General features: G+C 64.1%; 49 protein-coding genes and 5 pseudogenes (1 of these 54 cut by a window edge). 18 read left to right on the top strand and 36 right to left on the bottom strand.

Translation table 11 applies throughout. The features are described from left to right. A protein-coding gene (oxlT, locus tag AB3X89_RS19055; protein ID WP_368584656.1) for an oxalate/formate MFS antiporter crosses the window boundary here: on the bottom strand, positions 1-690 show its 5' portion. 660 nt of this gene lie to the left of the window's left edge; only the first 690 of its 1,350 coding nucleotides appear in the window; its start codon is at positions 688-690; its stop codon lies beyond the left edge, outside the window. Between the two features lie 375 nt (positions 691-1,065). Between oxlT and AB3X89_RS19050 the strand changes: the two genes are divergently transcribed. After that, positions 1,066-2,013 (top strand): LysR family transcriptional regulator, encoded by a 948-nt coding sequence (locus AB3X89_RS19050; RefSeq protein ID WP_368584655.1) that lies wholly within the window; start codon positions 1,066-1,068, stop codon positions 2,011-2,013. 96 nt (positions 2,014-2,109) lie between these two features. Next, complete coding sequence (locus AB3X89_RS19045) at positions 2,110-2,430, top strand: hypothetical protein (protein WP_368584654.1); 321 nt, start codon at positions 2,110-2,112, stop codon at positions 2,428-2,430. A gap of 90 nt (positions 2,431-2,520) precedes the next feature. Here the strand turns inward: AB3X89_RS19045 and AB3X89_RS19040 are convergent, their stop codons facing one another. The 6 genes from AB3X89_RS19040 to AB3X89_RS19015 form a co-directional block, all read right to left on the bottom strand. Next, positions 2,521-3,336 (bottom strand): NAD(P)(+) transhydrogenase (Re/Si-specific) subunit beta, encoded by an 816-nt coding sequence (locus AB3X89_RS19040; RefSeq protein ID WP_368584653.1) that lies wholly within the window; start codon positions 3,334-3,336, stop codon positions 2,521-2,523. An 85-nt stretch (positions 3,337-3,421) separates the two neighbouring features. Further along, a complete protein-coding gene (locus AB3X89_RS19035; RefSeq protein ID WP_368584652.1) occupies positions 3,422-4,234 on the bottom strand; it encodes a fumarylacetoacetate hydrolase family protein in 813 nt (270 codons plus the stop codon). Positions 4,235-4,243: 9 nt separating this feature from the next. Then, complete coding sequence (frc, locus tag AB3X89_RS19030) at positions 4,244-5,491, bottom strand: formyl-CoA transferase (protein ID WP_176107653.1); 1,248 nt, start codon at positions 5,489-5,491, stop codon at positions 4,244-4,246. Between the two features lie 24 nt (positions 5,492-5,515). Continuing rightward, positions 5,516-7,279, bottom strand: coding sequence for a thiamine pyrophosphate-binding protein (locus tag AB3X89_RS19025; protein WP_368584651.1), 1,764 nt, complete (start codon positions 7,277-7,279; stop codon positions 5,516-5,518). 413 nt (positions 7,280-7,692) lie between these two features. Then, complete coding sequence (locus AB3X89_RS19020) at positions 7,693-8,412, bottom strand: GntR family transcriptional regulator (protein WP_027194175.1); 720 nt, start codon at positions 8,410-8,412, stop codon at positions 7,693-7,695. Continuing rightward, positions 8,390-8,608, bottom strand: coding sequence for a hypothetical protein (locus AB3X89_RS19015; protein WP_368584650.1), 219 nt, complete (start codon positions 8,606-8,608; stop codon positions 8,390-8,392). The genes AB3X89_RS19020 and AB3X89_RS19015 overlap by 23 nt, the downstream gene beginning before the upstream one ends. A gap of 367 nt (positions 8,609-8,975) precedes the next feature. On the opposite strand from AB3X89_RS19015, the gene shiA reads away from it, so the two are divergent. The 3 genes from shiA (at position 8,976) to AB3X89_RS19000 (ending at position 12,251) form a co-directional block, all read left to right on the top strand. Beyond that, complete coding sequence (gene shiA, locus AB3X89_RS19010) at positions 8,976-10,295, top strand: shikimate transporter (protein ID WP_368584649.1); 1,320 nt, start codon at positions 8,976-8,978, stop codon at positions 10,293-10,295. A 413-nt stretch (positions 10,296-10,708) separates the two neighbouring features. Next, positions 10,709-12,112, top strand: coding sequence for an OFA family MFS transporter (locus tag AB3X89_RS19005; protein WP_368584648.1), 1,404 nt, complete (start codon positions 10,709-10,711; stop codon positions 12,110-12,112). Between the two features lie 10 nt (positions 12,113-12,122). Beyond that, positions 12,123-12,251, top strand: a complete 129-nt coding sequence (locus AB3X89_RS19000) for a hypothetical protein (protein ID WP_018437177.1) — start codon at positions 12,123-12,125, stop codon at positions 12,249-12,251. A 75-nt stretch (positions 12,252-12,326) separates the two neighbouring features. Here AB3X89_RS19000 and AB3X89_RS18995 read toward each other — a convergent pair whose 3' ends face one another. The 3 genes from AB3X89_RS18995 to AB3X89_RS18985 all read right to left on the bottom strand — a co-directional run bounded on the left by AB3X89_RS18995 (position 12,327) and on the right by AB3X89_RS18985 (position 15,098). Continuing rightward, a complete protein-coding gene (locus AB3X89_RS18995) occupies positions 12,327-13,361 on the bottom strand; it encodes an SGNH/GDSL hydrolase family protein (protein ID WP_368584647.1) in 1,035 nt (344 codons plus the stop codon). A gap of 120 nt (positions 13,362-13,481) precedes the next feature. Next, complete coding sequence (locus AB3X89_RS18990; RefSeq protein ID WP_129961603.1) at positions 13,482-13,907, bottom strand: DUF3830 family protein; 426 nt, start codon at positions 13,905-13,907, stop codon at positions 13,482-13,484. 279 nt (positions 13,908-14,186) lie between these two features. Continuing rightward, positions 14,187-15,098: a helix-turn-helix domain-containing protein gene (locus tag AB3X89_RS18985; RefSeq protein WP_368584646.1), complete on the bottom strand. Its 912-nt coding sequence runs from the start codon at positions 15,096-15,098 to the stop codon at positions 14,187-14,189. A gap of 182 nt (positions 15,099-15,280) precedes the next feature. Between AB3X89_RS18985 and AB3X89_RS18980 the strand changes: the two genes are divergently transcribed. Beyond that, complete coding sequence (locus tag AB3X89_RS18980) at positions 15,281-16,282, top strand: autoinducer binding domain-containing protein (protein ID WP_368584645.1); 1,002 nt, start codon at positions 15,281-15,283, stop codon at positions 16,280-16,282. Positions 16,283-16,366: 84 nt separating this feature from the next. On the opposite strand, the gene AB3X89_RS18975 is transcribed toward AB3X89_RS18980, so the two are convergent. The 4 genes and pseudogenes from AB3X89_RS18975 to AB3X89_RS18960 form a co-directional block, all read right to left on the bottom strand. Next, positions 16,367-17,128 (bottom strand): ABC transporter permease, encoded by a 762-nt coding sequence (locus tag AB3X89_RS18975; RefSeq protein WP_368584644.1) that lies wholly within the window; start codon positions 17,126-17,128, stop codon positions 16,367-16,369. Beyond that, entirely contained in the window at positions 17,125-18,051 is a 927-nt protein-coding gene (locus AB3X89_RS18970; protein WP_368584643.1) for an ABC transporter ATP-binding protein, read from the bottom strand. Before AB3X89_RS18970 ends, AB3X89_RS18975 begins: the two co-directional genes overlap by 4 nt. A gap of 164 nt (positions 18,052-18,215) precedes the next feature. Continuing rightward, positions 18,216-20,148: pseudogene (locus AB3X89_RS18965) on the bottom strand (response regulator). Continuing rightward, on the bottom strand, positions 20,145-20,429 hold the full coding sequence (locus tag AB3X89_RS18960; RefSeq protein WP_368584642.1) for a hypothetical protein: 285 nt from the start codon (positions 20,427-20,429) through the stop codon (positions 20,145-20,147). The pseudogene AB3X89_RS18965 and the gene AB3X89_RS18960 overlap by 4 nt, the downstream one beginning before the upstream one ends. A 71-nt stretch (positions 20,430-20,500) precedes the next feature. On the opposite strand from AB3X89_RS18960, the gene AB3X89_RS18955 reads away from it, so the two are divergent. Then, positions 20,501-20,950, top strand: coding sequence for a hypothetical protein (locus AB3X89_RS18955; RefSeq protein WP_368584641.1), 450 nt, complete (start codon positions 20,501-20,503; stop codon positions 20,948-20,950). Positions 20,951-21,049: 99 nt separating this feature from the next. Here AB3X89_RS18955 and AB3X89_RS18950 read toward each other — a convergent pair. Further along, positions 21,050-22,744, bottom strand: a pseudogene (locus AB3X89_RS18950) (tannase/feruloyl esterase family alpha/beta hydrolase). After that, entirely contained in the window at positions 22,741-23,856 is a 1,116-nt protein-coding gene (locus AB3X89_RS18945; RefSeq protein WP_368584640.1) for an OpgC domain-containing protein, read from the bottom strand. Before AB3X89_RS18945 ends, AB3X89_RS18950 begins: the two are co-directional and overlap by 4 nt. A gap of 331 nt (positions 23,857-24,187) precedes the next feature. Between AB3X89_RS18945 and AB3X89_RS18940 the strand changes: the two genes are divergently transcribed. Together AB3X89_RS18940 and AB3X89_RS18935 are read left to right on the top strand one after the other, a co-directional pair. Beyond that, positions 24,188-25,336, top strand: a complete 1,149-nt coding sequence (locus AB3X89_RS18940) for an acyltransferase family protein (protein ID WP_368584639.1) — start codon at positions 24,188-24,190, stop codon at positions 25,334-25,336. 86 nt (positions 25,337-25,422) lie between these two features. Beyond that, positions 25,423-25,683, top strand: coding sequence for a hypothetical protein (locus tag AB3X89_RS18935; RefSeq protein ID WP_368584638.1), 261 nt, complete (start codon positions 25,423-25,425; stop codon positions 25,681-25,683). A 16-nt stretch (positions 25,684-25,699) separates the two neighbouring features. Here the strand turns inward: AB3X89_RS18935 and AB3X89_RS18930 are convergent, their stop codons facing one another. From AB3X89_RS18930 to AB3X89_RS18895, 8 genes are all read right to left on the bottom strand, one after another. Continuing rightward, on the bottom strand, positions 25,700-27,598 hold the full coding sequence (locus AB3X89_RS18930; protein ID WP_368584637.1) for an ATP-dependent metallopeptidase FtsH/Yme1/Tma family protein: 1,899 nt from the start codon (positions 27,596-27,598) through the stop codon (positions 25,700-25,702). Positions 27,599-28,231: 633 nt separating this feature from the next. After that, a complete protein-coding gene (locus AB3X89_RS18925; RefSeq protein WP_368584636.1) occupies positions 28,232-28,519 on the bottom strand; it encodes a hypothetical protein in 288 nt (95 codons plus the stop codon). A gap of 293 nt (positions 28,520-28,812) precedes the next feature. Then, a complete protein-coding gene (locus AB3X89_RS18920; protein WP_368584635.1) occupies positions 28,813-29,667 on the bottom strand; it encodes an IclR family transcriptional regulator in 855 nt (284 codons plus the stop codon). Between the two features lie 88 nt (positions 29,668-29,755). Further along, the gene (locus tag AB3X89_RS18915; protein ID WP_368584634.1) at positions 29,756-31,153 is read right to left on the bottom strand and encodes an MFS transporter; all 1,398 of its coding nucleotides are present in this window, start codon (positions 31,151-31,153) and stop codon (positions 29,756-29,758) included. 116 nt (positions 31,154-31,269) lie between these two features. Then, entirely contained in the window at positions 31,270-32,121 is an 852-nt protein-coding gene (locus tag AB3X89_RS18910) for a sugar phosphate isomerase/epimerase family protein (protein ID WP_368584633.1), read from the bottom strand. Between the two features lie 15 nt (positions 32,122-32,136). After that, a complete protein-coding gene (locus AB3X89_RS18905) occupies positions 32,137-32,748 on the bottom strand; it encodes an NIPSNAP family protein (RefSeq protein ID WP_368584632.1) in 612 nt (203 codons plus the stop codon). Then, entirely contained in the window at positions 32,748-34,535 is a 1,788-nt protein-coding gene (locus AB3X89_RS18900; RefSeq protein ID WP_368584631.1) for an FAD-dependent oxidoreductase, read from the bottom strand. The genes AB3X89_RS18905 and AB3X89_RS18900 overlap by 1 nt, the downstream gene beginning before the upstream one ends. 100 nt (positions 34,536-34,635) lie before the next feature. Continuing rightward, a complete protein-coding gene (locus AB3X89_RS18895) occupies positions 34,636-36,426 on the bottom strand; it encodes an FAD-dependent oxidoreductase (RefSeq protein WP_368584630.1) in 1,791 nt (596 codons plus the stop codon). A gap of 208 nt (positions 36,427-36,634) precedes the next feature. Between AB3X89_RS18895 and AB3X89_RS18890 the strand changes: the two genes are divergently transcribed. Then, entirely contained in the window at positions 36,635-37,483 is an 849-nt protein-coding gene (locus tag AB3X89_RS18890; RefSeq protein ID WP_368584629.1) for a shikimate dehydrogenase, read from the top strand. A gap of 105 nt (positions 37,484-37,588) precedes the next feature. Beyond that, the gene (locus AB3X89_RS18885; RefSeq protein ID WP_368584628.1) at positions 37,589-38,212 is read left to right on the top strand and encodes an ATP-binding cassette domain-containing protein; all 624 of its coding nucleotides are present in this window, start codon (positions 37,589-37,591) and stop codon (positions 38,210-38,212) included. 51 nt (positions 38,213-38,263) lie between these two features. On the opposite strand, the gene AB3X89_RS18880 is transcribed toward AB3X89_RS18885, so the two are convergent. Beyond that, a complete protein-coding gene (locus AB3X89_RS18880) occupies positions 38,264-39,271 on the bottom strand; it encodes an NAD(P)-dependent alcohol dehydrogenase (RefSeq protein ID WP_368584627.1) in 1,008 nt (335 codons plus the stop codon). A 73-nt stretch (positions 39,272-39,344) separates the two neighbouring features. Then, complete coding sequence (locus tag AB3X89_RS18875; protein WP_368584626.1) at positions 39,345-39,659, bottom strand: antibiotic biosynthesis monooxygenase; 315 nt, start codon at positions 39,657-39,659, stop codon at positions 39,345-39,347. A gap of 189 nt (positions 39,660-39,848) precedes the next feature. Between AB3X89_RS18875 and AB3X89_RS18870 the strand changes: the two genes are divergently transcribed. Next, entirely contained in the window at positions 39,849-40,244 is a 396-nt protein-coding gene (locus AB3X89_RS18870) for a DUF305 domain-containing protein (RefSeq protein WP_368584625.1), read from the top strand. A 13-nt stretch (positions 40,245-40,257) separates the two neighbouring features. Here AB3X89_RS18870 and AB3X89_RS18865 read toward each other — a convergent pair whose 3' ends face one another. From AB3X89_RS18865 to prpC, 5 genes are all read right to left on the bottom strand, one after another. Next, the gene (locus tag AB3X89_RS18865; protein ID WP_368584624.1) at positions 40,258-41,499 is read right to left on the bottom strand and encodes an MFS transporter; all 1,242 of its coding nucleotides are present in this window, start codon (positions 41,497-41,499) and stop codon (positions 40,258-40,260) included. A gap of 135 nt (positions 41,500-41,634) precedes the next feature. After that, complete coding sequence (locus AB3X89_RS18860) at positions 41,635-42,243, bottom strand: class I SAM-dependent methyltransferase (protein WP_368584623.1); 609 nt, start codon at positions 42,241-42,243, stop codon at positions 41,635-41,637. Positions 42,244-42,252: 9 nt separating this feature from the next. Beyond that, positions 42,253-43,437: a 2-methylaconitate cis-trans isomerase PrpF gene (gene prpF / locus AB3X89_RS18855; RefSeq protein ID WP_368584622.1), complete on the bottom strand. Its 1,185-nt coding sequence runs from the start codon at positions 43,435-43,437 to the stop codon at positions 42,253-42,255. Positions 43,438-43,546: 109 nt separating this feature from the next. Then, positions 43,547-46,144 (bottom strand): Fe/S-dependent 2-methylisocitrate dehydratase AcnD, encoded by a 2,598-nt coding sequence (acnD, locus tag AB3X89_RS18850; RefSeq protein WP_368584621.1) that lies wholly within the window; start codon positions 46,142-46,144, stop codon positions 43,547-43,549. A gap of 183 nt (positions 46,145-46,327) precedes the next feature. Beyond that, positions 46,328-47,497, bottom strand: a complete 1,170-nt coding sequence (gene prpC / locus AB3X89_RS18845; protein WP_368584620.1) for a 2-methylcitrate synthase — start codon at positions 47,495-47,497, stop codon at positions 46,328-46,330. A 244-nt stretch (positions 47,498-47,741) separates the two neighbouring features. Here prpC and prpR point away from each other — a divergent pair, with 244 nt between their 5' ends. Next, positions 47,742-49,700, top strand: a complete 1,959-nt coding sequence (gene prpR / locus AB3X89_RS18840) for a propionate catabolism operon regulatory protein PrpR (protein ID WP_368584619.1) — start codon at positions 47,742-47,744, stop codon at positions 49,698-49,700. On the opposite strand, the pseudogene AB3X89_RS18835 reads toward prpR, so the two are convergent. The 3 genes and pseudogenes from AB3X89_RS18835 to AB3X89_RS18825 form a co-directional block, all read right to left on the bottom strand. Then, positions 49,699-49,815 (bottom strand): annotated as a pseudogene (locus AB3X89_RS18835) (lysozyme); the annotation flags it as partial. The gene prpR and the pseudogene AB3X89_RS18835 overlap by 2 nt on opposite strands. A 6-nt stretch (positions 49,816-49,821) precedes the next feature. Next, entirely contained in the window at positions 49,822-50,196 is a 375-nt protein-coding gene (locus AB3X89_RS18830) for a hypothetical protein (RefSeq protein ID WP_368584618.1), read from the bottom strand. A 7-nt stretch (positions 50,197-50,203) separates the two neighbouring features. Then, complete coding sequence (locus AB3X89_RS18825; RefSeq protein ID WP_368584617.1) at positions 50,204-50,998, bottom strand: hypothetical protein; 795 nt, start codon at positions 50,996-50,998, stop codon at positions 50,204-50,206. A gap of 242 nt (positions 50,999-51,240) precedes the next feature. On the opposite strand from AB3X89_RS18825, the gene AB3X89_RS18820 reads away from it, so the two are divergent. Further along, positions 51,241-52,323, top strand: a complete 1,083-nt coding sequence (locus tag AB3X89_RS18820; RefSeq protein ID WP_368584616.1) for a tartrate dehydrogenase — start codon at positions 51,241-51,243, stop codon at positions 52,321-52,323. A gap of 106 nt (positions 52,324-52,429) precedes the next feature. Here AB3X89_RS18820 and AB3X89_RS18815 read toward each other — a convergent pair whose 3' ends face one another. Beyond that, positions 52,430-52,876: a glycosyltransferase gene (locus AB3X89_RS18815; protein ID WP_368584615.1), complete on the bottom strand. Its 447-nt coding sequence runs from the start codon at positions 52,874-52,876 to the stop codon at positions 52,430-52,432. A gap of 146 nt (positions 52,877-53,022) precedes the next feature. Between AB3X89_RS18815 and AB3X89_RS18810 the strand changes: the two are divergent. Together AB3X89_RS18810 and AB3X89_RS18805 are read left to right on the top strand one after the other, a co-directional pair. Beyond that, positions 53,023-53,969, top strand: a pseudogene (locus tag AB3X89_RS18810) (succinylglutamate desuccinylase/aspartoacylase family protein). Positions 53,970-54,354: 385 nt separating this feature from the next. Then, on the top strand, positions 54,355-55,713 hold the full coding sequence (locus tag AB3X89_RS18805; protein ID WP_368584614.1) for an MFS transporter: 1,359 nt from the start codon (positions 54,355-54,357) through the stop codon (positions 55,711-55,713). A gap of 121 nt (positions 55,714-55,834) precedes the next feature. Here AB3X89_RS18805 and AB3X89_RS18800 read toward each other — a convergent pair whose 3' ends face one another. Continuing rightward, entirely contained in the window at positions 55,835-56,482 is a 648-nt protein-coding gene (locus AB3X89_RS18800) for a LysE family translocator (protein WP_368584613.1), read from the bottom strand. A gap of 91 nt (positions 56,483-56,573) precedes the next feature. On the opposite strand from AB3X89_RS18800, the gene AB3X89_RS18795 reads away from it, so the two are divergent. After that, entirely contained in the window at positions 56,574-56,951 is a 378-nt protein-coding gene (locus AB3X89_RS18795) for an Lrp/AsnC family transcriptional regulator (protein ID WP_368584612.1), read from the top strand. Positions 56,952-57,099: 148 nt separating this feature from the next. Further along, positions 57,100-57,286 (top strand): annotated as a pseudogene (locus AB3X89_RS18790) (IS5/IS1182 family transposase); the annotation flags it as partial.

Here is a 57,286-nt window from a genome sequence, read left to right as displayed (position 1 = left end):
GTAGATCACCCAGAACACTGGCGTTTTGATCATCTGGCGCGACGTGAAATCGACTTTCGACACCGCGAAGCGGCTCTTGCGTACCCCTGCCTGACGCAAGATCGGCCGCGTCAGGAGCATCGCAAGCAGCAGAATGCTGACGCCTTGCACGATGCCGAAGAACAGGAACGTCGCTTCATAGCCGCGGCTCGTAATCATGTTTGCAATCGGAATCACCGTCAGCGCCGCGCCCGCGCCAAAGCCCGCGGCCGTCAAACCCGCGGCTAGACCGCGCCGGTCGGGAAACCACTTCAGCGCATTGCCGACACATGTTCCGTACACACCGCCCGCGCCTATCCCGCCAATCACCGCGGCGAAATACAACATGCCGAGCGTCGTCGCATACGAATTGAGAATCCAGGACAAACCCGCGCATATCGCGCCGCCTGCCACCACCGGGCGTGGCCCGAATCGATCCACCAGCCAGCCCTCGAACGGCACGAGCCACGTCTCGGTCAGAATGAAGATCGAGAACGCGAGCTGGATCGACGCCTCGCTCCAGTGATGCCGCGCATGCATAGGAGCCACGAATAACGTCCACGCATATTGCAGATTCGCCACCAGCGCCATGCATATCATGCCGATGACCAATTGCGACCACCGGTTGCGCCATGACATACCGGTTGTCGATTGCTGGGTGATATTGTCCATGAGCCTTGTCTCCACTATTTATTTAGTGCAGCCGGCTTACGCGCCGCGCTGGATGTGTCCCGCCTTATCGTTATGGCCCGAGAACTTCGCTATTCGGGAAATCTCGAAGTCGATGCTTTTATGCTTTTCCGCAAATCCCCCGAACCCGTTTTTCGATGATAGTTCTTGCTTTATTCCGACCAGAACCTAGCTTCGGCCGGTAAGCATTACAGCTTATTCCCCGCTATTGAGTCCGCCACACCACATATCTATGCGTTAACCCGCGTATTTCAGTGGCTATTCGGCTTCTTATAGGTTTCATGCTAGGGTCATTGCTGAATTACTCATAATTAAAGTTTGTTATTATGTCGATTCACGTTTCCTTATACATCGACCATGACGATGCGCAATGCAACGCTGCGGCAACTGAAGGTCTTTGAAACGGTGGCGCGCCACCTGAGCTTTTCGCGCGCCGCGGAGGAATTGCATCTGACTCAGCCGGCCGTTTCCACCCAGGTCCGGCAACTCGAAGAACATGCGGGGCTGCCTCTGTTCGAGCAACTCGGCAAAAAGATCTATCTGACGCCGGCCGGTACCGAAATGCTCCACTACAGCCGCGCGATCATGCAGCAGTTCCATGAAGTCGACGAAGCGATGAGTCAGTTGAAGGGCGTCTCCGGCGGCAAGCTGAATGTCGCCGTGATCAGCGCCGGCGACTATTTCTTTCCGCGCCTTCTCGCCGAATTCACGCGTCGTTATTCCGGTGTCGATCTGAATCTCGCGGTGCACAACCGCGAAGAACTGCTGCATCAGTTGGCGACCAATCAGACCGACCTCGCGGTGATGGTGCGTCCGCCGCACGAGACCGACGCGACCAATGAACCGTTCGCGCCGCATCCGTACGTGATCGTCGCGGCGCCCACTCATCCGCTTGCGCACAAGCGCAATATCCGCTTCAGTCAACTCGCGAACGAAGCGTTCATCGTGCACGAACGCGGCTCGGATACGTGGAATTCGATGGAAGAGGGTTTTGCCGGCCGTCTGTCCAATCTGAAGATCGCAATGGAGATCAAGAGCACGGAGACGATCAAGCAGGCGGTCATTGCCGGAATGGGCATCGCGTTTCTGTCCGCCCATACGATCAGCCTCGAATTGCAATTGGGTCATCTGGTCGTGCTCGACGTCGAGAGCTTTCCGGTCATGCTCAATTGGTACGTCGTGCATCGGAAGAACAAACGTCTGCCGCCGGTGGCCGTCGCCTTCAAACGCTTTCTGATGGAGGAAGGCGCCAATCTGATCGAAAAGATCACGCGCGTAAAGGAACTGAGCGTGCATAAGCCGTAAGCTATGGAAAGCCAATAAAACTTTAACTATTGCAAATCGATCGCGACTTCTATGCTGCAAGCGAGTTCTCTCACTTGCGAGCCGAGGAGGCCGATCATGAACCACGCTCCTGTTGAATCCCGTATCAGTACACGCAACGCTCGCACAGCGGCGGCGGATCGCGAAGACCATTCCGAGGATGCGCATCTGAGCGCCTACAATGCCGCGTTCAGCGATCTCGGCCTGCGGTTTCGCTGGGACCGTGCGACGCTCGACATGCTGAAAGAGTTCAATGGCGAGTTGGCGCGAATCACCGCTTATATCGAGCGCTATCACAGCCATCTGCATCGCGCGTACGATGCCGACTTTCTCGCGCAACTCATTCTGCACAGGAAGATGCAGTACTACAGCGAATTCGCCGCCGCAGTTGGTGAATAGAAGTATTGAAGAAGACCCGGGCGGCGGGATCATCATCCCGCCGTCGTCGCTATTGGCAATCAGGTTTGTCAGCGGCGTATGCATCGTCGATTAGCGGCGCGTGGTGAAATGAACCGGCCGCTTGTGTATACATTTGCGTGAACCGTCGCGCTGGCGTCCATTGCTTCGTCTACCGTCACGCCCATCCCGACGCTCTGCACAGGCGCTCAAGCGCATCATCGCCGGCGCGTCATCGCGAAGCGCCCACGTCTGCTCTTCCCCACCGTGCCACTCGAGGTTCGCGAGCAGGCCCGGTTTGCCGGTCGCCAGGCCATCGCTGCGCGCGGCGAACGCACGCATGCGCGGAGCGCAACTGTCGTGATGCGCCGCGTGAACGGGTTCGGCCGAGTACTCGCGGCTCAGCATCAGGTGCACGCCCATCGCCACCGCCAGCGCGCCCGTCGCGAGCAATGCCGCGAGTCCGAATGGCTGGGCCTGTTCGGTGACGAAGCTGTAACCGAGCCAGCCGCATAACAGCAGCGCAAACAGATTGACGACGTGATGGCCCGGCAGCGCGACCGCCTCGAGTTGCAATACGCCGCGCAGTTTGAAGAACGCGATCGCACAGGTCGCGAAGATCAGCGCGCCGATCAGTACGGCTGAAAATAGTTCGATGCGTTCGGTGCTCTCGCGCGCCGCAGCCAACAGGTCACCCATAAAGCCTACCGACGCGACCGCCAAACCGATGCCGCAGCCGAGCAATGCAAGCATCCGGGCCCTGTGTGTCGGATCTGGTTCGCGCACACATGTGTGCCGATGCGCCGAACGCGCGCCGAAGCGTCGTCGCGTGAGCGCGGTCACCGCCACCGTCAGCACGGTGACCAGCGCCATCGCGACGGCCACCGCAAGCAGCAGCAACAGATCCATCAACACGGCACTCCCACAGGCTTGCGGCATGCGTGATCCTCCGTGATGCGACGACAAGGCAACAGCCCCGAGGTCCCTGCTCTCGTCAACCGACGTTCGCGGTATCGCCCAATCGCCGTGGCTCGTCGCGCGCCGCGCTCAAGGTATTGCTCAGCGTGCCGATCCCGTCGATCGTGATCGACACCGTTGCGCCGTCCTTGATCGAGCCCACGCCCACCGAAGTGCCGCACGCGATCACGTCGCCGGGTTCGAGCGTCAGGTCCTGCGAGATCAGACTCACCTGCTCGGCCGGCGAAAAGACCATATCGGCGAGCGGATAGTTCTGACGCTCGAGGCCGTCGAGCGTCGTCAGCAGACGCGCCGCCCGCCAGTCGAAACCGGAGACGATGGCCGGACCCAGACAACAGAACGTATCGAAGCTTTTCGCGCGGCACCACTGCGGAAAATGCGGATTTTCGTTGAGCAGATCAGCGGCGGTGACGTCGTTGACGAGCGTGTAGCCGAAAATCGCCGCCTCCGCCTGCTGCACATCCAGATCGCGGCAACGCTGACCGATCACGATACCGAGTTCGCCCTCGTAGACGATCTTGCCCGCGTAATGCCGCGGCCGGCGGATCGGCTCGCCCGCGCCGATCACCGACGCCGCCGGCTTCATCAGAAACAGCGGATGGGTAGGCACGGGTTTGTCGAGCTTCGCCGCGAGCGCGTGATAGTTATTCCACAGCGCGACGATCTTGCCCGGCGCGCATGGCGCCAGCGGCGTCAGTGCGCGCAGCGACAGAACCGCGCCGGTCGGCACCGGCTGCGCGAGACTTTCGTACTCGTGCAGGTAGGCGCCTTCGACACGGCCGAACACGATGCCGCCGTCGCCCGACATGAACCGCATCCACGTCTGCATGCCTCGCTCCTAGATCGCGCCAGCCGTGCGCAGCGCCATGATCTGCTCGGCCGAATAGCCGAGCTCGGCCATCACTTCGTCGGTATGTTCGCCAAGCAGCGGCGAGCGCTTGACGTCGGTCGGGCTGTCGGACAGCTTGATCGGATTGCCGACGGTCAGATACTTGCCGCGCTGCGGATGATCGACTTCGACGATCGTGCCGGTTTTGCGCAGCGACGGCTCCTCGGCAATTTCCTTCATCGACAGGATCGGGCCGCACGGAATGTCGTATTTGTTCAGGATCTGCATCGCCTCGAACTTGGTCTTCGTCATCGTCCAGCGTTCGATTTCGGCGAAGATCTCTTTCAGTCGCGGCAGGCGCGCGGGTGCCGTCGCGTAGTCGGGGTCCGTGGCCCACTCTTCCTTGCCGATCACGTTGCAGATCTTCGCCCACACGGGCGCCTGGGTGATGAAGTAGATATACGCGTTGGGGTCCGTCTCCCATCCCTTGCACTTCAGAATCCAGCCCGGCTGCCCGCCGCCCGACGCATTGCCCGCGCGCGGGACCGCGTCGCCGAACGTGCCGTTCGGATATTGCGGATACTCTTTCATCACGCCGGTGCGGTCGAGCCGCTGCTGGTCGCGCAATTTGACGCGGCACAGATTGAGCACGCCATCCTGCATCGCGGCGAGCACGCGCTGGCCGCGTCCGGTATGCGTGCGTTGATAGAGCGCGGTGACGATGCCGAGCGCGAGATGCAGCCCCGTGCCGCTATCGCCGATCTGCGCGCCGGTCACGACCGGCGGGCCGTCGTCGAAGCCGGTGGTCGACGCCGCGCCGCCCGCGCATTGCGCGACGTTCTCATAGACTTTGCAGTCCTCGTACGGACCGGGACCGAAGCCCTTCACCGACGCGACGATCATGCGCGGATTCAATTCCTGAATCCGCTCCCACGTGAAGCCCATCCGGTCCAGTGCGCCCGGTGCGAAGTTTTCGACCAGTACATCGCATTTCTGGATCAGCGCTTCGAGCACCTGCTTGCCTTCCGGATGCTTGGTGTCGATCGTGACCGAGCGCTTGTTGTGATTGAGCATCGTGAAGTACAGGCTATCCACGTCGGGAATATCGCGCAGTTGCTCGCGCGTGATGTCGCCCGCGCCTGCCCGTTCCACCTTGATCACGTCCGCGCCGAACCATGCGAGCAATTGCGTGCAGGTCGGCCCCGATTGCACATGCGTGAAATCGAGGATGCGCACACCGTCGAGTGCCTTGGCCATGTCGTATCTCCTGAACGATGAAGGTTATTTGTACATGGTCTGGTTCTTCGTGCCCGGTGCGTATTCGCGCGGGTCGACCCAGATGTTGACCACCGCCGAGCGGCCGGTGCGATGAATCGCTTCGCGCGCACGCTGCAGCGCGCTCGCGATCTGCGCGGGATCGCGCACTTCCTCGCCATAGCCGCCGAGCATTTCGGCGAATTTGCTGAACGGCACGTCTCCGAGCAGATTGCCGACGTTGCCGCGTTCCTCGCCGTATTTGGCAAGCTGGCCGTAGCGGATCTGGTTCATCGCCGAGTTGTTGCCGACCACCGAGAGATACGGCGCACCGAAGCGGTTCGCGGTTTCCATGTCGAACGCGGTCATGCCGAACGAGCCGTCGCCGTAATAGCACAGCACTTCCTTGTGCGGATGCGCGAGCTTCGCCGCGAGCGCGAAGCCGGTGCCGACGCCGAGCGAGCCGAGCGCGCCGGGGTCCATCCACTGCCCCGGTCGGCGCGGGCGCACCGCTTGCGCGGAGATCGTCACGACGTCACCGCCGTCGCCGATATAGATGGTGTCGTCGGACAGGAATTCGTTGAGTTCGTACGCGACGCGATACGGATGAATCGGCGTGCTATTCGAGCGGAACAGCGGCAGCAGTTTTTCGGTCGCGGTCGCTTCGGCGTCGCGCAATTGCGCCATCCATTTGCGGCGCGCCTGACGCTTGTCGTCCTTGATACGACCGCTCGCGGCTTGCAGCACCGCAGCGAGAATCGCGCCCGGATCGCCGACGAGGCCCAGATCGATATCGCGATTCTTGCCGACGGTTCGGTAGTCCATATCGATCTGCACCAGCGTCAATTCCCTGCTGATGCGTCGGCCGTAGCCCATGCGGAAATCGAACGGCGTGCCGACCACGATCAGCACGTCGGCATTCGCAAACGCCTGCGAACGCGTGCGATCGAAGTGATGCGGATCGCCCGGCGGCAGCAGTCCGCGGCTCGCGCCGTTGAAATAGCCGGGAATCTCGATGCCGCGCAGCAGCGCGATCGCTTCGTCGTGCCCGCGCGCGGTCCACACCTGCTGGCCGTACAGGATCGCGGGGCGTTCGGCATTGACGAGAATGTCGGCGAGCTTCTCGATGTCGTGCGGGTCTCCGATCGATTTGGTCGACGCGCGATAGTGGCCCGGCCGCGGCACGATCGCGCGCGTCGCGTCGACTTCGCGGTCGAGCACGTCGCGCGGAATTTCCAGGTAGGCGGGACCGGGCGCGCCGTTGAAGCATTCGCGCGCGGCCATCGAGATCATGTCGGCGACGCGCTCGGTGCTCGATATGCTCGCGGCGAACTTCGTGATCGGCGCCATGATGTCGACGTGCGGCAGGTCCTGCAGCGAACCCATCTTGTGCTGGGTCAGCGCGCCCTGCCCGCCGATATGCAGGATCGGGCTTTCCGAGCGGAACGCGGTGGCGATGCCGGTCACCGCATTCGTGCAGCCGGGGCCGGCGGTAGTCACCACGCAGCCGAGCTTGCCGGTCTGACGCGCGTAGCCGTCGGCCGCATGCGCGGCGACCTGCTCGTGGCGCACGTCGATGATGCGGATGCCTTCGTCGACGCAGCCGTCGTAGATATCGATGATGTGGCCGCCGCACAGCGTGAAGATCGTGTCGATCCCCTCGTTTTTCAGCGCCTTCGCAACCAGATGGCCGCCCGACACGACGCCCGCGTCGCGGGTCTTCTGCTTGAGCGTGTCGTCGGCGGTCGTGGTGGCCGTGGCCGGACTCAGGGATGAAACAACTGCAGACATGGTCATCTCCTCATCTATCGGATGTGCAACGGTTATCGACGGACGCGTCCGCTTCGATATACGTCCGGCTGCACCGACGTCTCACGGCTTCGAAGATACCGTATGTGATATATCACATTCGTTCAAGCCCAATTTCGAGACAGAAACGGCGCGAAGTTCTTACTGCTCAAGCCTGTCAGCCGTAGCTTTGCGCTGAATCTGCAAGGCTTTGCGGCGGTTGTTTCAAGGGAAAACACTGAGTCGCGAATGGCGGCTGTCATTGTTGATATATCACATACCATATTTTTCAGGCCGTCAAGCACGGTTTATCCCGCAGCGGGGTACTCGCTCGAAGCGCGAACGCAAAAAGCCCGCGGTGCTTGCACACCGCGGGCTTTTCGAAGTCAGCAGGCAATCAGGGGCCTACGCCGCCATCAGTCGAGAAAATCGCAATTGGCTTCGACGAACGCCGCGAGATCGAGCGAATGCTGACGCGTGAGCCGCTCCGCGAGTTCGGTATCGCGCTTCTCCAGCGCCTCGATGATGCGCAGATGATCGACGATCGAGCGCGCGGCCCGGTCGCTCTGCGAGATGGTCATGCGCCGGATCGCGCGCACGTGGATGAAGATGTTCTTGATCGTGTCGAGAATGATCTGCGACTTCGACAGCTCGACGATCGCCTGATGAAACGCGATGTTCGCATCCGAATACTCGGCGATATGCTCGGCCGGCGTCGTATCGCGGAAATTGTCGAACATATGGCGCAGGCGGCCGATTTCCTCGTCGGTCGCATGCAGCGTGGCGAGGCGCGCGGCCATGCTTTCGAGCGCGGCCCACATCTGGATCATCTCGACGATTTCGCGCTTGCTCTTGCGCACGATGTAGATGCCGCGCCGCGGCACCATGCGCAGGAAGCCCTCCTGCTCGAGCAGTGTCATCGCCTCGCGCACCGGCGTGCGGCTCACGCCGAGCGATTCGCTGAGCACGCGCTCGTCGAGACGGATTTCTTCGCGATTCTGGTAGATATCCGCGTCGGCGATTGCCTGACGCAGCATCGCATACGCCTGATCGCGCAAGCTCGCGCTAGCGCCGATGGGCTGCAACGACAGGGTCAACGGGGTGGCCACTGTTTCAGTTGGAAATTCTGACGACATTCATCGCCTCTGCTTGAACACGCGCGCGATTCGGCGCCGCCGCTTTGCCGCGCTGCTCGCCGAGCCCCACGAAGCGGCCATGTTGCGATGCAAGCGCTCCGATCGAGTCGGGAATCCAGTCGGTCAGCAAAACGGTGGCGGCACAGCCCAACCCTACGACAGCAACGGCGAACAGCGCGAGAGGTACGAATTCCACGTGCAACTCCGAACGATTGAGAAAGATGATTCCTCAATCATATGCTGCAACGCCGCATTTTTCAATATTCGGTATGTAGTATATCAACGTCTGTTGTTTTTAAGATGCCCCACGTTAGCACGCCACAGGGCTTCATGGTTCGCCCACATCATTGCCCGCGATTGTTTCATTGGCGCTTGGTGTAAACACGCAAAACGCGCGCTATTCGCGCAGCCCCGTGCGATGATCGCGCACTTTCACCATTGCGCGGATTGTGAATTCCGGGGCGCGTCATTAACCTTCCGGACGTCCAGCGGAGCGATCGCGTCGAATGCCGTACCGGCGCGGCGCGATCGACTCAAGCCCATGTCACGTTGAAGGAGACTCGATGAGCACCACCCACCCGCAGGCCGCAGTGGCCACTCACCGCAAAGCGCGCAATCAGGCTCGCAAGGCCGCGCTCGGCAGCTTTGTCGGCGCCGTGGTCGACTGGTACGACTTCCTGCTGTACGGCATCGTCGCCGCGCTCGTGTTCAACGCCGAGTTCTTCCCGAACGTCGGCCCGGCGATGGGCACGCTCGCCGCGTTCGCGACCTTCGGCGTCGGTTTCCTGTTCCGCCCGCTCGGCGGCTTCGTGTTCGGCCACTACGGCGACCGGCTCGGACGCAAGCGGATGCTGGTGCTCACCGTGATGATGATGGGTCTGTCGACGGCCGCGATCGGTCTGCTGCCGGCGTTTTCGACGATCGGTTGGCTCGCGCCGGTGCTGCTCGTCACGCTGCGCGCGATCCAGGGCTTCGCGGTCGGCGGCGAATGGGGCGGCGCGGCGCTGATGGCGGTCGAGAGCGCGCCTGAGAAAAAGAAAGCCTTCTACAGCAGCGGCGTGCAGGTCGGCTACGGCGTCGGGCTCGTGCTGTCCACAGGTCTCGTCGCGCTGATCAGCCGCTCGATGGACAACGCCGCGTTCCTCAGCTGGGGCTGGCGTCTGCCGTTCCTGTTCAGCGTCGTGCTGGTGCTGATTGCGTTGTGGATCCGCTCGAGCATGGAGGAGTCGCAGGAGTTCGTCGAGAAAGTCGGCAAGCATGGCGAGCGCCGAGTGCGCCTGCCGATCGTCGAAGCGCTGCTGCGCCATCCGAAGGCCTTCCTGCTGATCATCGCGCTGCGGCTCGCCGAACTGTTCACGATGTACATCGTGACCGCGTTCGCGCTGAGCTACTCGACGACGAACCTGCACATGCCGCGCGAATTCTTCCTGACGATCGGCTTCGTCGTCGGCGCGCTCAGCTGTGTGACGATCCCCTGCTTCGCGTGGCTCGCGGATCGCTTCGGCCGCCGTCGCATCTATATGATCGGCGCGCTGGTCGGCGTGTTCAGCGCGGTGCCGTTCTTCCTCGCGCTCGAAGCGCGTTCGACCGTATGGATCGTCGTGTTTGCGGTGATGCTCGCCAACATCGCACACGACATGGTCGTCAGCGTGCAGCAGCCGATGTTCACCGAGCTGTTCGGCACCGAATACCGCTATAGCGGCGCGGGTGTCGGCTATCAGGTGGCGAGCGTGGTCGGCGGCGGCTTCACGCCGTTCATCGCGGTCGCGCTGGTCAGCTTCGCGGGCGGCTCGTGGCATCCGGTGGCCGCATATCTGGCAATCGGCTGTCTGATTTCGGTACTCGTTGCAGCGCGCATGAAGACCGGCCGCAAGATCGATTGATACCGGCGAAACTCGTCGTCGATACACGACGGGCCGACGCGGCAAAGAAGCCGCGCCGGCCCGTTTTTCTTTTTGCCGCGCGACGGGCGCGGCTCGTTTATTGCCGGGTTTGCATAGTGCCTCTAATCGGAAAGTTGGCGCGACCAGCTCGGCGCGTCCCACGATTTGCAGAGTCGCCTGAAGAATCGTCGCGTGTGACCAGGATCACACCTTATGTCCGCGCGCTTCATATTGCGAAGCCATCGTCCGCGTCCTATTGTCGACCCAAGCATGATTTTCGGGTGCTTGGGACGGGCCATATGAAATAAAAGTACATATAGCGATGACGAGACGGTCTGCACAAGTTACACTCCGCCGCCTCAGGTAAACGCACGAAACGCCGATAAACAGAACAACTGTAAGGAGACCCACTTATGAGTAGCATCAGCGAGCCGGGCAGCCAACAAGGTTCAGCCCCATTCTTTTCGAAACAGGCCACCATCGCGCAGCCCGGTTTCTCGCGCTGGATGGTGCCTCCGGCCGCGCTTGCCGTGCATCTGTGCATCGGCCAGGCCTACGCGTTCTCGGTCTTCAACGGACCGCTGACCAAGGTGATCGGCATCACGCAGTCCACGCCCGATGACTGGTCGCTGACCGCCTTGGGCTGGATCTTTTCGCTTGCGATCGTGTTCCTCGGTTTGTCGGCGGCGTTCGCCGGCAAATGGCTCGAACACGTCGGTCCGCGCCGCACGATGTTCACGGCCGCTTGCTGTTTCGGCGGCGGCTTCCTCGTGTCCGCGCTCGGTGTGTACCTGCATCAGATCGTGCTGCTGTATCTGGGCTACGGCGTGATCGGCGGGATCGGGCTGGGGCTCGGTTATGTGTCGCCGGTGTCGACGCTGATCCGCTGGTTTCCGGACCGCCGCGGTATGGCGACCGGCATGGCGATCATGGGCTTCGGCGGCGGCGCGATGATCGCGGCGCCGTTGTCGGTCGCGCTGATGAAGCACTTTCAAAGCGCGACGAGCATTGGCGTCGCGGAGACCTTCATCGTGCTCGGCATCGTCTATTTCATCTCGATGACGATCGGCGCGCTCGCGATCCGCGTGCCGCCGCCGGGCTGGAAGCCGGCCGGCTGGACGCCGCCCGCGGCGACGCAGCACCGGCTGATCACGAGCAATCACGTGCATATCGACCAGGCGCTGAAGACACCGCAGTTCTATCTGATCTGGCTCGTGCTGTTCCTGAACGTGACGGCTGGCATCGGCATTCTCGGACAGGCCTCGGTGATGATCCAGGAGAGCTTCAAGAACACGGTGACGGCCGCTGCGGCGGCCGGCTTCGTCGGGCTCCTGTCGCTGTTCAACATGGGCGGCCGTTTCGTGTGGGCGTCGGCGTCGGACTGGATCGGCCGCAAGAACACCTACTACATCTTCTTCGCGCTCGGCGCGGTGCTCTACTACCTCGTGCCGAGCTTCGCCGCGAACGGACAGATCGCGCTGTTCGTGCTGACGTACTGCATCATCCTGTCGATGTACGGCGGCGGCTTCTCGACGGTGCCGGCCTATCTCGCCGACATGTTCGGCACGACGTTCGTCGGCGGCATTCATGGACGTCTGTTGACCGCGTGGGCCGCGGCCGGCGTCGCGGGTCCGGTGCTCGTCAACTACATCCGCGCGTATGAAGTCGCGAACGGCGTGGCGAAAGCGGACGCGTACACGATGACCGTACACATCATGGCCGTGCTGCTCGTGATCGGCTTTATCTGCAACCTGCTGGTCAAGCGTGTGGATGAGAAGCACCACATGACCGATGCACAAGTCGCCAAGGGCGCGTGAGGAGATCCGTATGTCGACCGTTCAAACTGTACATCCGACCAACAAGGTGATGCTCGCGGTGTTCTGGCTGTATGTGATGATTCCGCTTGCGTGGGGAGTGATCAATACGCTGACGCAGGCGACGAAGTTGTTCAAGTAAGGATGTGATGTGGTGCGCACCCCGGCCCGGTTGAGGGACGGGGTGCCGAAAACAGGCCACGCCGCGGTGCCCCTCTCACCGCCCCAACCCGCTATGCGCGATCTGCTGCTCGACGAACTGCGCAAACAATGCATGCATATGCGTGGTCGGATGCAGATCATCGGCGAACATGTAAGTCTGATCCGCATTGGCGCTCACATAGGTCGCCGGCGAGCATAGCAGCGAGGTGTCATCGGGCGTTTTCTTCGGGTCGCAGGCCTGCCCCGTATTCGACACGGTAAAACCGTTCGCCTGAAAGTTTCCGATCACCTGATTCGTCCACGTGTACGAATCGACCTCGATCACCTTCGATTGCAGCCCATCGGTTTGCAGCGCGGTATTCAACGTAGCGTTGAATAGCTGCGACAACTGCGTGAGGTTCGCGCCACCATCGGGCGAAGCGAGCCCCTTCGGCGACAGCCCGATATTCGGCACATTGATCACCACCACATGCACGCCGCCGTTCTGCACGATCTGCCCGACGAGCTGGGCGAGCGTGGTGGCCGCCGCCTGCACGACCGGCGCGGCGGCGGGCAGGTTGCCGGCGCGCAGCACATCGTTCGAGCCCGCCCACACGAGCACGAGCTGATTGGCGTTGAAGCTGCCGTGAGCGCCCAGATAGCTCGACAGTTGCTGATTGACGGGCATTTCGATGTTGCCGATGACGTCGCTCAGATAGTCGTACTGGTTCGCCGGTGTCGCTACGGTCGAGCCGCCTTCCGCATAACCGAGGCCGTTCTGCGCACTCAGCTTGTGCGTGAAATCGATCGTGAACGCGGCGCTCAGCGTATCGCCGTAGTATTGCGCGACGTTCTGGGCCCATACCTGGCCGGGATTGGTCGTGAAACGCCCGCCGCCCACCGCACTCGCGAGCGGCGCATAAGTCCCGACGTCCGACAGGCTGTCGCCGAACGACACCACCTGCAGCTTGACGCCGCCGGCGGGCTCGGTCGCCGTGCTGCTGCCAGTACTCGATCCGCCGCTGCCGCTACCGCCCCCGCCGCAAGCGGACAGCAGCACGATCGACATGGCAAAAACTACAGCGCAGACCTTGTCATTTATGCCTCGCATTTGCTCCTCCTCGCCGGGCGGGCCAGACAGTGCCGCGTGCCTGACGTGCGCGGTCGGTATCTGACCGCACGCGGCTCTTCAACCAAGCATCGCTTATGCCCAGCAAGGAAGTGCGGCCGCTCAAAGCCTCTCGAACACCACCTCCTGCGCACCTTCCCACAGCACCTTGGTGCCGAGTTCGCGCAGTTTCTCCTTGCCTTCGACGATCGTCAGAAAATGGTTGCCCGCGAGCTGCCCCATCTTGCTCGCGAAGCAGCACGAGCCATAGGCGAGGATGATCTCGGTCTCGCTATAGCCGCCCGGATAGAACAGAATGTCGCCGACCGATGGATGGCTCGTGTGATTCTCGAAGCCGACCGCGACGCCGTCGTTCTCGAGCTTGAATTCGCCGAGCGGCACCCAGCAGCCCTCGCCGCTCCAGCGCACGTGGATCAGCTTCTGCCGGTACGGCAGCAGTTTCAGGAACGCGGCCACGGTCTGCGGCGCATCGGGATGCGTTTCGGCGATGAAGGTGTGGCCGCAGGCGGTCATCTTGAGTCGGGTCATGGCGCGTTATCCGGTGTGTGAAATTGAAAGGCGCTCCGATTCTGTCGTCCGATGCAAGGCTTCGACAGGTACAGTTGTCCGCGTCCCGGTCAGTCCAGTTAGACCACCTACGATCGCGGGTGGCGGGCCGAGCCGCAAAGCCTTGCGCGACGTGCCATGCCAGCTTGCAGTGCGCGCCGCCACGAATGTTCGTAGTTTGCAAGCCGCGCAATGCAACGCACACTGCGCAGGTGCGTGATTCCGACTGGAGAAAAGACGAGCCGTCACGGCTCGTCCATCTCACCCGCGCAGCCGGTAGGCGAGCGGCGTCGCGCCATAGCCACGCTTGAATTGCACCGAGAAGTGACTGGCATTCTCGAAGCCGACTTCGAGCGCGATTTGCAGCACGGTTCGATCCGTGGCGCGCAGCAGCCTCGCCGCTTCCTCGAGCCGTAAGCGCGTGACGAACTGATGCGGCGTCTCCCCGGTCTCGCGGCGAAACACCCGGGCAAAATGAAAACTGCTTAGGCCGGCCTGCTCGGCCAGTTCGGCGATCGCCAGGTCTTCGGCGAGATTGGCGCGGATGTAGTCCGTCACCCGGCGGATGCGGCGCGGCACCAGCCGTTCCGGTTCCGTCGCGTTGTGGCGCCGCGCGCCGTTGCCGCCCGAATAGTGCTGCAGCAGGTGCGCGGCGAGCGCGTGAACCAGCGTATCGACATACAGACGCGAATCGGCGGGATCGCGGGCGGCGCGATGCAGTGCGGCAAGCATCGCGGCGATCAGCGGATCGTTGAAGCGCATTGCGTCGCCGAGCGACAGTTCACGCGACGTGTCGAGTCCCATCTGTTGCGCGACGCTGTCGATCAGATCGCGCTCGATGTGCACGTGCAAGGTAGACAACGGCTCGTCGCTGATCGAATGCCAGCGCCACGAGATCGGCGTGGGCGGCACGAACCACAGGTCGTTCACGCGCATATCGGCGCTTTCCCAAGCTCCGCCGAGGTTGCGTTCGAGATGCTCGGCGCCGCTCGCGAGCGTCATCAGCGTGAAGTCGCGCAAACCGGGCGCTTCGAGCAGGTCTTGCCGCACCGGCTCGAGATACGAGCGCAGCACCAGATGCCGCCACTCGCGATCCACGCTCGACACGAGTCGCTGGCCGGCCATATAGCGGTCGTAGGCGAGCGTCGTCGTGAGCTTGGGAATTCGTGCCATCACATCCCTTCGAAGGAGGTGCCGTATGGAAGGAGAAGCGCCGCCGTACCTGTATTGCCGGTCCACTGTCAGCGCAAGATCACAAAAATGATAGCAAGGAACCGGCTACCGACATTTCACGAAATCGCTAATCATTGAGGTTGTCGTATTTCACGCGTTTAGAACGCCGGAGCTACCGTTTCATGGAACATGAATGCGATACGCTGCCGCAATGGCTGAACGGCTCGCCGCAAGGCGAAGCCGGGCACGCGTCGGCAGTACACCCGAGAGCGGCATCCGCCCAACCGGCTTACCCGGCCGGCGCGCGGCACGCCGCGAAATCAGCCCACGCGGCTGAAGCAGTGAAGATGTCTCCCCGCACCGCGAATGGCGCGGGGCGCAGTGGCTTTCTGACTCTGTTTACCGAGGAAGAGATCGGCACGCCGTCGCCCGCGGCGCGCCGGGCCGCGCCGCTGATCAGTCCGCTCGGACGGTTCGGCAGCGCGCAGGACCGCATGGAGTTCGTGCGCCAGCGCATCAGGCAACTGGGCTTCGACTCGTTCAGCTATACCGCCACGCGCACGTCGTCGCATCACAAGACGATGTTCGTGTTGACGAGCTACGAGTCGCAGGCATGGCTCACGCGCTATTTCCGCGAGCGCTATTTCGAGCTCGATCCGCGCGTCGCGCACGCGTCGCCGACCGGCATGCCGTTTTTGTGGAATACCGCCGATCTGCGCGCCGATCTGCCGCGCGCGCAGTTGCGCAGCGAGCGGCTTGGCGCCTTGATCGACATGCTGGAAGCAGCCGGGCGCAAGAGCGGCATTCTCACGCAGATGCCGCTGCCGGAGCCGGAGCTGAGCGCGAGCCTGTGCTTCAACTCGGCGATCGGCAACCCGCGCTGGATGACCGAATCGATCGTCGCGGAAACGCTGATGTTCGCGCACTCGATTCACGAGTTCATCTGGACCCACGCGAAAAGCGTGATCGGCATCGCGCCCGCGCAGCAGCAGCGCATCGCGCTCAGCAAGCTGCAGCATGCGGTGCTGAAGGCGGTCGTGCAGGGGCAGCGGGACAAGGAGATCGCGTATTTCCTCGGGCTCTCGCCGCATAACGTCGACTATCATCTGCGGCGCTTGCGGCAGTTGTTCAACGTGCGCAATCGCGTGCAGCTGATCAATGTCGCGCAGGCGTATCTGTCGTAGCCGGCGTCACCGCGTATCGATGAAGAGGGCGCGACGGCTTTTCGCTGTCGCGCCCTCTCCTCATTTCAGCCGGGGATATGGCGGCTAACTTTTCAACCGATAGCCGGTCCTGAAGATCCAGCCGACGATCACGAGGAACACCGCGAGAAACAGCAGCGTCATGCCGAGACTCAGGCCGACGCCGACGTCGCCCAACTCGAAGAAGCTCCAGCGAAACCCGCTGACCAGATAGACGATCGGGTTGAACAGCGTGACGGCGTGCCAGAACGGCGGCAGCATGTCCACCGAATAGAACGCGCCGCCGAGGAACGTCAGCGGCGTGACGATCAACAGCGGCACCAGTTGCAGCTTCTCGAAGCTGTCGGCCCAGATGCCGATGATGAAGCCGAGCAGACTGAAAGTGACCGCCGTCAGCACGAGAAACAGCACCATCCAGAGCGGATGCATGATCTGCAACGGCACGAACAGCGCGGCGGTCGCGAGAATGATGAGTCCGAGCAGGATTGACTTGGTGGCCGCCGCGCCCACGTAGCTGACGACGATCTCCAGATACGATACGGGCGCCGACAGCAGCTCGTAGATCGTGCCGGTGAAACGTGGAAAATAAATCCCGAACGACGCGTTCGCGATGCTTTGCGACAGCAGCGACAGCATGATCAACCCCGGCACGATGAACGCGCCATAGCTGATGCCCTCCACTTCCTTGATGCGCGACCCGATCGCCGAGCCGAACACGACGAAATACAGCGAAGTGGAAATGACCGGCGCGATGATGCTTTGCATCAGCGTGCGCCACGTGCGCGCCATTTCGAACTTGTAGATTGCGCGCATTGCGTAGATGTTCATGGGTTCCCCCGCAGCAGGCTGACGAAAATGTCTTCGAGCGAACTCTGCGTGGTGTGCAGGTCCTTGAAGCGGATGCCGGCATCGTCGAGCGACTTCAGCAGCGCGATGATGTCGGTGCGGCCGCCCTCGCCTTCGTAGGTATAGATCAGCTCGTTGCCGCCGTTCGCGACCGCGAGCCCGTAGCCGGCGAGCGCAGCCGGCACATCGTCGAGCGGGTACTCCAGTTGGAGCGTCAACTGCTTGGTGCCGAGCTTGCGCATCAGCTCGGTCTTCTCTTCGACCAGCATGATCTCGCCCGCATTGATCACGCCGATGCGATCGGCCATCTCTTCCGCTTCGTCGATGTAATGCGTGGTCAGGATGATCGTCACGCCGCTCTCTGCGAGCGAGCGCACGAGCTTCCACATGTCGCGCCGCAGCTCGACGTCGACGCCGGCGGTCGGTTCGTCGAGAAACAGCACGCGCGGCTCGTGCGACAGCGCCTTGGCGATCAGCACGCGCCGCTTCATGCCGCCCGACAGCGTGATGATCTTGTTGTTGCGCTTCTCCCAGAGCGACAGGTCGCGCAGCACTTTCTCGATGTAAGCGGGGTTCTTCGGCTCGCCGAACAGGCCGCGGCTGAACGACACGGTGGCCCAGACGGTTTCGAACGCGTCGGTGGTCAGCTCCTGCGGCACGAGGCCGATCAGCGAGCGGGCCGCGCGATAGTTCGCGCCGATGTCGTGACCGTCTACCGTCACGCTGCCTTCGCTCGCGTTGACGATGCCGCAGACGATGCTGATCAGCGTGGTCTTGCCCGCGCCGTTCGGCCCGAGCAGCGCAAAGATTTCTCCACGGTGGATCGCCAGATTGATGTTCTTCAGTGCCCGAAAACCGCTGGCATAGGTTTTCGACAGATTCGTGACCGAAACGATTGGCTGCATGGACTCGATGATGGCAGACACCGCTGTTGAATGAGGGAAACCGGCGCGAACGGACGCGCCGCATCCGCAATGTAATGGAAAGTGGGAAAGCCTGCAGAGCACGAAAGCACGCCGCCGCGGATTCGCCGCGGCGCGGGATAGTTCGGCTTACTGATGGCAGCCTTTTACGCCGACGCGCTGTGTTGCGCGCCCGGAAAGCGGCTTGCGATCACATTCTGGATTTCCTCGACCGACACCGGCTTCACCAGATGATGATCGAAGCCGGCCTCGCGCGAGTGCTGCCGGTCGGTGGCCTGGCCATAGCCGGTCACGGCGATCAGCAGCGCGCCCACGGTGGGCGGACGGCGGCGCATCTCCCGCGCGAGCTCGAAGCCGTCCATGCCGGGCAGGCCGAGGTCGAGCAGCACGATCTGCGGCTGGAAGTGCGCGGCCAGTTCTAGCGCGGTGTTGGCTTCGTGCGCGACGCGCACCGCGTACCCGTCCGCCTGCAGCACCAGCGACAACGCAAGCGCCGCATCGACGCTGTCGTCGACGAGCAGCACGCGCAACGCCTCGCCGCCGTGGCCCGGCACGGCTTCGGGCGCCGCCGTCGACGCTTGCGCGGCGTCGGCAAGCCGCGTCAGCGGCAAACGCACGACGAACTTGCTGCCGCGCCCCAATCCCGCCGAGAACGCCTCGATCCGGCCGCCGTGCAACTCGACCAGTGTACGCGCGAGCGGCAGGCCGATGCCGAGGCCGCCTTCGGAGCGTTCGATCGAGATTTCCGATTGCACGAACAGATCGAAGATGTGCGGGATCGTTTCGGCGTCGATGCCCACGCCGTTGTCGCGTACGCTGATCAGCACGTCGTCGCCCGCTTCGCGGACTTCGATGCGGATGTCGCCGCGCTGCGGCGTGTACTTCGCCGCATTCGACAGCACATTGCCGAGCACCTGCGCGATCCGCACGCCGTCGCCGACGACGAACAGCGGCTCGCCGGGCAGATCGGTGGTGAGCGTATGGCCCTTGCGATTCAACGCGGGCCGCACGGTTTCGATCGCGGCCTCGAGCGCGGCGGCCAGCTCCACGATCTCGTGGCGCAGCGTGATCTTGCCCTGCGTGATGCGCGCGACGTCCAGCAGATCATCGACGAGCCGGCTCAGATGCTTGACCTGGCGCCCGATCACCGCGCGCATCGCTTCGAAGCTTTGCTGCGACGGCGCACGGCTCGGGTCGAGCAGTTCGATCGCGTTGCGAATCGGCGCGAGCGGGTTGCGCAACTCGTGCGCGAGCATCGCGAGGAACTCGTCCTTGCGGCGATCGGCGTCGCGCAACGCCATCTCGTTGGCCTTGCGATCCGAAATATCGTTGACGATGCCGGCGAGCCGATAGATGCGCCCGCGCGCGTCGCGCACCGGAAAGCCGCGCTCGACGGCCCAGCGCGTCTCGCCGTCGGGCCGCACGATCCGGTATTCGATCTCGTACGCGACACCGGTCGCGAGCGCGCGATACGCGGCCTCGACCAGCGGCCTCGTCCTGCGGATCAATGTGGTTGGCCCAGTGGCGCCCGCTCGGCGTCGGCTCGTGCGCCGCGTCGCCCCACAGACGTCGATACGCGGGGCTCACATACAGCAGTTGCGCGCTCGATGGGTCGAGCATCCAGAACACGTCGTCGATGTTCTCGGCCATCTGCCGGAAGCGTTCTTCGCTCTCGCGCAACGCGCCCTCCGCGCGGCGCACGCGCAGCAGCGCGCGCACCTGCGCGATCAGCTCGGCCGGCTCGACCGGCTCGGTCAAATAGCTGTCCGCGCCGCCTTCGAGGCCGCGCACCCGGTCCATGCTCTGCACCGCCGCCGCCGACGTGTGGATCACGAGCACGCCCGAGGTCTCCGGCGCGGCCTTGATGCGGCGGCACACTTCGAAGCCGTTCAGATCGGGCAGATTGACGTCGAGCAGCACGAGGTCCGGCTGCGAAATGCGTGCGCGCTCGATCGCTTCGGCGCCGTTGCCGGCCTCGATCACGATGAAGCCCGCGCGCGAAAGAATGCGCGTTTTCGCGTAACGAGCGCCTTCGTTATCGTCGACGTTGAGGATCAGATTCGCGTTCGCATCGGTCATGAAAAGGCGTGTCCGTAGGAGAATGCCCGCGCGCCGCCCAGACCCTCGCCCAATCCGCTGCGGCTCGTGAAACCGTCGGTCAACGCCACCTGAAGATCAGCAATTCCCGGACCCCGTTCGATGAAGGCGAGCCGCGGACCGATGCGGCCATTGCGTTGCACCGTGCAGGAGTAGAGGTCGCCGCCGCGGCCATACGTCAGCCCGTTGCGCGCGAGTTCGCTCGCCGGGCTCACCGTTTCAGCGTCGAGCACACGCGCCATCGCGGCGGTCTCGCCGATCATCGGCCGATGAACCCCGAGGCACACCCCTTGCGAGGTTCACATGGCACCAACCCTTTTCGTGGAGGTGAATCATGAAACGCATGACCAGGACAATCTTTGCTTCCGCACTCGTGATGGCGTTGTCGGGTGGCATATACGCGCAGGCGGGCGGTGCTGGCGGCGCGGGCGCCGGCGGTAGTGCAGGAGGCGCGGGCGGCGGTGCTGCCGGCGGCACGAGCGGCGGTGGCGGTGGCGCGGGGGGCACCGGCATCGGCGCCGGTGGCGGCACGACCGGCGGCGCGGGCGGTACGGCCACTCCGGGCGTCGGCCCGGGCTCGGTCCGCACGCCGGGCAACACCGGTTCCGGCTACGGTTCGCCGGGTGTGACGGGCACCGGCGGCGGGATGGGCACCGGCACCGGCGCGACCCCGAATAGCCCGGCGACCGGTGGTTCGACAGGCGGCATGGGCAACAACATGAACGGAACCGGCAACAACATGAACAACGACATGAACAACGGCAGGATGCAGAACGGGCAATAACGGCCGTTGAGCTTCACCGGGCGACGCGGCATCGAGTTGCCGCGTCGCCGTTTTTTTGTGCGGCCCGCTCGTCCACATAGCGCTGCGACGACTCAGACCTCAAGGCTGCACACAGACAAAACTACTCGCCAGATTTACATTGCCTTTGCCGATATAACGCGGAAACCCGGGATAGCGGCACAGCGGCCGCGAACGTCCATTCGTCGCCGCGGCGAGATCGGTGGCCGTCAGCGTTTCGGGCGCGACGCCGCGCGTGACCCATGCGTCGAGCGCGCCGAGCAGATCGACCGAGGGGATGAACACGCCGCTGCCATGCTGAAACCCCGGCACCATGTAGAGCCGCATGAATCGATCGACCTCTTCCTTGCCGAAACGCGCGATCAGCGCATCGTGATACGCGATCGTCTGGTTCGGGCTGATCACTTCGTCGGCGAGGCCTTGCAGCGTGATCAGCTTGCCGCCGTGCGCGATATAGCGCGACAGGTCCGGGTTCATCGAGCCGATCGTGGCCGACAGCGCGATCAGTTGCGAGCGATATTTACCGGGCCGTTGCGGATCGAACGTGAACGAATCGAACTGCGCGTCGCGCGCGACGAAGTAGCGCAGATAGCCGTCGCCTTGCGCGAACAGATAACCATTCGCACCGAACGTCGGCACCGGCTGACGCCGCGGTTGATGCGCGAGCCCGAGCGCGCCGGTCAGTTGCGTGCCCTGGAACACGTTGTAGCCGCGATAGCCGCTCACGCCCCACGCGAGCCGATACGGCAGCGACAGCCCATCGCGCATCACCAGCAAGGTGGCCAATTGCGCGTCGGTCAGACACGCATCGTGCGATGAAGGCCGCAGCGCGCAGCGCAGCGAATCGATAATTTGCGACTGGTGCGCGCGGCAGGCTTCGACGTCACTGACGATGCCATCCGCGGTGCCGTCGAGCCGGTCGCATACCTCGAGCGTGCGTTGATGGACGGCTTCGAGCAGCGCCGGCGGCACGAAGCCACCCGGCGTGCCGTATTCGGCCTGGCCGAGTTTCACGCCGATCAGCCGCACGCCAGAAAAATTCAGCGCGGGCGAATTGGCGATCACGCCGTCGTAGTCGTCGGGAAAGCGCTGCATCACCGTGTAGCCTTCGCGGCCACCCGTCGAACCGCCGGCAAAATACATGCGCTGCGGCGGCCTGCCGTACGCGTTCGCGATCAGCGCGAGCGCGACGTCGTGGGTCTTCTTCAGATGCGCGTAGCCGAAGTTCGTCACCGCTTCATCGACGAGACCAAACTGCGCGAGCGACGAATCGCCGACATGCCCCGAGTCGTCGCCGAACGTCGCATAGCCTTGCGCGAGCGGCGCGCGATCCGGCGAGAACGGCATCACGCCAATGCCGCTGACGACCACGCCGTTGTATCCGCCTCCGCCGATCTGCAACGCGCGGCCATTCTAGCGGCGCGGCAGATTCAGATCGAAGCGGATGTCGGGTGTCGTCGGATTCAGTGCCTTGATGCGGCCCGTGATGCGGCAATACTCGCCGCCTTGCTGATTGCCCTGCGCGGTCGCGCCGATCATCGCCGCGCTTTCGATCAGCGCGCCCGCCGTCGGCATCTCGATCAGTTCGGGCGACAGCACCGCGCCCGCGAACTCCGCGCAGTGCATCGCGAACGGTGTTTCTTTGGCCTGCGCGGCCGTGCGAAGTATCGCAAGCCACGCGAGCACGACGACGCTCATCATGGTTGCGAGTCCAATGAGCTTGCGCGTGGTGCGCATCGTAGTCGTGACGCGCCCACGGCGCTCGCGTCGAGTCATCCGCAACCCGCGCCTTTCGCCTGCGCGCCCGGCTGCTGCGCCTTCCAGCCGCTCCAGCCGCGCGCGATCATCAGCAGCGCGCCGATCGCCGCGAGGTCGCCGCCGAGCCCGACCAGCACCGCGCGAAAACCATGAAAGGTGTGCGGTGTCGCCGTGTCGATGATCAACGACACCAGCGTGCCGGTGACGAAGCACACCAGTCCGGCGCGCCCGACCGTCACCACGGCGGGCAGCCGCCTCGCGAGCCACGCGATGCTGCCCATCCGCACGAACTGGGCGGCGAGCCACGCGATGACGATGAAATTGATCACACGTTCCATTGAAAGATTCTGTTTGTGCGTGCCGGGCAAAGGCTGCGTCAGGACGAAAAGTTTGACGATCGCGAAGGCAAGCACCGCAACGACCGCGACGCGCGTGAACCACTGGGCGGCGGAGCTCGCATGAAAACGTTCGCTGATCGGCTGCACACGACACAGCATGCCGAGTACGAACATCAGCTGCCACGCAAACGGATTAAAAGCCCAGCCGGCGACATCGTCAATGCTGAATAACGCGGCAAGCGGCCGCGCGACGGCCCACACCGCGAGGCTCACCGCAAGCGCGAGGGATACCGAGCGGCGCGCGAGCGGCACCATCACCGGCACACATAGCGCGAACAGCACGTACATCGGCAGCACGCTGGACAGATACGGCTGCCGGCGTAACAGCGCGATATCGAATGCCTCATGCCACGGCTGCAACGCGAACGGCGGCCAGCCGGTCATTTCTACCATCGCCCGATTTAGATCGAGCCGCGCGAGAACCGCGCCGGACACGAGCATCAGCATCGCCGTCAACAGATACGCGCGATAGATTTCCCAGCAGCGTTTGACGAAACGCATCTGCGCCGCGTGTTCGCCGCGATGCGCAAGCACCGCCGTATACGCCGCCGCCGATGCATAGCCGCCCAGAAACACGAACACCTCGGCTGAATCGCACAATGCGTACGCGTGCAGCATCAGATGCGATAGCGTGCTGCCGGGGATGTGATCGAGCACGATGACGATCAGCACGATACCGCGAAAGAAATCGACTTCGACCGATCGTCCACGACCACGACCAGATGCTTCCATTCGTCTTCTCGAAGAATGCGCGCGCCGAGCGCACGCAAGAACGTGAATGACCGCGCGTCAGCGGCCAATGCCGTGCGAACTGCAAAAGGCTAATTCGTTCCCCCGCATCGCCTGATTGAAATCGAGTCGTTGGCGACTGGTAATACTCGGTGCGTCTTTAACGAACGCGCGGAAAGTTTTGCGGCTTTCATGCACGAAACAAGGACGCCCGCAATTGATGGGCGAACACAAGCCTCGAAAAAAAACCATCGAACGCGCGCGGCGATTTTTTTCGCATTTTTTCCCCGTACGATGTTTTCGTGCTTTTCAGCCGCTTTGCGAATAGAGGTTTATGAAAAACAGAATTGCCGGATTCGATGGGTTGCGCGCGATCGCCGTGCTCATGGTGTTTTTGCAGCATCGACTATTCGGCGACATCGGCGAGATCGGGCATCTCGGCGTGTGGATCTTCTTTGCGCTGAGCGGTTTTCTGATCATCGGCATCCTGTCGTCGCAACGCGCGCGCATTGAATCAGGCGACAGCCGTTTCGGCGCCGAACTCGCACGCTTTCTGTTTCGTCGTACGGTGCGCATCTTTCCGATCTATTACCTGATGCTCGTCGTGACGTGCGTGCTGATGGCCTTCGGCCTCGCGAATCCGGAACTCGCGAGCGGCATGCCGTTTCACTTCGCGTATCTGTCTAACTTCTGGATCGGCTCGGTGCTGCGCTCCTGGCCGGGCCGCTATTCGCACTTGTGGAGCCTCGCGATCGAGGAGCAGTTCTATCTCGTGGTTGCGCCGCTTTTGCTGCTGCTCTCCGCGCGGCGACATCGAGCGGCATGTTGCGCGATCGTGGCCCTCGGCCTTGCCGGGTTGTTCGCGATGCGCGCCGCGCATTGGGATGAGATCACCATCTATACGCACCCGTTGAGCAATGTCTGGCTTCTCGCGTTAGGCGGTATCGGTGGCCTGGTGATCGCGGACGATCGCGGCCGCGTGCGTGCCTGGCTCGGTCATGGCCTGACGCTGTTCGCGCTGAGTCTCGTCGTGATCGGTTTGTGCGCGGCCGAGCCGAGATGGAACACGCTCGACGATCCGTTGCTGTTTGCCGCGATCAGCGCAATGTACGGAATCGGTATCGCGGCGCTAGTGGCTTCGATTGCGTGTTGCCGCAATGCTGCCGTGATGGGTCTGCTGCAGACGCGTTGGCTTGCCGGTCTTGGGCGCATCAGTTACGGCTTTTATCTGTATCACAACCTGATCCCCGATCTGACGCGCAACCGTCATGCCGAAGCGTTGTTCGGCGGCACCGTGCCGATCTGGGCACATATGCTCGGCGTCGTCGCATCGTTTGCGATTTCGCTAGGCATTGCGTTGCTGTCGTGGCGGCTGATCGAGGCGCCGATTCTGCAGCTACGCGGATCACGCCATCATTCGGCCTCACCCAGCGGCCTCCCCTCACCTGATGCACTCCACGTGACCGAACCGGCCAAACGATAGAAGAACGCCTGTATCAAACATCCGCCACGGGACCGTGGCACGCGCATTGCGACCCGAGGGCTTATCTTCAGCAACTGGAGAGCATTGTGTCGAACACCGCCAATTCCCCGAACGAGCCTGATCGCCCAGCGGGCGAGGATCCCGGCAGTCCACCCGCCGAGGTCTCGAAGCCCATCGGCGATGCAATCCCGACTCCGGTCGAACCGGGCCTCGACCAGCCTCTGCCGAAGAAAGGCGAAACCCCCGAACCGGACCCGAGCATATCCGGCCAAGGGGGCGGCAACCCGTTGGGTGATACCGATGCGCCGCCGGGCGTGCCCGACCCGGGATCGTCCGACTTCGCGTAGCGCTGCGAAGCGACCGTCAGGCCGCTGCGGGCTCATGCACGATCTTCAACGTGCTCTTGTGCTCGGCAATCAGCCGATAGACAGTGTCGCCGGGCACGGTCTCGTGCTCGAGCAACTGCTCTGAAATGTCGCGCAGTACCGGCTCGTACGCGTGCAACAGCCCGTAGCAAAGTTCGTTGAGTTCCTTGAGCAGCACGTTCGCATGCTCGATTGCGCTCTTCATTTGCAGGCCCGCGTACTGCGACGGCAGCGCCGCGAGACTGAACAGATCGCCGTCGCTGTTGAAGCCGAACTTCGACACCATGTCGAGGCTGATGCGCGAGGCCTCCTGCAAGTCCGATGCGGCGCCGCTCGATGCTTCGGAGAACATCAGAATCTCCGCGTTGCGTCCGCCAAGCAGCACCTGGATTTCGTTGCGGATCTCCGTTTCGCGGTACAGGTGCTTGTCCTGCGCCTTCGTGATCAGCGCGACGCCGAGCGCGCCGCCGCGCGGCAGGATCGTCACTTCCTCGAGCACGCCGGTGCCGAGCAGCGCGGCGACCAGACCATGACCCGCCTCATGCACCGCGATGCGCTTGCGCTCGTCCTCGGTGAGCGCGCGCTCGGCGCCGCTCACGTCGCCGATGCGCGCGATCTTGATCGCTTCCATGAAGTGCTTCGCAGCGATTTCATTGTCGCCCGCCTTGCGCGCGATCAGCCCGGCCTGATTCACGACCATCGCGACGGTGGCCGGCGACAGTCCAGTGGTCAAACGCGCGAGCTGGTCGTAGTCGATATCCGCCGCTTTCGACTTCAGCCGCTGCGCGTAGAAACGGAAAATCTTCGCGCGGTCTTCGCGGTCCGGCAGACGCACCTGCACCGTGCGATCGAAACGGCCGGGGCGGCGCAACGCTTCGTCGAGATTGTCGGGATGGTTGGTCGCCGCCACCACGATCACGCCCTCGTTCGATTCGAAGCCGTCCATCTCCGCGAGCAGCTGGTTGATGATCCGGTTGCTTTCGGCTTCGACCGGGCCACCGCCGGTATCGGTGCGTTTCGCGAGACCGTCCGCTTCGTCGATGAAGATGACCGTCGGTGCGTTCTTGCGCGCGAGTTCGAACAGGTGCCGCACCTTCTGGATGCCGACGCCGTAGTACTTCGCGCTGAAATAGCTGCCGGTGATCGAAATGAAGTTCGCACCGCATTCGCCGGCCAGCGCCTGAGCGAGCCGCGTCTTGCCGACGCCGGGCGCGCCCACCATCAGGATGCCGCACGGCGCGCGCACGCCCAGCGACGAGAACTGCTTCGGATCGGACAGGTAACCGCGAATGTCGGCGAGCGCGGCCTTCGCTTCGTTCGCGCCGATCACATCGTCGAAACGCAGCGTCGGCGTTTCGCTGAGCAGCGTCGCGCCGCCCTTCATTTCGCGCCGCATGAACCACGCCATGCCGCCGATCAGCGCGAGCGGCAGCAGCACGCTCAGCGCATCGCGGAACTGCTCGAACAGTTGCGTCCAGCGCGCGCCATCGCTGTGGATATCGACGTCGGGCAGCCACACGAGCTGATACGCGGCGGCGTCGGAGCGCTCGCCCAGCAGCAGCGCGTGCGAGAAGGTGGCGTTGTGATCGGTGACGAAGTACTTCGAGCCGTCGCGCAGCGACACCAGAATTGCGTTGGGACTCACGCCGATCGCCGCGACGTTCGCATCGTGAATGTCGCGCAGCATCGTCGACGCGTCCTTCTCCTGATGCGTCCACGCGGATGCATCGTCACGCATCTGGCTCGCAATGCCGCTCAGCGCGGGCGCCTGCGGCTCGGCGCGATGCTGGAAATACCAGACGCCCCAACCGACCAGCACGGCGATCAGCACCGCCACAGCCGCCACCGCAATTTTGCGTGCGCGCTTCTTCCCAAGCGAATTATTTCCCGGCTTCATGAGTCGTTTCCAAAATGAGGACTGAACAAGCCCTTACTTAATCAAGCGGTCTGTCAAAATTACCTGTCGAAAGCGGAAGGTGGAGTCTGCGGAAAATCGGCTGAGGCGAAGCGCCACACGGAGGTGGCTTAAAGGACAATCCAGAAGGACGACGAGAAGTGCGTCCCGGTGAGCCGCGGTTGCCGAAGGCAGTATGCCCGGGTTACGCGTCTGTCAAATTCGCGGAAAAGGCCTCTTTGTACCGTCTATCCGGCCGTCGACACGCCGGAAGGGTGACGCGGCGAGCGCGCGAAAGGCGTCGCCGCATTGGCTCCGCCGCACAGTTTATCAGTGTAAAAAGCGGCGCGTGTTTTGAATGTCTATATCTAACCGCACCCCAATTAAAATCAGTCAGAATTACTGAGAAAAGGCGATTTAGAAAGAGTTAATTGATCTGAAAAATAGCGCGCGATTAAGTCAGGATTTTGAATCCGGCGGCCATCTCGGGCGGATGCGCGACGGGCCTCTGCGGGCCCGTTCGCGTCATCGCCGCTTTTCTCTCAGGTTCTGCTTTTTTGACGTCGGCGCCGGGCGGCGTCGACGGTGCTCTCCTCCCCTGCACTTCTTTCGGTCCTCGCGGACCACCCCGACATCTCAGACCGCCGTGCGCCGCACGACGATGGCCTGCGTCTGTGCCCGCAGGCGCAACAAGTCGCGCAGCTTCGCAATGCGCGAGCGCTGGCTATCGACAAGATGATGCGTATCCTCGAGCGCGCGAATGCGCCGCTCCCAATAGACGTGGTCGAGTTCACCGGATTGCGTCGCGCGTTTGCGCGTCGCGTAGCCGAGCACACTCTCGAGATGCTGCAAATGGCTATCCGCGAACTTCGCCGGAAGCCGCCCGCCGCGTTGCGCGGCTGTTTGCCTGCTCGTAAGGCTCATCTTCGCTCCCCCGCGTCCTGCTGTTGGCCCGATGACCTCGCCGCCTCGATCGCTCAAACCGAAAGCAATCCGCAATCTGCGCGTGTGACGTTAGCGCAGTTTTTGGCGCACGGCTTGACCGTGCGTCTCAAATTTGGACGCTTGCGTCAGAAATGCCGACTGGTATGGCCGTCTTTGCATGCCGAAACGGCTCGGCGCGCGGGATTGCCCGGCTGCGCGAAGCAGCGGACGAGCTGGTGCGCTGCCCGCTGCTCAGATCGCGAAACTCGCGGATGGATGGGGATGGGCAGCGCTCAAGCCGCGCGCGGCCGCCCCTTGCGCTTCGGCTCGACCGGCCGCACGACCGCCACTGCCGGCGCGACGCGCGGCGTGCGCTTGAAATACGGCGAGCTGAGGGTGGCCGCGCTCATGTCCGACGCGGCTTCGAGCAGCGCCGGCGCGAGCTCTTTGAGCCGCGCGTCCGGCAGGCGGCTCGTCGGCCCCGCGAGGCTGACGGTACCGACCACCAGCCCCGTCACCGGATGGCGGATCGCGGCCGCCATCGACGTCATGCCCGCCTCGTAGGTTTCGCTCGCGATGCCGTAGCCGCGCTTGCGCGCGCCGGCCAGGTCCTGCAAAAACTGCTGGATCGTCTTCGGCGCCTTCGGCCCGCGCGGGCCCGCTTTGCCGATGCCGCCCTGGCGCGACACGAGTTCGAGCGCTTCCTCGTCGCTCATGCTCGCGAGCCACGCCTGGCCGCTCGCAGTGCAATGCAGCGGCGGACTGCTGCCCATGTCCGGGTCGTAGCGCAGCCCGGAGCGCGCCCCCTGTGCCTTGCCGACGAACGTGATGTGATCGTCCTCGATCACGCCCAGGCGCGCGAGTTCGCCCGACGCGCTCGCGAGCCGATCCAGCACCGGCTGCGAAATATCGAGCACGCCGGCCGTGGACAGCCACATCAGCCCGAGCGACACCAGCTTCAGCGCAAGCACATACTCGCCGTGCTCATCCTGACGCACGTAGCCTTCGTCGCTCAGTTCCGCGAGCAGCCGATGCGTGCCGCTGCGCGGGATGTTCAGCGTGTCGGCGATCGCGGCCAGCTGCATGCTGCCGCCCTGCTTCGCCAGCAATTCGATGATGGCCAGCGCCCGCTCGAGATTCCCCGCCATGATCCACTCTCATTCGATTCGAATCCCACATGAGAACATGATTCCACATCGGAATTCAAGGGCACGACGGGCGCGGGTTCCGGCGCGCTCAATGCCCGATGCCCGCGCTCACGCGCAGCAACGGCCCGCGATGCCGCGCGCCCTTGAGCAGCACCGCCGCCGCGCCGACCGCCGCGGGCAAGGCGAGCGAAGTGAACACTTGGCTGAAGCCCCAGTTCGCGTGCAGCATGCCGGCGCCGAGCATCGCGCCCGCGATCCCGCCGAAGCGGCCGATGCCGAGCATCCAGCTGGTGCCGGTCGCGCGCATTCGCGTCGGATACGAGCTTGCCGCCAGTGCGCAGAACCCGGTGTTGGAGCCGTTCATGCAATAGCCCATCCAGAACGCGAGCACCGCCATCATCGTGATGCCGTGACCCGGCAGCCCCATCGCCCACGCGAGCACGCCGCCCGCGAACACGGTTGCGCCGAGCGCGCGGTGCGCGTTGAAGCGGTCCATCAGCCAGCCGATCGCGAGGGAGCCGAGCGTGCCGCCCGCCTGAAACAGCGCGCCGACCAGCGCTGCCTCGCCGAGTGTGAAGCCCGCACCGCGAATCAGCGTCGGCAGCCAGCTACCGAGCAGGTACACCGTCAGCAGTCCCGCGAAATAGCAGATCCACAGCATCACGGTGCCGAACGCGTAATCGCGCGACAGGATCAGCCGCACCGGACTGCGCTCGCTGTTCGATGCCTGCTGCGCGACGGCGGGCACCACGAAGCGCGTCGCGTGGTCGGCGATCCCGCGCTCGATGCGGTTCAGCACCGCGACGAGGCGCGCGCGCCGCGCGTCCTTCAGCGCGAGAAAGCGCGCCGATTCCGGCAGCCAGCGAATCATCAACGGCACGTACAACACCGGCAGCACGCCGCCGAGAATCAGCACCGAGCGCCAGCCGTGCGCGGCGATCAGCCATGCGCTGATAAAGCCGCCGCCGGCCGCGCCGAGCGTGAAGCCGCAGAACACGGTCGTCACCATCAACGCGCGGCAGCGCTGCGGCGCGTATTCGGCCATCAGCGTCGCCGCGTTCGGCATCGAAGCACCGAGCCCGAGGCCGGTCAGAAAGCGCAGCACGGTCAGCTCGCCGATGTTCGTCGCAAACGCGGAGCCGAAACTCCACACGCCGAAGAACAGTACCGCGCAGGTCATCACGGTCTTGCGGCCGAAGCGGTCCGCGAGCGGCCCCGCGCACAGCGCGCCGAACGCGAGGCCGAGCAGGCCGCCGCTCATCACCGGGCCGAGCGCATCGCGCGGAATCGCCCACGCGCTCGACAACGCCGGCGCGATAAAGCCGACCATCACGGTGTCGAGCCCATCGAGCGTGACGATGAACATGCACATCAGCAATACGAGAATCTGAAAGCGCCCGATACGGCGTTCGTCGAGCCATTGCTGTACGTCGAGTGCGCGCGACGCGGACGTGCCGTGCCGCGGCGCCTTGCTTGAAGGTTCCATGCCTGCTGTCTCCTGACCTTTCATCGTGATCGATTGGGCAAGCCGGTCCCTCGCGCCTCTTTGCCGTGCGCTATCGTGAAGGACCAGCCGGGGGTGAACTGCGGTTTGCGGTTACATCATGACGTGATGGATGACGGCGTCGCCGCGTAAGTCCGTTCGAGCAGAGCGAGCGTCGCCTCGCGCAGCCTGCGTGCGCGTTCGAGCGCGGACGCGGTTTTCGCCCATTGCTGCGTCGGCACTTCAAGGCTGATCGGCAGGTCGTCGGGCAGCGCGCGCAGAATGCCGGCGAGATCGAGGCCGCCCTCGCCCGGAATCATGCGCTCGCAACGCGCTTGGTACAGCAGCGTGTCGAGATCGGCTGGCCGCTCGGCCGGCGCGTCGCAGAACTGCACGTAGCCGAAGTACTCGCGCGGCAACGCGCGCAACGTACCCGTCGACGTCCCCGCGCGATCGAAGTGGATCGGATCGACGATCAGCCCGGTGTTGCGCCGCGCGGCCGCCTTCACGATGCGCGCGCCTTGCGTGACGTCCTTCACGTCGGTCCACGGCATCGGTTCGAGCGATGGCGCGAGGCCGCGCGGTTCGGCCAGTTCGCACAATTGTGCGAGCCGCTCGGCGGTGCGCGCTTCGTCGGGATCGTTGCCCGCGACCAGCACGTAGCGCGCACCGAGTTCGGCGGCGGTGTCGAGCATCGGCAGAAATGCGTTCACGTCGGTGTCGGGCTTCAGGCGCAGAATTTCGACGTCGAGCACCTTGACGCCTGTGTCACGCACACGCGCGAGCGTTTCGCGTTTCAATGCGCCCGGGCTAATGATGTCGTGGCGCACTTCGTGATCGGTGGCGGGCACGAGGCGCAGGCCGACGTAGTCGTAGCCGGCTTGCGCGGCGCACTCGACCATCTGCGGCGGGCTCAGTTCGAGCACGGTCAACGCCGACAGCGACAGCGCGCGCGAGTTGGGCTGAGTCATGTCGTCTCCTCGAGTTCAGCGCAGCGGCGAGAACGGCGCCGGCACACAGATCGTCGACTCCATCGTCGTCAGATGGGCAGGCCCGCCCTTCGGCGGCCACATGCCGTCCTTCACCGCTTCGGCGCGAATTCGCCAACGCTCGTCGACGCTCGCATACGGCCACATGTTCAGGAAGCGCGGCACGGCGCCGTCGAGCGCATACATCGCGCCGACCAGCGGCGAGCGCCGCGTGCGCTCGGGCACCGCCTTTTCCCAGGCGTCGATCGTGTGCTGCAGGCTCGCGAGCTTGGTGCCGTACACGCGCATCTCGTAGATGCCGCCATGCACGGCCGGCTCGATCGGCGGCAAAAAGGGGAACAGCGCATAGCTGTCGATCTTCACGTCGGTGACGAATTCGCCGCAGCCGAACGGATTGCCTTCGAGCAGCATACGCTTGCGCTCCGCGATCAGCGACGCTTCGGAATCGAAGCCGCGTAGCACCAGCACCTGCCCGAGCGCGCCGATATCGGAGTACCAGCAGCCGAGCAGCTTCGAGCCCGGTGCGTCGCCATGGGCCTGGATGTTTTCGAACACCTGTGCGTTGGCGCCGATCTTGACGCTGAGCGTAACGAGGTCGTAGAGAGTCATCAGATGCGTCCTTGTGACGGGATGGAGGAATTCGGAGTGGGTTCGGTGCGCGCGGCACGGGCCAGACCATCGGCCTGCGCCGCGCCGGCGAGCGACAGCCCAGCCAGATACCCGAAAGTCATCGCGGGTCCGAGCGTGATGCCGCCGCTTGGATAGCAGCCGCCCATCATGCTCGCGCTATCGTTGCCGACCGCGTACAGACCCGGCACCGCCCGGCCCGCGTCGTCGAGCACGCGCGCGGCGGCATCGGTGGCGAGGCCAGCGAACGTGCCGAGGCTGCCCGGCAGCAGCTTCACCGCATAGAACGGACCGTGTTCCAGCGGCGCGTTGCAGGGGTTCGGCTTGTGGCGTGCATCGCCCTGCACGCGGTTGTATGGCGTCGAGCCTTTGTGAAACTGCGGATCGAAGCCGTCTTTCGCGTAACTGTTGTAGGCCGCGACCGTCGTTTGAAGTCCTTGGGGATCGATGCCGCACTGGCTTGCGAGTTCGGCGAGGCTGTGCGCGCGCCGCAGGTAACCGGAGCGGCGATATGGCGCGGTCGGGAATGGAAACGGCTTCGAAAAGCCGAGCCCGTAACGGCGCTGGAAACGGTGATCGCAGATCAGCCATGCGCAGACTTCGTCGCCCGCCGGCGTCGTGCCGATCAGCGCATTGATGAAGTCGTGATACGACGACGCTTCGTTGACGAAGCGCCGGCCCGCGCGCGTGACCGCGATCACGCCCGGCTTCGCGCGCTCGATCAGATGCGGAAACGCGACCGCGGCCTCGCCGCTCTTGCGCGGCACCAGCGACACCGGTGCCCACGCCGCCGGCGTTTCCAGCGACGCGTCGAAATGCGCGCCGACCGCTTCGCCGAGACGAATGCCGTCGCCGGTATTGGTCAGTGGTGCGGCGGACCAGTGCTCGCGACCCGACGGCGTATAAGCGAAGGTTTGCGCGCGCCGCGCAACGTCATGCGGATAACCGCCGCACGCGAGCACGACGCCGCGCGCTGCGCGCACCTCGTGAGCGACACCGTCGATCTCGACGCGCGCACCGGTGACGCGCGCACTCGCGGCGCCGCCTTCGCGCAGCAAAGCAACCGCTTTCGCGTTGGTACGCAAATCGACCGCGCGGTCATGCGCCGACTTCAGCAGACGCGCGACCAGCGCATTGCCGTTGACCAGATGCATCGAGCGGCCATAGCGGAACTTGTCTGTCGCGAACGCGGCGAGCCGGCGCAGCACATGCACGGCCGAACGCGGCGAGCGCGTCGCGTTGAAGAAATGCGCGAGGTCCTGGCCCGACGCGATCGCCATGCCCTTCAGCGTCACGACGTCGAGCGCGGGACGCAAGCGCTCGATCAGCGCACCGAGCTCGCGGCCATCGAACGGCATCGCGCAGACCGAGCGGCCCCCCGTCATCGCGCCCGGCGTCGTATGAAAGTCGGGAATACGATTGCCGTCGATGAAACGCACCGCCGTCTCGCGCTCGAAAAACTCGATCATCTCCGGACCGTGTTCGAGCAGCGCGTCGACCTTCTCGGGGTCGTAGTGCGCGCCGAGTTCGTTGCGCAGATAGGTGCGCGATGCGTCGGATTCTTCGACGATGCCCGCGCGCGTCGCGAGCGGATTGCGCGGAATCCACATCCAGCCGCCCGACCATGCGCTCGTGCCGCCGAACACGTCGGCCTTCTCGGCCACCATCACGCGCAGCCCTTGCGTGGCTGCCGTCACCGCGGCAGCCAGTCCCGCCGCGCCGGAACCCAGCACCAGTACATCGCATTCGAGAATCGGTTCGCGCTTCATCGCCATTCGCTTCGTCGGTTGGGACAATCCATGTTGCTGCATTTGTTGAATACCTATTCCGCTTTCTAACTTCGTTCGAACCAGGCGTGCCCCTGGTTCGTCAGACGATCTTTTCGTTGGCGGCGGCCTCAGCGGTACCGCGCGCAACGAACGACGCCGGATCGTTCCGCGCGGCTTTGGCGCGCGCCGCCGCGTCGCGCGCCGCCAGATACGCGAACGCGAGCCCCGGTCCAAGTGTGATGCCGGGCGCCGGGTAGACACCGCCCATCACCGATTGCATGTCGTTGCCGCACGCATACAGGCCGCCGATCGGCTGGTCGTCGCGATTCAGCACGCGGGCCTTGTCGTCGCTGACGAGGCCGGTCGCAGCGCCGATATCGCCGGGGTACAGGCGCACCGCGTAAAACGGCGCACGCACGATCAGGCCGAGGCACGGATTCGGGCCGGGCCAGTTCGCGTCGCCGTTGGCGCGCTGATAGTCGGTCGTGCCGCGCTGGAATTCCGGGTCGACGCCAGTTTTCGCGTAGTCGTTGATCCGCGCGACGCTGTCGGCGAGACCCGCCGCGTCGATGCCGAGCTTGGCGGCGAGTTCGTCGAGCGTCGCGGCTCGCGTCAGATACCCGTCCGCGAGAAACGGCGCGAGACCCTTGCCGCCCGGCCGCACCATGCCGAGCCCGTATTTGCGCAGGCCTTCCGCATCGGTGACGAGATAGGCGGGCACCGATGGGGTGTTGCGATGCGCTTCCTGCATCGCGATGCCGAACAGGTGATACGACGTGTTTTCGTTCAGAAAGCGCCGTCCCTGCTGATTGACGACGATCATGCCGGGCTTGCCGCGATCCATGATGAAGTGCGGGAACACCGCGGTCGTGCCGTCCGCGCGCTGGCGTATCGACACCGGCGCCCAGAACGCGTTGCTGAGCGCGCCCTCGCCGTAACGCGCGCCCGCCGCGAGCGCGAGATCCTGCGCGCTGCCGGTATGGCCCGGCGCGCCCGGACACCACGTCAACTCCGCACCCGGCAGCATCGCGCGGCGCCTTTGCGGATGCCGGTTGAAACCGCCGCTCGCGAGAATCACGCCACCCGTGACCGAGATTTGCCGACGCTGCCCGTTCTGGCTCAGCGTGATGCCGTCGATCGTGCCGCGCGCGTTCGTGCGCAACGCTTCGAGCGTCGTGCTCACGAGCACCGTGACGTCGCGCGCGAGCAGCGAAGAAAGCAGCCGGCCGATCAGTGCATTGCCCATCACCAGACGCGTGCCGCGCGGCCAGCTGATGCGGTCGCGCGCATGCCGTGCAAGCAGTCTCACAGCGTGGCGCAGCGACCGGAACGACTTCGTCATGTTCAGCAGATGCCCGACGTCGTCGCGATCGACCATCATGCCGCCGAGCACCGTGAACTCGGGGATCGGCGGACGGATCAGCGCGAAGTGACGGCCGAGCTTGCGGCCGTCGAACGCGAGCGGTTCGAGCGCGCGGCCGCGCAGCGTCGAGCCTTCGAGCTCCGACAGATAGTCCGGGTGAAATGGCCGCGCCCGATACTTGACGTCCGAATTCGCCTCGATATGCGCGACCGCACGCGGTCCCGCCTGTAGGAACGCACGACGCAACGCTTCGCTGCTGCGCTCGCCGACCGCGCGGCGTAGAAAGCCCTCGGCGTTGGCGCTGCTGTCGTCGGGATTGATCGACGGGCCGTGCGGCGAGTTCGGTATCCATGTGGTGCCGGCCGAGTACGCGGTCGTGCCGCCCACGTATTCGGTGCTTTCGATCAGCAGCACGCGCGCGCCGTCGATCGCGGCGAACAGCGCCGCCGACATGCCCGCCCCGCCCGCGCCGATTACCACCACGTCGAAGGCTTCGTTCCGCTGCAAATCGCTCAATGTCTCCACCATTTGCCGCTCCTTGTGTGCTCGTGCGTTGCATCCGGCCGCAGCAGCGGTTCCGGATTTTTCGCAATAGCTAGAATTTGCTTTGCTATTGGAATACTATTCCAGTATTGAGAAAAAGCAAAGTTTTCTGAACACACTCGACAACAGGCAACACATGACGTCCGGCATCGGGCACGATGCGAACGGGGCACCCATTTCAGGAGATTCGACTATGCAGCAGGCTGGAAACTCTTCGTTCGCGGCGTCGCTCGACGCGGGTCTGAGCGGCGCGACGCGTGTGTATTTCATCGTCGGCGATCCGATTGCGCAGGTGCGCTCGCCGTCGGGCGTGACCGCCGCGTTGCGTTCGGCCGGCCGCGATGCGCTGGTGGTGCCCGCGCACGTCGCGCCCGCCGATCTGCCCGCGTTTTTCGCGGGCATCGCGCCGATGCGCAACGTCGACGGCGTGATCATCACGGTGCCGCACAAGTTCAGCGCAGTCAGCTATTGCGCGACGCTCGCCGAAGAAGCCGCGTTCCTCGGCGCGGTCAACACACTGCGCCGCAACGCCGATGGCGGCTGGCATGGCGGCATGTTCGACGGCACCGGCTTCGTCGCAGCGCTCGTCGCCGCGGGCTGCGAGTTGCACGGCAAACGCGCGCTGCTAGTCGGCGCAGGCGGCGCGGGCTCGGCGATCGGTCATGCGTTGATTCAGAGCGGCGTCGGCTCGCTCGACGTGCGCGACAACGACGCCGAACGCACCAGTTCGCTGACCGCGCGGCTCAATGCGCTCGGCCGCGGCACGGCACGCGGCTCGGCGCCCGAACTGGACTTGACCGGGTACGACGTGGTCGTCAACGCGTCGCCGCTCGGCATGCGCGTGGGCGATCCGTTGCCGATCGACGTCGCGCGCTTGCCGGCTACGACTTTCGTCGGCGACGTCGTAACGAAGCCGCCACTCACGCCGCTGATCGAAGCGGCTCGCGCGCGCGGCTGCCCGACCGTGACGGGCACGCAGATGTTCGAACGCGTGCGCGATCGGATGGTGGAGTTTCTGCTGGAGACGTCGCCGTCAGCGTGACGGCGCAAAAGAAGCAGGCTTGCGCTGCTACACTGGCGCGAAATTACCCGCACGAAATGCGGCGCAATCCTGCGCCGCGTTCACATCGCCCTTGCGCGCCAACCCATGCTTCGATTCGACAACCTCAGCAAGCGCTATAGCGACCGAATCCTGTTCGAAGGACTGCACTTCGACGCGACGTCCGGCTGCGTCGCGTTAAACGATGAATCCGGCAGCGGCAAATCGACGTTGCTCGCCATCCTCGCTGGCGCGCTCCAAGCCGAGAGCGGCGACGTATGGCTCGGCGGCCATTCGCTGCGTACCGCGCCGCATGCCGCGCAAGCGTTGCTCACGTACGTGCCGGAAGACAATATGAGCTGGCCCGATCAGACCGGCCGCGATTATCTGCGGCAGATCGCGTCGGCGCGACGCACCCCGCTGACCGACGACGTGCTCGCGCTCGCCGAACGCTTCGGCCTCGCGCCGCATCTGGACAAACGCTTCGAGCAGATGTCGTACGGCAGCCGCAAAAAGGTGTTTCTGACGGCGGCCGCGCTCGGCGACACCCGCGTGCTGATCGCCGACGAACCTGCCGGCGGACTCGACGCGTCCGCGCGCACGGTGCTCGCGGAGCTGTTCAGAACGCTCGGCACGACGCGCACGGTGTTTTTCACGAGTTACGACGAAGGGTTCACGCAGGCCTGCGAGGCGACGCGTGTCTGTTTCGCGGACCTCGCGAGGCACCCATGAACTGGAACGGTCGCGCGCGCCATGCCTTGGCCGAGCGCGAACATTCAATCCTCAGATCGCCACGCAAATCTTGCCGAAGTGCGCACCCGATGCCTCGTGCCGGAACGCGTCGGCGAGCTTGTCCAGCTCGAACGTGCTGTCGATCACCGGCTTGATGCCGGTTGTCTCCAGCGCGCGCACCATGTCGATCTGATCCTGCCGGCTGCCGACGATCAAACCTTGCAGACGCTGTTGCCGCGCCATCAGATGCGCGGTCGGCACCGGACCCGAGCGGCCAGTCAGCACGCCGATCAGCGCGATATGCCCGCCGATGCGGCATGCGGTGATCGACTGCGGCAGCGTGCCGGGACCGCCCACTTCGATCACGTGATCGACGCCGCGCCCGTTGGTGATGTGACGCACTTCTTTGCCCCACTCGGGATTGTCGCGATAGTTGATCGTATGGTCGGCACCGAGTTCGCGCAGCTTCGCGAGCTTCGCATTCGACGACGACGTCGCGATCACCGACGCCCCCATCGCCTTCGCCATCTGCAAGCCGAAGATCGACACGCCGCCGGTGCCGAGCACCAGCACACTGCTGCCCGCCTTCAACTGACCATCGACGACCAGCGCGCGCCACGCGGTCAGCCCCGCCGTGGTCAGCGTCGCCGCTTCGGCGTGGCTATAGCCGGCCGGCGCGTGCGTGAAGTAGTGGCTCGGCAGCACGACGACTTCGCGCGCGTAGCCGTCGACGCCGTCGCCGGGGGTGGTCGAAAAATCGCCGATTGCGGGCGAGCCGTTTTCCCAGTGCGGGAAGAAGCACGATACGACGTGATCGCCGGGCTTGAACTCGCGCACGCCCGCGCCGACCGCTTCGACGACGCCCGCGCCATCGGCCATCGGAATGCGGCCCGCTTCGGCCGGCAGATTGCCGCTGACGATGCCGTAGTCGTGGTAGTTCAACGAGCTTGCGCGAATGCGCACGCGAATCTGGCCGGCCCCGGGCTGACCGGGATCGGGCAGATCGACGACCTGCAGGCTATCGACGGTGGCGGGTGAACCGATTCTGACGGCTTTCATGTTTTTCATTCCTTGATGAGTAGTGTGTGATAGGTGTCGGGCGCGCATGCGCGATGCCCGCGCGAGCGCTGCGCTATCTGACGGTCTGGATGACCTCGAAGCCTTCGAATTCCGGGTGGCCGAGATACAGCACGCGGCTTTCGTTACCGGCACTGCGATGCGCGGCGCGAAACGCGTCGGACTTGGTCCATGCCTCGAACGATGCCTGGTCGCGCCAGATCGTATGGCTCGAATAGAGCACGTGATCTTCCTTGCGCGGTCCCTTCAGCAAATGAAATTCCACGAAGCCCGGCACCTCTTTCAGATGGGTGTCGCGCGTGGTCCACAGATGTTCGAAGGCGTCTTCGGAGCCGGGCGCCACTTTGAAGCGGTTCATCGCGATGTACATACTGTCAGCCTCGTTGAGTGAGTGATGCTGCCAATGATGCTGGATTGGTCATCCGGTGGCGTTTCATTATAGGCGTGCATTGCTTTGGCTTCGCTTGACCTTGCCACGGTGGGAAGCTCCACGATGTCCGACGTGACCGTTAGAATCGCGCGGATCACTCGCCACTTTCTTCAACAACGGAAATCGAATATGAAAAACCTTCGCGCGGTGCGCGCTCTCTGTCTGTTCGGCGGTTTGGCATTCGCGGCGGCGGCTCTGCCCGCTCACGCGCAACATCAGGGCATGCCCGGCATGAATATGCAGGATTCGGCGCATGCTGACGCGGGCGCTTCGACGCAAGCCTTCAAGGCCGCCGACGAACGCATGATGCATGACATGAGCGCCCCCGAATACACGGGCGACGCCGACCGGGATTTCGTCGCGCACATGATTCCGCATCACCAGGGCGCGATCGAGATGGCGCAGGCGGAATTGAAATATGGCAAGGACCCCGAGATCAAGAAACTCGCGCGCGACATCATCAAGGCGCAGCATGACGAGATCGAGTTCATGCGGCGCTGGCAGGAAAAGCACGGCGGCAAGTAACGCGCCGCGAGCATCACCAGCGTGGGTGCTTGCACAGCAGCGGCGACATCGCGATCAGACCGATGATCGGCCCCGGCAGCAGCAGCCACGCGACGCGCACGTCGAGCGCGTGAAACACGCTGGTCGACCACAGGATCGAGCAGGCGGACAGGAAAAAGCCGAAGCTGTTTTGCAGCGTCAGCGCGCCGCCGATCTTGTCGGCGGGACAGGCCTTCACGGACAGCGCCGAAAACTGAGGCGAATCGGCGATCACGCTGATGCCCCACACGAGTAGCAGCGCAAGCTGCGCGGCAGTGCCGAGCCCGGTGGTCAGCGGATACATCGCGCACAGCGTGCCCGATATCGACAGCGCAAGCGCGGCGGTGCGCGCGCTGCCGACCGCCTGGCTGAGTCTGCCGCCGAACAGACAGCCGAGCGCGCCGATCGCGATGATCAGGAACGACCACAACGCGACGGTACCGGGCGTCGCCGGCGCACCGCTCGCGAACGCGCGCTGCACGAGCAGCGGCGTCAGCGTCCAGAACGCGTACAACTCCCACATGTGACCGAAATAGCCGAGCGCGGCCGAGCGAAACTCGCTGATGCGCACGACCTGTCCGACGCCCGCCGACAAACCGAAGCGCCGGTTGCCCGAGCGCCGCGCGTGCGGCCCCTCGCCGAGCATGAACACCAGCAGCGCGCCGATCATCGCGAGCCCCGACGAAGTGAGCACCACGGTTTGCCACGGCACACCCGACAGCAACGCACGGATCGCATGCACCGACGCCGTGCCGAGCGTCAGCATCGCCACGAGCAACGCGAGAGTCTGCGCGGCGCGGCGCGGGTCCCATGTCACGAGCAGTTTCATGCCGAGCGGATAGATGCCCGCGAGCGCGACGCCCACGCCGAAGCGAAACACGAGCGCCGACGCGAGCCCGCTGCTGCACAGCGCAAATAGCGCATTCAAGGTCGCGCCGAGCAGGCCGCAGACGGCGAACACCCTGCTCGCCGACAGGCGATCAGCGAGTCCGGTGGTCGCCGACAGCAAGGTCCCGACGATGAAGCCGGCCTGCACCGCATTCGTCAGCCAGCCGATATCGGACGCGCTCAATTGCCATGCGATCTGCAGATCGCGCATCGCACCGTTCGCGCTGAACCACAACGAGGTGCCGAGCAATTGGGCAATCGCGATCACGAGCACGGCGCGTTTGGCACGCGCGTTGTCGCGCGCCGCATCGGCGGAATTCGTTGCGTCGGCGTCCAGCCTGTTCTGCATCGGGCCTCCTCTGCGTCGGGTCTGAGTCGGCCGCTGGGATTAGTTATGGGCGCGGCCGTCTAGAGCGGCCATTGTAGACGACGCGTCGGTTCGCAGCGGCCGATGCGGCGGCTGCGGCGCCCCCGGATCGGGGAGTTAGCGGAACACGAGCCGTGTCCACGTCACGCCGCTGTCGCGGTTGGCCTGTTGAACGGATGACGTGCGCAACTCGCGCACCAGTGTCAGGCCTCGCTCACTCGCCAACTGGATCGTTTCATCGGCGGTGACGTCGAACATACGGCGGCCGGCGGGAACCGGCCCGTGCCGCAGCGACATGATCAACACGCCGCCTTCGCGCAGCAACGACGCAACGCGGGGCATCGCGCGTTCGCGCTGCCGCGCATCGAGATGCATCCAGACGGCGGTGAGCATGACCACGTCGAAAACGATGCGCCTGGCTATCAGTAGCGCAAGATCGGGAAGGCTGTCGTCGAGCCATTCGATGCGCTCGCTCGGATGCATCTCGCGCGCCGCGTTGCGCAATGCGTCGACCGGTTCGACCGCGAGCACCGTATGTCCCATCGCCGCGAGCGCAGCCGCATCCGTGCCGATGCCCGCGCCGATATCGACGATCCGCGACGGCGCCTGAGGTATCCAGTCGAGAATCGGCCGATGCCGATCGGCGAACGACAGCGTGCGCCATCGTTCGATCAGCGCTTCGGCCTGCTCCACGTAGCCTTCCGTGCCGCTGACATCAGCCGACATCGCGCCGCCTCAGCCCTGCTGCGGCACCCGAACCCAACCCTCCATCAGCACGCGCGCGCTGCGGCTCATCATCGCCTTCGTGACGACCCACTCGCCGTCTTTCAGACTCGCCTGCGCGCCAACGCGCAACGTGCCCGACGGATGCCCGAAGCGCACCGACTCGCGCTCGCCGCCGCCCGCCGCCTGGTTGACGAGCGTGCCCGCGATCGCCGCCGCGGTGCCGATCGCGACCGCCGCCGTGCCCATCATCGCGTGATGCAGCTTGCCCATCGACATCGCGCGCACCAGCAGATCGACGTCGCCCGCGCGCACCGGCTTGCCGCTCGACGCCACGTAATCGACCGGCTTCGCGACGAACGCGATCTTCGGCGTGTGCTGCCGCGTTGCGATCTCGTCGAGATTCTTGATGAGGCCCATGCGCAGCGCGCCATGCGCGCGAATCGTCTCGAACATCGCGAGCGCTTTCGCGTCGCTATTGATCGCGTCCTGCAACTCGGTGCCCTTGTAGCCGATCGCTTCGGCGTCGACGAAAATCGTCGGGATGCCCGCGTTGATCATCGTCGCCTTCAGCGTGCCGACGCCGGGCACTTCGAGGTCGTCGACGAGGTTGCCGGTCGGGAACATCGAGCCGCCCGCGCCTTCTTCGTCGGCGGCCGGGTCCATGAATTCGAGCGGCACTTCGGCAGCCGGGAAGGTCACGCCGTCGAGTTCGAAGTCGCCGGTTTCCTGCACCGCGCCATCGGTCATCGGCACGTGCGCGATGATCGTCTTGCCGATGTTGGCCTGCCAGATGCGCACGATCGCGACGCCGTCACGCGGCACGCGGCTTGCATCGACGAGGTCCGCGCTGATCGCGAACGGTCCCACCGCAGCCGAAAGGTTGCCGCAATTGCCGCTCCAGTCGACGAACGCCTTGTCGATCGACACCTGACCGAACAGATAGTCGACGTCGTGATCGGGCCGACTGCTGCGCGAAATGATCACGGTCTTGCTGGTGCTCGAGGTCGCGCCGCCCATGCCGTCGATCTGCTTGCCGTACGGATCGGGACTGCCGATCACGCGCATCAGCAGCGCGTCGCGCGCGGCGCCCGGCCGTTGCGCGGCCTCGGGCAGATCCTGCAGACGGAAAAACACGCCCTTGCTGGTGCCGCCGCGCATGTAGGTGGCCGGAATCCTGATCTGGGGTGAGTGCATGAAAGTGTCCTCAGATGACATGTTCTTTGATGAGGAAGGGCGATGCGGCATATCAAGCCGCATCGCCCTCTTCTGCTATGACGTTCAGTGCAAAACGCGCTTCAAGCCATCAAGCCGCCGCTCGGGTCGACTCGAGAAAGTCCTGCGCGAAACGCTGCAGCACGCCGCCCGCTTCGTAGATCGACACTTCTTCGGCCGTGTCGAGCCGGCACGTCACCGGCACCTCGACGCGCTCGCCATTGCGGCGATGAATCACCAGCGTCAGATCGGCGCGCGGCTTGCGCTCGCCGATCACGTCGAAGGTCTCGGTGCCGTCGATGCCGAGCGTCAGGCGATTCACGCCCGGCTTGAATTCGAGCGGCAACACGCCCATGCCGACGAGGTTCGTGCGGTGAATCCGCTCGAAGCCTTCCGCGACGATCGCTTCGGTGCCCGCGAGCCGCACGCCCTTCGCGGCCCAGTCGCGCGACGAACCCTGGCCGTAGTCGGCGCCCGCGATCACGATCAGCGGCTGCTTGCGCTCCATATACGTTTCGATCGCTTCCCACATGCGCGTTACCTTGCCCTCGGGCTCGATGCGCGCGAGCGAACCGGCCTTCACGTGGCCGTTCTCGATCACCATCTCGTTCTTCAGCGTCGGGTTCGCGAAGGTCGCGCGCTGCGCGGTCAGGTGATCGCCGCGGTGCGTCGCGTACGAGTTGAAGTCGTCTTCGGGCAGGCCCATCTTCGTCAGGTATTCGCCGGCCGCGCTGTCGGGCAGAATCGCGTTCGACGGCGACAGGTGGTCCGTCGTGATGTTGTCGCCGAGCACCGCTAACGCGCGCATGCCCTTGAGCGTGCGCTCGCCGGCGAGCGCGCCTTCCCAGTACGGCGGACGGCGAATATAAGTGCTTTGCGCGCGCCAGTCGTACAGCGGGTCGGCCTTCGCGCCGGTGTCGGCGGACAGCGCGAACATCGGTTCATACACCTTGCGGAATTGCTCCGGCTTAACGCTCGCCGCGACGATCGCATCGATCTCCGCATCCGACGGCCACAGATCTTTCAGCGTGACCGCATGACCGTCGGCATCGACGCCGAGCACGTCCTTTTCGATGTCGAAGCGGATCGTGCCCGCGATCGCATAAGCGACGACCAGCGGCGGCGACGCGAGAAACGCCTGCTTCGCATACGGATGGATGCGGCCGTCGAAGTTGCGGTTGCCCGACAGCACGGCGGTCGCATACAGATCGCGCTCGATCACTTCCTTCTGGATCACCGGATCCAACGCGCCGGACATGCCGTTGCACGACGTGCACGCATACGCGACCACGCCGAAGCCGAGCTGTTCGAGTTCCGGCAGCAGCCCTGCCTCTTCCAGATACAGCGTGACCGCCTTCGAGCCCGGCGCGAGCGAGCTCTTGACCCACGGCTTGCGCACGAGACCGCGCCGGTTCGCATTGCGTGCGACGAGGCCCGCCGCGATCATGTTGCGCGGATTGTTCGTGTTGGTGCAGCTGGTGATCGCGGCGATGATCACCGCGCCGTCCGGCATCAGACCCGGCTCGTTCTCGACCTTGCCGCTGACGCCGCGCGCGGCCAGCTCCGACACCGGCAAGCGGCGATGCGGATTCGATGGACCTGCCAGCGTGCGCACCACGGTCGACAAATCGAACTTCAGGACGCGCTCGTACTCGGCGTGCTTCAGCGTATCGGCCCACAAGCCAGTGTGTTTCGCATACGTTTCGACGAGCTTGACGAGTTCGTCGTCGCGGCCGGTCAGCTTCAGATAGCGAATGGTCTGCTCGTCGATGTAGAACATCGCGGCGGTCGCGCCGAACTCCGGCGCCATGTTCGCGATCGTCGCGCGATCGCCCAGCGTCAGGTTCGCCGCGCCTTCGCCATAAAACTCCAGGTAGGCGCCGACCACCTTCTGCTTGCGCAAGAACTCGGTCAATGAAAGCACCACGTCGGTCGCGGTGATGCCCTCCCCCGGCTTGCCGCTCAGCTCCACGCCGACGATATCGGGCAGCCGCATGTACGACGCGCGGCCGAGCATCACGCTTTCCGCTTCGAGACCGCCGACGCCGATTGCGATCACGCCGAGCGCATCGACCATCGGCGTGTGCGAGTCGGTGCCGACCAGCGTGTCGGGAAACGCGACGCCGTCCTTCACCTGCACGACCGGACTCATCCGTTCGAGGTTGATCTGATGCAGGATGCCGTTGCCCGGCGGAATCACATCGACGTTGCGGAACGCGCGCTTGGTCCAGTTGATGAAGTCGAAGCGGTCTTCGTTGCGGCGGTCTTCGATCGCGCGATTCTTCGCGAACGCGTCCGGATCGAAACCGCCGCATTCAACGGCCAGCGAGTGATCGACGACCAGCTGCGTAGGCACCACCGGATTCACCAGCGACGGATCACCGCCTTGCGCGGCGATCGCATCGCGCAAGCCCGCCAGATCGACGAGCGCGGTCTGGCCCAGAATGTCGTGGCACACGACGCGCGCCGGAAACCACGGGAAATCGAGCTCGCGCTTGCGCTCGATGATCTGTTTCAGCGAAGCGGTCAGCGTCACCGGATCGCAGCGGCGCACCAGGTTTTCGGCGAGCACACGCGACGTGTACGGCAGCTTGTCGTAGGCGCCGGGCTCCATCGCGTCGACCGCGGCACGCGTATCGAAGAAGTCGAGTTCGGTGCCCGGAAGGCGTTTGCGGTTGGCAGTATTCATGGCGTAGGGACAGGACGGTTATCAGCCGCCGGACGGTATGCCGGCGGCCTCCGGGAGCGCGTCGCTCGCGCGGCCGGACGGGCAGTGCAGGTAGTTTAGCTCGCTGCTGACGGGTTGCTGATTTGCGATTGTTCGATGCTTCCAGCGGAGCGGCCGCGCGATGCGTGCCGCTCCAGGCTCACGTCAAACGCGCTTCGCCAGCGGCACGAACGGCAGGTCGTCCGGACCGGTGTAGTTCGCGCTCGGACGGATGATCTTGTTGTCGATGCGCTGCTCGATGATGTGCGCGCTCCAGCCGGCCGTGCGCGAGATCACGAATAGCGGCGTGAACATCGCGGTCGGCACGCCCATCATGTGATAAGACACCGCGCTGAACCAGTCGAGGTTCGCGAACATCTTCTTGGCGTCCCACATCACCGATTCGAGCCGATCGGCAATCGAGAACAGCTTCATGTTGCCCGCTTCCTTCGACAGCTTCTTCGCGACGTCCTTGATGATGTTGTTACGCGGGTCCGAGATCGTGTACACCGGATGGCCGAAGCCGATCACGACTTCCTTGTTTTCGACGCGACGGCGGATGTCGGCTTCCGCTTCGTCAGGCGTCTGGTAGCGCGACTGGATTTCGAACGCGGCTTCGTTGGCGCCGCCATGCTTCGGTCCGCGCAGCGCGCCGATCGCGCCGGTGATCGCCGAATACATGTCCGAGCCCGTGCCCGCGATCACGCGGCCCGTGAAGGTCGATGCGTTGAACTCGTGCTCCGCGTACAGGTTCAGCGATACGTGCATCGCATCGACCCATGCCTTCGACGGCTCGACGCCATGCAGCAGATGCAGGAAATGGCCGCCGATCGAATCGTCGTCGGTTTCGACCTCGATACGCTTGCCGTTGTGCGCGTAGTGATACCAGTACAGCAGCATCGAGCCGAGCGAGGCCATCAGCTTGTCGGCGATGTCGCGCGCGCCGGACAGGTTGTGATCGTCCTTCTCGGGCAGCACCGTGCCGAGCACCGACACGCCGGTGCGCATCACGTCCATCGGATGCGCGGCGGCCGGAATCCATTCGAGCGCGGCCTTCACGTTGGCGGGCAGGCCGCGCATCGACTTCAGCTTCGTCTTGTAGGCGGTCAGTTCGGACTGGGTCGGCAGCTTGCCGTGAACCAGCAGGTAAGCGATCTCTTCGAATTCGCACGCCTCGGCGATGTCGAGAATGTCGTAGCCGCGATAGTGCAGATCGTTGCCGGTCTTGCCGACCGTGCACAGCGCGGTGTTGCCCGCGGTCACGCCCGACAGCGCGACGGATTTTTTCGGCTTGAAAGCGCCTGTGTTCGGCGTGCTGTTGTCTGCTTCGCTCATTTGGATTGTCTCCGGGAAAGGATTGGAATTTGGGTCATTGCTTCGACTGGGCTGCCAAGAATGCAAGGAACGGGCCAGGCCGCATGCCGCCGCCTAAGTGCCTGATTTCGCACCGGTCCGGTGAACCGATCACACCGGCCCGCCGCACGCTCGATTTCATTAATGAAACTGCGAATTTCAAATTGGGAACGAATGCTCGCATAATGGAGCCTCCGAACCAACCCGCCGTCGCGAGCCGCCCGCCTTGAGCACCTCTCTTTACGAACCGCCGCAGCGTCCGCGCGTCTGGGCGCTGAGCATCAGCCGCCTGCGTGATCTGTTCTTCGACATCGCCGGCGAATACGTGGATCGCGCGGATGTCCGCATCGTGTCGCACGCGTTCGAAGACGCGGTGCGCGAAATCGAGGGCGCGGGCGCCGCGCGTCCCGATGTCGTGCTAGCGGGCGGCTCGAATGGCGCGTATCTGAAGACCCGCGTGTCGGTGCCGGTCGTGCGCATCAGCCCGACCGGCTACGACGTGATGCATGCGCTCGCGCGCGCGCGTCGCGAAGGGGCGCGCGTCGCGCTCGTCACGCACGGCGACACGCCCGACGAAGTGCGCCGTTTCACCGCCGCGTACGCGCTCGACGTCACGTTCGCGTCGTATCAGTCCGCGCAGGACGCCGAGAGCGTCGTGCTCGATCTCAGCGATCGCGGCATCGACGTCGTGGTCGGCCCGGGCCTGGTCACCGATCTCGCCGCCAACGCGGGCATGGATGCGGTGTTTCTGTACTCGCGCGCGTCGGTGCGCGCCGGCTTCGACACCGCGCTCGAAGTCGCGCAGGCGACGCGCCGCGAAACCGTGCGACGTCAGCGGCTCGACACGTTGCTGCAGCATCTGCGCGACGGCGTGGTCGCGCTCGATGCGCAAGGCCGCATCGAACTGATGAACCAGCGGCTCGCGAGCGTGCTCGGCATCGATGCCGGGAAGGCCGTCGGCCGCGCGCTGCTCGAACTCGCGCCCGACCTCGCGGGCAGTCTGCCCGACGCGGAGGGCGACAGCTTCTGCACGGTACGCGGCGCGAGCTATGTCGTGCATCGCGGGCCGCTCGCGAGCAGCGGCGCGGCGCCGGGCACCGTGCTGACGTTTCAGGAATCGCGCGCGGTCGAGCGGCTCGATCGCACGTTGCGCGCGCGGCAACGGGTGCAGCAGTTCACCGCGCGCTACCGGCTCGACGATATCGTCGGCGCGTCGGAATCGATCGAACGGGTGCGCGCGCTGGTCGCGCGTTATGCGAGGTCGGACGCGACCGTGCTGATTCTCGGCGAGAGCGGCACCGGCAAGGAGATGGTCGCGCAGAGCATGCATCAGTTGAGCGCGCGGCGCGACTTCGCGTTCGTCGCGATCAATTGCGGCGCGTTTCCGGAGGCGCTGCTCGAAAGCGAGCTGTTCGGCTACGAGGAAGGCGCGTTCACCGGTGCCCGCAAGGGCGGCAAAGCGGGGCTGATCGAGGTCGCGCATCGCGGCACGCTGTTTCTCGACGAGATCGGCGAGATGCCGTTGCCGTTGCAGAGCCGCCTGTTGCGCGTGTTGCAGGAGCGCGAGGTGGTGCGGCTCGGGTCGACGGAGCCGATGCGCGTCGATATCCGCGTGGTGGCGGCGACCCACCGCGCGCTGACCGACGCCGTCGCGGCCGGCAGTTTCCGCGCCGATCTGTACTACCGGCTCAACATCCTGAGCATCGCGCTACCGCCGCTGCGCGAGCGGCCGAACGACCTGCTGCCGCTCGCCGCCGAACTGTTGCGCCAGGCGGCCGCGCGGGAGCCGAGGCTGGCCGCTCGCGTGCCCGACGCGCAGATTGCCGCGCGCATGCTCGAGGGTTTGGGCGCGGCGTTGCGCCGCTATGCGTGGCCGGGTAATGTGCGCGAGTTGCAGAACGTGATCGAGCGGATCGTGGTTGAACTCGCCGATACCGACGCGGACACGGATGCCAGCGCGGCGCTCGTCACGCGCGACATGCTGCGCGTGATCGCGCCGGAAGTCGTCGAGCCCATCGCGCGGGCGAAGCCGGCGGCGTTGACGCTGCGCGAGCGCAGCCGTCATGTCGAGGCCGATGAAATCCGCGCGGTGCTCGCGGCTCACGAAGGCGATCGCGATGCGGCTTGCGCCGCGTTGGGTATCAGCAAGACGACGTTGTGGCGCAAGTTGAATGGGGGGCGGTAGGTGTGCAGGGTCCAAAGTGCGCCAGTGTTCCCACGCCCCATGTGCAGTTTCCGTTGATGCGCGCATCGTTGTAATAGCGCATGACCACGCCCTCGTTGGCTCTCGTTGCGACCATAAGCCATCACAATGATTCAATGGTCATGGAGTCAAACTCCACTGCGATTTCAGCCCCTACGCTGGAATGCACGTAGGCCACGTGCCCGGCACGCGTCGGGCCGTGAGCGGATCGCCTCAGCAAAACTTCAGCCCGCTCGTACTGGTCGCTATCAGGTTTCAATGTCTCGATTGCATTGACAATATTCAGCAAACCGCCGTTCTCAATGCCAATACGCGTTACGCCGCGAAAGGTGATCGTCACCCGGCGCTCACGATCGAAGAGACCGAGAACGAATGTGTCCGGCACCTTGGGATTGACCTCACCATGGATTGCAATTGTGTCGAGATACCAGTCATGGAAGTGGTCAAAACCCTTCAGCGCATCAGAAATAGTGCTCACAAATATCTCACGGAAGAATGGAAACGGGCCAGCCCTCGTCGCGCAAAAGGCCATCCCAGTTATGTGCGTGTGGATTGGGTTGGCCGTGGTGACTATCGAAGTCGATATCTATGACTGGTGTACCGCCTGAGCCATACATTCGCCACTGCTTTTTCATATTCGGCCCGCTTTCGACCCATGAATTCGCGGGGCCGTCGAAAGGTAATCCGGCAACGTCAAATGTTGCGCCGTCGTCCGTTGTGTTCTCGACGTACTCGAACGCCTGAGCATTGCAGAGGTTCTGGGGCACGCGCGGGCTGTTGCCATAGAGTGACCTGAGCATGTCCGCGTCATTCGATTGCTGCTCGCACACGGAGCCCAATCCGGACGCCATCTCCCGCTGCTCCCGTATCGCCTGCACGCACTTTCGCATCTCGTCCCGCTCAGGGACAAAGATCAGACTACCGCCCCTCACCTCGTTGTACTGGGCTTTGGCAACCTCATCGTCTTTCATCCTGTACATATGAAAGCGGTTGTGACTCCGGCCGAGCATATCGCGCAACTCGTACGATTGGTGCGACAGCAGCACGGATGGGCTATATCGCAGCCACGCTGCGCGCGCTTCCTCCATGCCCTGCACGATGTCATCGTGCGACTCGCGGGGTACGCTCGCCGGCAATGCAAAATGGAACCACCGGTCAACGTCAAACAACCAGTTAGATTCGATGTGAAGGTTGAACGATCTGTAAAGACTGATCGAGAAGAAATGTCCGTGCCGCCTTTCACGGACCTCATGGAAAGAACCGAGGGAAAGTGAAGTCATCGTGCCTCACAGCCAATGAAGGAGGCCCGATTGTGCAACAAGACACCATCCCAAAAAACCCCTCGTTCAGCCTCGCATGAGATGCGTGCCGCGCCTTCCTCGTCGCGCAGATTCTCAAGTCATCGGATCAATATGCACATCCATCCCCGCTTCCGCCGGAACGACAAGCCGCACGAACGAACGCACCAAGAATAAAATATCCGTCACCGAATCCCCATCCATTCCCCAAGGAGGAGCCCAGCATGTCGAACAAATACCGGATTGCCGTGATCCCCGGCGACGGCATCGGCGTCGAGGTGATGCCCGAAGCGCTGCGCGTACTCGAGGTCGCGACGCAACGCTTCGGTATCGAACTCGAATATCAGCACATCGAGTGGGCGAGCTGCGACTACTACGCGAAGCACGGCAAGATGATGCCGGACGACTGGAAAGCCCAACTGCAATCGGCCGATGCGATCCTGTTCGGCGCGGTCGGTTGGCCCGACACCGTGCCCGATCACATCTCGCTGTGGGGGTCGCTGCTTAAGTTTCGCCGAGAGTTCGACCAGTACGTGAATCTGCGTCCGGCGCGCCTGTTTGCAGGCGTGCCGTCACCGCTCGCGGGACGCAAGGCCGGCGACATCGACTTCTGGATCGTGCGCGAGAACACCGAGGGCGAGTATTCGTCTGTGGGCGGCGTGATGTTCGAAGGCACCGAACGCGAGTTCGTGCTGCAGGAGTCGGTGTTCACACGGCACGGCAGCGAGCGCGTGCTGAAGTTCGCGTTCGATCTCGCGCAGCGCCGCGCGCGCAAGAAAATCACCGTCGCGACGAAGAGCAACGGCATCGCGATCAGCATGCCGTGGTGGGACAAATGCGCGGCCGGCATCGCCGCGCAGTATCCGGACGTCACGTGGGACAAGCAGCACATCGACATCCTGTGCGCTCGCTTCGTGCTGAACCCGGACCGTTTCGACGTGGTCGTCGCGACCAATCTGTTCGGCGACATCCTGTCCGATCTCGGCCCAGCGTGCACGGGTACGATCGGCCTCGCGCCGTCGGGCAACCTGAATCCGGACCGCAAGTTCCCATCGCTGTTCGAACCGGTGCACGGATCGGCGCCCGACATCGCCGGCAAGCACATCGCGAATCCGATCGCGATGATCTGGTCGGCCGCGATGATGCTCGACTTCCTCGGTCATTCGAGCGGCAAGGAACGCGAGGCGCACGACGCGATCCTTAAGGCGATCGAGGCGACGCTGATCGAGGGCCCGCACACCGGCGACCTCGGCGGCAACGCAAGCACGAGCGAAGTCGGCAAGGCGATTGCGGCGAAACTCGCGTGATATGAAGCAAAAACGGCGCAACGCGCAGATGCGCCGTTATCGACAGTTGCGTCGCTCATAGAGCGACCATTCGCCCTCGTGCGTCATCAGGGCGACATCGCATTCGTTATTGGCGAAGAAATCTTTCGGCAAGGGCCCGTCCTTGCGAATGAAGAAGTAGCGGGCTCATCAGGCGAAAATCCGCGTGGCCCGGCAGGATATCGACACCGAACGTCCGGAGCAGCTTGTAGTAGTTGCGCGCGGTGAAGCGCTTGAAGAATGTGTCCGTCGTACCTTTGTGACGCACACCGAAGACGATTTCCGCACCCGACTTGTATTCCTTGAGCATGCATGGGATGGCTTCGATATCGTCCTGAAGATCCGCGTCGAGGCTGACGAGTACATCGCCTTGAGCCGGCATCCGGCCGGCAAGCAGCGCATCCTGATGGCCGCGATTGCGCGAGAGTTTGATGCCGCCGCAGCGGGGATTCTGCGCGTGCAGCACTTCGATGATCGACCAGGTACGGTCGCGGGAACCATCGTCAATGAAAGTGATGCGGCTTTCGTTGCTCACCTTGCCGCTTCGATCAGTCACTCCAGAAGTGCGAGAAGCCGCTTGCTTGTCTCGGTGATAACCTCTTCTTCGTTGTAGCAGGGTACGACGAGATTCATCGTCGTGGGTGAAGCGCTATTTGCGGAACGCACAGCTCACGTGTGCGGATGTATCGGAGCGCTCACTGCGAGCAATCGTCGTCGGGCATCGCATACGTCAACACACGTTCGATTCGGGCGTGCCCGGCCCGCACGTGATGATCAACGCGCTCACGCATGGCAACGAAGTGTGTGGCGCGATCGTCGTCGATGAGTTGCTGCGTCGCGCGGCGCGGCCGCGACGCGGGCAGTTCACGCTGTCGTTCGCGAACGTCGCCGCGTACCGGCGTTTCGATCCCGCGAATCCGGACGCCGCGCGCTTCGTCGATCAGGACTTCAACCGCGTATGGACGGCGGCGGTGCCCGACGACACCTCTCGCACGTCGAGCGAACTGAAGCGCGCGCGTGCGATGCGCCCGGTGATCGACGCGGTCGACGCGCTGCTCGACCTGCATTCGATGCACGAGCGATGCAAGCCGCTGATCGTCGCTGGACCGCTGCAAAAAGGCATCGATCTCGCGGTGCGGCTCGGTACGCCCGCCACGGTGATCTGCGACGAAGGGCATCCCGAAGGCCGCCGCATGCGCGATTACCAAGGGTTCGGCGATGCCGCGAGCCCGAAGAACGCATTGCTGATCGAATGCGCCCAGCATTGGGAGCGCAGTGCGGTGGCGGTCGCACGCGATACGACCGCGCGTTTCCTGTTGCTGGCCGGCGTGGTCGACGAGACGGATCTGCCGCCGGGGTGGCTCGCACCGTTGCCGCCCGAGCAGAGCATCGTGCGCGTGACACAGCCGGTCGTCGCGACCAGCATGGACTTCAGCTTCGCCGCGGCGTACACCGGCCTCGAGGTTTTCGCCAAGGCAGGCGCCGTGGTCGGCTGGTCCAACGGCGAAGAGGTGCGTACCCCCTGCGACAACTGCATGCTCGTGATGCCGTCGCTGCGGCAGTTGCGCCCCGGGGTGACCGTCGTGCGGCTGGGACGGATCGAGCGGACGGTGGCTCATCCCGGGTGACGAGCTAGCTGACTGGCAGGTGTCTCGAAACCGTTTGTCGCTCGTTTCGGCGCGGTGACCTTCGCGCGCCTAGCCCTTTCTCCTGCCCAGTTACAGCGCGCCGCCCTCCCACGCATCGACTGCGTGAAACTCGGGGTATTCCCCCGTTGACCGGATTGATTTCATTCCTTACAGTGGCGCGCGTTCGCGTAAAGAATCACCGTTCCGTATGCGAACAAAATCCCTCGCCCGGCGCGATTCCGTCAAGCCGATCCGTCCGGGTATGATTCATTGCCGATGCATGGCCGGTTTGGGCCGCTGCAGGCTGCGTGCGTCGTTGCCAGACGGCGTACAGTTTGAGAAGAATCGCTCGTCGTGTCGGGCCTTTCGCTGTCAGGAGACCATCATGAACCGCAGCCCCGCTGTGAACGTTCAAACCTTCATTAACGAGCATCCGTTTTCGCCGTTCCAGTGGCTGATCTTTTTCATGTGCTTCATCATCGTCCTGCTGGACGGTTTTGACACTGCTGCGATCGGCTTCATCGCGCCTTCGCTGGTCACCGAATGGGGCATCGCGAAGCCCGCGCTCGCGCCGGTGCTGAGCGCCGCGCTGTTCGGCCTCGCGTGCGGCGCGCTCGGCTCGGGCCCGCTGTCCGACCGCCTCGGGCGTCGCTCGATGCTGGTCGGCTCGGTGCTGCTGTTCGGCCTTGCCTGTCTCGCGTCGGCGTTCTCGACCAGCATCGATCAATTGACCGTGCTGCGCTTCATCACCGGCGTCGGTCTCGGCGCCGCCATGCCGAACGCGGTCACGATGATGGGCGAATACTGCCCGGACAATCGCCGCGCCACCGTGATCAACCTGATGTTCTGCGGCTTCCCGCTCGGCGCCGCGTTCGGCGGTTTCCTCGCCGCGTGGATGATTCCGCATCTGGGCTGGCGCAGCGTGCTGATTCTCGGCGGCGTCACGCCGCTGCTGCTGTTGGTGCTGCTGCTCGCCAAGATGCCGGAGTCGGTCCGCTACATGGTCGCGAACAATAAGCCGGCCGACCGGATTCGCGCGGCGCTCGCTCGCATTTCCGGCGACGCTGTGCAGGCCGTCGGCTTCACGATGACCGAAACCGCGCCGCAAACCGGCGGCAAGGGCCTCGGTGTGGTGCTGTCGCGCTCGTACATCGTCGGCTCGGTGATGCTGTGGCTCGCTTACTTCATGGGCCTCGTGATCTTCTACGCGTCGATCAACTGGATGCCGATCCTGCTGAAGGACGCCGGCCTCACACCGCAACGCGCGACGCTGATCTCCGCGCTGTTCCCGCTCGGCGGCGTCGGCGCGGTGCTGGCCGGCGTGCTGATGGACCGCTTCAACGCGAACCGCGTCATCGCGGTCTGCTACGCGCTGACCGCCATTAGCGTGTACTTCATCGGTCAGGCGGCCGGCAACGTCGGCGCGCTCGTGCTGATCGTGTTCATCGCCGGTGTGCTGATGAACACCGCGCAATCGTCGATGCCGGCGCTCGCCGCCGCGTTCTATCCGACCGCGGGCCGTGGCACAGGCGTCGCGTGGATGCTCGGCGTCGGCCGCTTCGGCGGCATCGCGGGCTCGTTCCTCGTGGCCGAGCTGACGCGCCGCCACTTCTCGTTCGGCGGCATCTTCACGACGATCGCGGCCGCAGGTTTGCTGTCGTGCGTCGCGCTGCTGATCAAGCAGGCGGCACGCCCGCAAGCGTCGGAAGCGGGTGCGTCGAAGACGCAATCGTTCGGCCATTGAGCGTGCAATGAAACGTATCCGCTAGCGGACCGGTAACGGTTCGATCGAGTGGTGACCCAGAAGCCGCCCTGCGATTCGCAGGGCGGCTTTTTCTTTGGCTGAACGCGTGGGAATCTCGCGCTTACTTGAACGCGAGGAGTTGCTCGACACACAGCAGCACGGCAATCAGCACCACCATCGCCGCGCCCGAAACCTGGCTCACCCTGCGCGCGACGCTCGGACGCGTGCGCAAAACCACCTTCGAGCCGAGTCCGACGACCGAATAAACCACCGCGCAATTGACCATGTGCAGCAGGCCCAACGCGCCGATCTGCACCGGGATCGACCACGCGTCGGTGGCACGTGTGAATTGCGGCAGAAACGCGAGAAACAGCAGCAGCGCTTTCGGATTGAGGCCGCTCACCGCGAAGCCGCGGATGGACCAGTTCAACGCCGCGTCGGGTGCGCGCTCCGCCGCTACCGTCGGCACCGCCGGGCGAGCAAGAATATTGCCGCCGACCCACAGCAGATAGCCCGCCCCGACGAACGTCAACACGGCCAGTACCGCTGGCGCCTTGGCGACTAGCGCGCCGACACCCGCCGCCACCACCACGGTGATCGCCAGATAGCCGGACAACATGCCCGCGATGGCCGGTGCAATCGCCCGCTCGCGCAATCCGGCCGAGATCGCGTACGCCCAGTCCGCGCCGGGTACCAGCACCAACGAAAAGGACACGAGCCAAAAGGCCGTCAACAAGCTCACTTCCACAGCCTTCTCCCCAACAAGCATGATTTGGACGGAGGGAATGTTACGGTTTTGGCTGTCGAAGGTGCTCCCTCTTTCTTGCTGCTGCTACGCGGTCTGCACTAGAATTTTCCACATGGATGAAATTGACCGCAAGATTCTTGCTGAATTGCAGCAAGATGGACGACTCACCGTCACTGAACTCAGTGAGCGGATCGGTCTGAGCCTTTCGCCTTGCCAGCGGCGTCTGCGGGCTTTAGAGAAAGCAAAGGTCATCAGCGGCTATCGCGCGGTTATCGATCCGGCAACGATCGGTCTGAACTTCTCGGCAATCGTGTTCGCGACGTTACGGGAAGGCAGTAGCCAAAACATCGAATCTTTCGAACGCGCGCTCTCGGACATCCCGGAGATCACGCGGGCGGAGCGCCTGTTTGGCGATCCCGATTACATGCTGCACGTCGTGACGAACGACACTAAAAATAAATTTCTGGCGGAGTGGTCCGAAGCGCTGTGACGCTTGGCTTTCAGACCTTTGGCTCAACGCCCTAAGGGGCCCCGGTTGTTTCCACGCACCGACAGCATCCGGCTGAAATCGGCCGAGGCCGTGTAAAAACGTGCTTGATAGCCTAGACTAAATCAACCTGTTGGCGCGAGAGGGGAAGATGGGGCGATTTGTCGAAGGTGCAGACCGCAATCAGGCAACGCTGCTGCCGGAATGTCTTGATGACTTTATTGCAGAAGACAATCCCGTCCGGATCATCGACGCATTCGTTGAAGAACTCGAACTGGTTTCTCTGGGATTTGAAGGCGCCACGCCTGCAATCACTGGTCGACCGTCTTACCACCCCA

The organism is Paraburkholderia sp. BR14320 (genome assembly GCF_040948665.1).
Lineage (GTDB): Bacteria > Pseudomonadota > Gammaproteobacteria > Burkholderiales > Burkholderiaceae > Paraburkholderia > Paraburkholderia youngii.
Note: the sequence above shows the minus strand (reverse complement) of the source record. Positions and strands in the feature narration are given on the sequence as shown.

Excerpts from the sequence above, each read along its gene's own strand:
- AB3X89_RS19050 (WP_368584655.1), top strand. The coding sequence starts at position 1,066 with ATGACGATGCGCAATGCAACGCTGCGGCAACTGAAGGTCTTTGAAACG.
- AB3X89_RS19045 (WP_368584654.1), top strand. The coding sequence starts at position 2,110 with ATGAACCACGCTCCTGTTGAATCCCGTATCAGTACACGCAACGCTCGC.
- AB3X89_RS19040 (WP_368584653.1), bottom strand. The coding sequence starts at position 3,336 with ATGGATCTGTTGCTGCTGCTTGCGGTGGCCGTCGCGATGGCGCTGGTC.
- AB3X89_RS19035 (WP_368584652.1), bottom strand. The coding sequence starts at position 4,234 with ATGCAGACGTGGATGCGGTTCATGTCGGGCGACGGCGGCATCGTGTTC.
- frc (WP_176107653.1), bottom strand. The coding sequence starts at position 5,491 with ATGGCCAAGGCACTCGACGGTGTGCGCATCCTCGATTTCACGCATGTG.
- AB3X89_RS19025 (WP_368584651.1), bottom strand. The coding sequence starts at position 7,279 with ATGTCTGCAGTTGTTTCATCCCTGAGTCCGGCCACGGCCACCACGACC.
- AB3X89_RS19020 (WP_027194175.1), bottom strand. The coding sequence starts at position 8,412 with ATGTCGTCAGAATTTCCAACTGAAACAGTGGCCACCCCGTTGACCCTG.
- shiA (WP_368584649.1), top strand. The coding sequence starts at position 8,976 with ATGAGCACCACCCACCCGCAGGCCGCAGTGGCCACTCACCGCAAAGCG.
- AB3X89_RS19005 (WP_368584648.1), top strand. The coding sequence starts at position 10,709 with ATGAGTAGCATCAGCGAGCCGGGCAGCCAACAAGGTTCAGCCCCATTC.
- AB3X89_RS19000 (WP_018437177.1), top strand. The coding sequence starts at position 12,123 with ATGTCGACCGTTCAAACTGTACATCCGACCAACAAGGTGATGCTCGCG.
- AB3X89_RS18995 (WP_368584647.1), bottom strand. The coding sequence starts at position 13,361 with ATGCGAGGCATAAATGACAAGGTCTGCGCTGTAGTTTTTGCCATGTCG.
- AB3X89_RS18990 (WP_129961603.1), bottom strand. The coding sequence starts at position 13,907 with ATGACCCGACTCAAGATGACCGCCTGCGGCCACACCTTCATCGCCGAA.
- AB3X89_RS18985 (WP_368584646.1), bottom strand. The coding sequence starts at position 15,098 with ATGGCACGAATTCCCAAGCTCACGACGACGCTCGCCTACGACCGCTAT.
- AB3X89_RS18980 (WP_368584645.1), top strand. The coding sequence starts at position 15,281 with ATGGAACATGAATGCGATACGCTGCCGCAATGGCTGAACGGCTCGCCG.
- AB3X89_RS18975 (WP_368584644.1), bottom strand. The coding sequence starts at position 17,128 with ATGAACATCTACGCAATGCGCGCAATCTACAAGTTCGAAATGGCGCGC.
- AB3X89_RS18970 (WP_368584643.1), bottom strand. The coding sequence starts at position 18,051 with ATGCAGCCAATCGTTTCGGTCACGAATCTGTCGAAAACCTATGCCAGC.
- AB3X89_RS18960 (WP_368584642.1), bottom strand. The coding sequence starts at position 20,429 with ATGATCGGCGAGACCGCCGCGATGGCGCGTGTGCTCGACGCTGAAACG.
- AB3X89_RS18955 (WP_368584641.1), top strand. The coding sequence starts at position 20,501 with ATGAAACGCATGACCAGGACAATCTTTGCTTCCGCACTCGTGATGGCG.
- AB3X89_RS18945 (WP_368584640.1), bottom strand. The coding sequence starts at position 23,856 with ATGGAAGCATCTGGTCGTGGTCGTGGACGATCGGTCGAAGTCGATTTC.
- AB3X89_RS18940 (WP_368584639.1), top strand. The coding sequence starts at position 24,188 with ATGAAAAACAGAATTGCCGGATTCGATGGGTTGCGCGCGATCGCCGTG.
- AB3X89_RS18930 (WP_368584637.1), bottom strand. The coding sequence starts at position 27,598 with ATGAAGCCGGGAAATAATTCGCTTGGGAAGAAGCGCGCACGCAAAATT.
- AB3X89_RS18925 (WP_368584636.1), bottom strand. The coding sequence starts at position 28,519 with ATGAGCCTTACGAGCAGGCAAACAGCCGCGCAACGCGGCGGGCGGCTT.
- AB3X89_RS18920 (WP_368584635.1), bottom strand. The coding sequence starts at position 29,667 with ATGGCGGGGAATCTCGAGCGGGCGCTGGCCATCATCGAATTGCTGGCG.
- AB3X89_RS18915 (WP_368584634.1), bottom strand. The coding sequence starts at position 31,153 with ATGGAACCTTCAAGCAAGGCGCCGCGGCACGGCACGTCCGCGTCGCGC.
- AB3X89_RS18910 (WP_368584633.1), bottom strand. The coding sequence starts at position 32,121 with ATGACTCAGCCCAACTCGCGCGCGCTGTCGCTGTCGGCGTTGACCGTG.
- AB3X89_RS18905 (WP_368584632.1), bottom strand. The coding sequence starts at position 32,748 with ATGACTCTCTACGACCTCGTTACGCTCAGCGTCAAGATCGGCGCCAAC.
- AB3X89_RS18900 (WP_368584631.1), bottom strand. The coding sequence starts at position 34,535 with ATGAAGCGCGAACCGATTCTCGAATGCGATGTACTGGTGCTGGGTTCC.
- AB3X89_RS18895 (WP_368584630.1), bottom strand. The coding sequence starts at position 36,426 with ATGGTGGAGACATTGAGCGATTTGCAGCGGAACGAAGCCTTCGACGTG.
- AB3X89_RS18890 (WP_368584629.1), top strand. The coding sequence starts at position 36,635 with ATGCAGCAGGCTGGAAACTCTTCGTTCGCGGCGTCGCTCGACGCGGGT.
- AB3X89_RS18885 (WP_368584628.1), top strand. The coding sequence starts at position 37,589 with ATGCTTCGATTCGACAACCTCAGCAAGCGCTATAGCGACCGAATCCTG.
- AB3X89_RS18880 (WP_368584627.1), bottom strand. The coding sequence starts at position 39,271 with ATGAAAGCCGTCAGAATCGGTTCACCCGCCACCGTCGATAGCCTGCAG.
- AB3X89_RS18875 (WP_368584626.1), bottom strand. The coding sequence starts at position 39,659 with ATGTACATCGCGATGAACCGCTTCAAAGTGGCGCCCGGCTCCGAAGAC.
- AB3X89_RS18870 (WP_368584625.1), top strand. The coding sequence starts at position 39,849 with ATGAAAAACCTTCGCGCGGTGCGCGCTCTCTGTCTGTTCGGCGGTTTG.
- AB3X89_RS18865 (WP_368584624.1), bottom strand. The coding sequence starts at position 41,499 with ATGCAGAACAGGCTGGACGCCGACGCAACGAATTCCGCCGATGCGGCG.
- AB3X89_RS18860 (WP_368584623.1), bottom strand. The coding sequence starts at position 42,243 with ATGTCGGCTGATGTCAGCGGCACGGAAGGCTACGTGGAGCAGGCCGAA.
- prpF (WP_368584622.1), bottom strand. The coding sequence starts at position 43,437 with ATGCACTCACCCCAGATCAGGATTCCGGCCACCTACATGCGCGGCGGC.
- acnD (WP_368584621.1), bottom strand. The coding sequence starts at position 46,144 with ATGAATACTGCCAACCGCAAACGCCTTCCGGGCACCGAACTCGACTTC.
- prpC (WP_368584620.1), bottom strand. The coding sequence starts at position 47,497 with ATGAGCGAAGCAGACAACAGCACGCCGAACACAGGCGCTTTCAAGCCG.
- AB3X89_RS18825 (WP_368584617.1), bottom strand. The coding sequence starts at position 50,998 with ATGACTTCACTTTCCCTCGGTTCTTTCCATGAGGTCCGTGAAAGGCGG.
- AB3X89_RS18820 (WP_368584616.1), top strand. The coding sequence starts at position 51,241 with ATGTCGAACAAATACCGGATTGCCGTGATCCCCGGCGACGGCATCGGC.
- AB3X89_RS18805 (WP_368584614.1), top strand. The coding sequence starts at position 54,355 with ATGAACCGCAGCCCCGCTGTGAACGTTCAAACCTTCATTAACGAGCAT.
- AB3X89_RS18800 (WP_368584613.1), bottom strand. The coding sequence starts at position 56,482 with ATGCTTGTTGGGGAGAAGGCTGTGGAAGTGAGCTTGTTGACGGCCTTT.
- AB3X89_RS18795 (WP_368584612.1), top strand. The coding sequence starts at position 56,574 with ATGGATGAAATTGACCGCAAGATTCTTGCTGAATTGCAGCAAGATGGA.